Annotated in this window: 42 protein-coding genes (2 of these 42 cut by a window edge); 30 read left to right on the top strand and 12 right to left on the bottom strand. The window is 47.8% G+C overall.

The genetic code is table 11. The annotated features are described in order from the left end of the window. The 13 genes from NATSA_RS00465 to rpoN form a co-directional block, all read left to right on the top strand. On the top strand, window positions 1-1854 hold the 3' portion of the coding sequence (locus NATSA_RS00465; protein WP_210509360.1) for a T9SS type A sorting domain-containing protein. 1830 nt of this gene lie to the left of the window's left edge; only the last 1854 of its 3684 coding nucleotides appear in the window; its start codon lies off the left edge, out of view; its stop codon occupies window positions 1852-1854. 77 nt (window positions 1855-1931) lie between these two features. After that, on the top strand, window positions 1932-2426 hold the full coding sequence (locus tag NATSA_RS00460; RefSeq protein ID WP_210509359.1) for a hypothetical protein: 495 nt from the start codon (window positions 1932-1934) through the stop codon (window positions 2424-2426). A 40-nt stretch (window positions 2427-2466) separates the two neighbouring features. Continuing rightward, window positions 2467-3105, top strand: coding sequence for a hypothetical protein (locus tag NATSA_RS00455; protein ID WP_210509358.1), 639 nt, complete (start codon window positions 2467-2469; stop codon window positions 3103-3105). Between the two features lie 145 nt (window positions 3106-3250). After that, window positions 3251-3670 (top strand): hypothetical protein, encoded by a 420-nt coding sequence (locus NATSA_RS00450; RefSeq protein WP_210509357.1) that lies wholly within the window; start codon window positions 3251-3253, stop codon window positions 3668-3670. A gap of 222 nt (window positions 3671-3892) precedes the next feature. Then, the gene (locus tag NATSA_RS00445) at window positions 3893-4414 is read left to right on the top strand and encodes a DUF4402 domain-containing protein (protein ID WP_210509356.1); all 522 of its coding nucleotides are present in this window, start codon (window positions 3893-3895) and stop codon (window positions 4412-4414) included. Between the two features lie 197 nt (window positions 4415-4611). Then, window positions 4612-5454, top strand: a complete 843-nt coding sequence (locus tag NATSA_RS00440) for a fimbrial biogenesis chaperone (RefSeq protein ID WP_210509355.1) — start codon at window positions 4612-4614, stop codon at window positions 5452-5454. 258 nt (window positions 5455-5712) lie between these two features. Further along, complete coding sequence (locus tag NATSA_RS00435) at window positions 5713-8676, top strand: fimbria/pilus outer membrane usher protein (RefSeq protein WP_210509354.1); 2964 nt, start codon at window positions 5713-5715, stop codon at window positions 8674-8676. Window positions 8677-8708: 32 nt separating this feature from the next. Next, window positions 8709-9530: a hypothetical protein gene (locus NATSA_RS00430; protein WP_210509353.1), complete on the top strand. Its 822-nt coding sequence runs from the start codon at window positions 8709-8711 to the stop codon at window positions 9528-9530. 85 nt (window positions 9531-9615) lie between these two features. Then, window positions 9616-10086: a tetratricopeptide repeat protein gene (locus NATSA_RS00425; protein WP_210509352.1), complete on the top strand. Its 471-nt coding sequence runs from the start codon at window positions 9616-9618 to the stop codon at window positions 10084-10086. A 103-nt stretch (window positions 10087-10189) separates the two neighbouring features. After that, window positions 10190-11179: a GTPase ObgE gene (obgE, locus tag NATSA_RS00420; RefSeq protein ID WP_210509351.1), complete on the top strand. Its 990-nt coding sequence runs from the start codon at window positions 10190-10192 to the stop codon at window positions 11177-11179. Further along, the gene (gene dprA / locus NATSA_RS00415; RefSeq protein ID WP_210509350.1) at window positions 11154-12326 is read left to right on the top strand and encodes a DNA-processing protein DprA; all 1173 of its coding nucleotides are present in this window, start codon (window positions 11154-11156) and stop codon (window positions 12324-12326) included. The genes obgE and dprA overlap by 26 nt, the downstream gene beginning before the upstream one ends. 112 nt (window positions 12327-12438) lie before the next feature. After that, window positions 12439-13026, top strand: a complete 588-nt coding sequence (locus tag NATSA_RS00410; RefSeq protein ID WP_210509349.1) for a DUF3109 family protein — start codon at window positions 12439-12441, stop codon at window positions 13024-13026. Further along, window positions 13023-14606, top strand: a complete 1584-nt coding sequence (gene rpoN, locus NATSA_RS00405; protein WP_210509348.1) for an RNA polymerase factor sigma-54 — start codon at window positions 13023-13025, stop codon at window positions 14604-14606. The genes NATSA_RS00410 and rpoN overlap by 4 nt, the downstream gene beginning before the upstream one ends. A gap of 25 nt (window positions 14607-14631) precedes the next feature. Here rpoN and NATSA_RS00400 read toward each other — a convergent pair whose 3' ends face one another. After that, entirely contained in the window at window positions 14632-16140 is a 1509-nt protein-coding gene (locus NATSA_RS00400; RefSeq protein WP_210509347.1) for a hypothetical protein, read from the bottom strand. Between the two features lie 17 nt (window positions 16141-16157). Next, window positions 16158-16637 (bottom strand): Lrp/AsnC family transcriptional regulator, encoded by a 480-nt coding sequence (locus NATSA_RS00395; RefSeq protein ID WP_210509346.1) that lies wholly within the window; start codon window positions 16635-16637, stop codon window positions 16158-16160. 298 nt (window positions 16638-16935) lie between these two features. Here NATSA_RS00395 and serS point away from each other — a divergent pair, with 298 nt between their 5' ends. After that, window positions 16936-18225, top strand: coding sequence for a serine--tRNA ligase (gene serS / locus NATSA_RS00390; RefSeq protein WP_210509345.1), 1290 nt, complete (start codon window positions 16936-16938; stop codon window positions 18223-18225). A gap of 76 nt (window positions 18226-18301) precedes the next feature. Here the strand turns inward: serS and dusB are convergent, their stop codons facing one another. After that, window positions 18302-19291, bottom strand: coding sequence for a tRNA dihydrouridine synthase DusB (gene dusB, locus NATSA_RS00385; protein WP_210510045.1), 990 nt, complete (start codon window positions 19289-19291; stop codon window positions 18302-18304). A gap of 488 nt (window positions 19292-19779) precedes the next feature. Here dusB and NATSA_RS00380 point away from each other — a divergent pair, with 488 nt between their 5' ends. The 3 genes from NATSA_RS00380 (at window position 19780) to radA (ending at window position 23482) form a co-directional block, all read left to right on the top strand. Next, window positions 19780-20859, top strand: a complete 1080-nt coding sequence (locus tag NATSA_RS00380; RefSeq protein WP_210509344.1) for a class I fructose-bisphosphate aldolase — start codon at window positions 19780-19782, stop codon at window positions 20857-20859. A 142-nt stretch (window positions 20860-21001) separates the two neighbouring features. Then, window positions 21002-22099 (top strand): lysylphosphatidylglycerol synthase transmembrane domain-containing protein, encoded by a 1098-nt coding sequence (locus NATSA_RS00375; RefSeq protein ID WP_246481536.1) that lies wholly within the window; start codon window positions 21002-21004, stop codon window positions 22097-22099. A 12-nt stretch (window positions 22100-22111) separates the two neighbouring features. Beyond that, window positions 22112-23482 (top strand): DNA repair protein RadA, encoded by a 1371-nt coding sequence (radA, locus tag NATSA_RS00370; protein ID WP_210509343.1) that lies wholly within the window; start codon window positions 22112-22114, stop codon window positions 23480-23482. A gap of 14 nt (window positions 23483-23496) precedes the next feature. On the opposite strand, the gene rpsU is transcribed toward radA, so the two are convergent. Next, window positions 23497-23694 carry a 30S ribosomal protein S21 gene (gene rpsU, locus NATSA_RS00365; RefSeq protein WP_210509342.1) on the bottom strand — a complete coding sequence of 66 codons (198 nt, stop codon included), beginning with the start codon at window positions 23692-23694 and terminating at the stop codon, window positions 23497-23499. Between the two features lie 109 nt (window positions 23695-23803). Between rpsU and NATSA_RS00360 the strand changes: the two genes are divergently transcribed. Both NATSA_RS00360 and NATSA_RS00355 read left to right on the top strand, forming a co-directional pair. Then, window positions 23804-25828 (top strand): ABC-F family ATP-binding cassette domain-containing protein, encoded by a 2025-nt coding sequence (locus NATSA_RS00360; protein WP_210509341.1) that lies wholly within the window; start codon window positions 23804-23806, stop codon window positions 25826-25828. A gap of 162 nt (window positions 25829-25990) precedes the next feature. Continuing rightward, window positions 25991-26509: a class IV adenylate cyclase gene (locus NATSA_RS00355; protein WP_210509340.1), complete on the top strand. Its 519-nt coding sequence runs from the start codon at window positions 25991-25993 to the stop codon at window positions 26507-26509. A 13-nt stretch (window positions 26510-26522) separates the two neighbouring features. On the opposite strand, the gene NATSA_RS00350 is transcribed toward NATSA_RS00355, so the two are convergent. Genes NATSA_RS00350 through NATSA_RS00335 form a run of 4 tightly spaced genes read right to left on the bottom strand, consistent with a single transcriptional unit; the run spans window position 26523 to window position 31078 of the window. Continuing rightward, window positions 26523-27422 carry a TIGR02757 family protein gene (locus NATSA_RS00350; RefSeq protein ID WP_210509339.1) on the bottom strand — a complete coding sequence of 300 codons (900 nt, stop codon included), beginning with the start codon at window positions 27420-27422 and terminating at the stop codon, window positions 26523-26525. Then, window positions 27419-28537: an A/G-specific adenine glycosylase gene (mutY, locus tag NATSA_RS00345; protein WP_336244670.1), complete on the bottom strand. Its 1119-nt coding sequence runs from the start codon at window positions 28535-28537 to the stop codon at window positions 27419-27421. Before mutY ends, NATSA_RS00350 begins: the two co-directional genes overlap by 4 nt. Beyond that, entirely contained in the window at window positions 28524-30101 is a 1578-nt protein-coding gene (locus NATSA_RS00340) for a putative Ig domain-containing protein (protein ID WP_210509338.1), read from the bottom strand. The genes mutY and NATSA_RS00340 overlap by 14 nt, the downstream gene beginning before the upstream one ends. A gap of 8 nt (window positions 30102-30109) precedes the next feature. Beyond that, window positions 30110-31078: an NAD-dependent epimerase/dehydratase family protein gene (locus tag NATSA_RS00335; protein ID WP_210509337.1), complete on the bottom strand. Its 969-nt coding sequence runs from the start codon at window positions 31076-31078 to the stop codon at window positions 30110-30112. Window positions 31079-31319: 241 nt separating this feature from the next. Between NATSA_RS00335 and NATSA_RS00330 the strand changes: the two genes are divergently transcribed. From NATSA_RS00330 to NATSA_RS00310, 5 genes are all read left to right on the top strand, one after another. Beyond that, window positions 31320-32405, top strand: coding sequence for a glycosyltransferase family 4 protein (locus tag NATSA_RS00330; RefSeq protein ID WP_336244663.1), 1086 nt, complete (start codon window positions 31320-31322; stop codon window positions 32403-32405). 131 nt (window positions 32406-32536) lie between these two features. Further along, a complete protein-coding gene (locus NATSA_RS00325) occupies window positions 32537-33778 on the top strand; it encodes an aminotransferase class I/II-fold pyridoxal phosphate-dependent enzyme (RefSeq protein ID WP_210509335.1) in 1242 nt (413 codons plus the stop codon). 12 nt (window positions 33779-33790) lie between these two features. Continuing rightward, window positions 33791-34978, top strand: coding sequence for a hypothetical protein (locus tag NATSA_RS00320; RefSeq protein ID WP_336244662.1), 1188 nt, complete (start codon window positions 33791-33793; stop codon window positions 34976-34978). Window positions 34979-35211: 233 nt separating this feature from the next. Beyond that, entirely contained in the window at window positions 35212-37245 is a 2034-nt protein-coding gene (locus NATSA_RS00315; protein WP_210509334.1) for an alpha-ketoacid dehydrogenase subunit alpha/beta, read from the top strand. Window positions 37246-37316: 71 nt separating this feature from the next. Then, window positions 37317-38714 (top strand): class II fumarate hydratase, encoded by a 1398-nt coding sequence (locus tag NATSA_RS00310; protein ID WP_210509333.1) that lies wholly within the window; start codon window positions 37317-37319, stop codon window positions 38712-38714. Window positions 38715-38846: 132 nt separating this feature from the next. Here the strand turns inward: NATSA_RS00310 and cyoE are convergent, their stop codons facing one another. Continuing rightward, window positions 38847-39770: a heme o synthase gene (gene cyoE, locus NATSA_RS00305; RefSeq protein WP_210509332.1), complete on the bottom strand. Its 924-nt coding sequence runs from the start codon at window positions 39768-39770 to the stop codon at window positions 38847-38849. A 185-nt stretch (window positions 39771-39955) separates the two neighbouring features. On the opposite strand from cyoE, the gene NATSA_RS00300 reads away from it, so the two are divergent. Both NATSA_RS00300 and NATSA_RS00295 read left to right on the top strand, forming a co-directional pair. Next, complete coding sequence (locus NATSA_RS00300; protein ID WP_210509331.1) at window positions 39956-40930, top strand: COX15/CtaA family protein; 975 nt, start codon at window positions 39956-39958, stop codon at window positions 40928-40930. Beyond that, window positions 40920-42479 carry a tagaturonate epimerase family protein gene (locus NATSA_RS00295; RefSeq protein WP_210509330.1) on the top strand — a complete coding sequence of 520 codons (1560 nt, stop codon included), beginning with the start codon at window positions 40920-40922 and terminating at the stop codon, window positions 42477-42479. The genes NATSA_RS00300 and NATSA_RS00295 overlap by 11 nt, the downstream gene beginning before the upstream one ends. Before the next feature lie 117 nt (window positions 42480-42596). Here the strand turns inward: NATSA_RS00295 and NATSA_RS00290 are convergent, their stop codons facing one another. Both NATSA_RS00290 and NATSA_RS00285 read right to left on the bottom strand, forming a co-directional pair. Further along, window positions 42597-44000 (bottom strand): GH1 family beta-glucosidase, encoded by a 1404-nt coding sequence (locus NATSA_RS00290; RefSeq protein WP_210509329.1) that lies wholly within the window; start codon window positions 43998-44000, stop codon window positions 42597-42599. Window positions 44001-44217: 217 nt separating this feature from the next. Continuing rightward, window positions 44218-46542 carry a glycoside hydrolase family 3 N-terminal domain-containing protein gene (locus NATSA_RS00285; RefSeq protein ID WP_210509328.1) on the bottom strand — a complete coding sequence of 775 codons (2325 nt, stop codon included), beginning with the start codon at window positions 46540-46542 and terminating at the stop codon, window positions 44218-44220. 647 nt (window positions 46543-47189) lie between these two features. Between NATSA_RS00285 and NATSA_RS00280 the strand changes: the two genes are divergently transcribed. The 4 genes from NATSA_RS00280 (at window position 47190) to NATSA_RS00265 (ending at window position 55813) form a co-directional block, all read left to right on the top strand. Further along, a complete protein-coding gene (locus NATSA_RS00280) occupies window positions 47190-50246 on the top strand; it encodes a SusC/RagA family TonB-linked outer membrane protein (RefSeq protein ID WP_210509327.1) in 3057 nt (1018 codons plus the stop codon). Window positions 50247-50265: 19 nt separating this feature from the next. Then, window positions 50266-51810, top strand: coding sequence for a RagB/SusD family nutrient uptake outer membrane protein (locus tag NATSA_RS00275; protein WP_210509326.1), 1545 nt, complete (start codon window positions 50266-50268; stop codon window positions 51808-51810). Between the two features lie 142 nt (window positions 51811-51952). Next, window positions 51953-53440 (top strand): T9SS type A sorting domain-containing protein, encoded by a 1488-nt coding sequence (locus tag NATSA_RS00270; RefSeq protein WP_210509325.1) that lies wholly within the window; start codon window positions 51953-51955, stop codon window positions 53438-53440. Window positions 53441-53665: 225 nt separating this feature from the next. Continuing rightward, window positions 53666-55813 carry a glycoside hydrolase family 16 protein gene (locus tag NATSA_RS00265; RefSeq protein WP_210509324.1) on the top strand — a complete coding sequence of 716 codons (2148 nt, stop codon included), beginning with the start codon at window positions 53666-53668 and terminating at the stop codon, window positions 55811-55813. Between the two features lie 38 nt (window positions 55814-55851). On the opposite strand, the gene NATSA_RS00260 is transcribed toward NATSA_RS00265, so the two are convergent. Next, window positions 55852-57671: the 3' portion of a CotH kinase family protein gene (locus NATSA_RS00260; RefSeq protein ID WP_210509323.1), read on the bottom strand. 772 nt of this gene lie beyond the right edge of the window; 1820 of the gene's 2592 nt are visible here — the last part of the coding sequence; the start codon falls outside the window, past its right edge — the gene reads right to left on this strand; the stop codon is at window positions 55852-55854.

Below are 57671 nucleotides of genomic sequence, written 5' to 3'. Positions count from 1 at the left end.
GGTGTTGAAGTCACATCGGATCTTGTAACTACCGAAAACCTCCTGCTTCTTGAGGGCGTGCTGACGATCCGTTCCGGCAACAATCTCGTCGCCAATGACAAAACCATTCCTGACAAGAACGCAGGTTCTCTTCGCTTTCTCAGAAATATATCAGGCAGCAAAGGATGGCGGCTGGTATCATCGCCTGTTGAAACCGAATTCAGTGACTTCACCCGGGGTCCTGATTTTGAAGACAACGGAAAGCGAATTGTAACACAAGGTTTTGCGGGATCAGACTACCCAGACCAGATGCCCAATATCCTGTACTTCAAAGAAGATACACCCGGAGATACCGTAACCACCAATATGGGATGGCGAACCCTGCACAGCGAGCAGGATAAACTGGTTCCGGGCAGGGGATATTTTGTATACGTATTTGATGGTGCCGGAGGGTTGTCCGGCGATGGTGTCGGGTCTGAGAGAGATGACAAGCTCCCGTTCGAAATATCTGCATCCGGACAGGAAAACGAGCCGTTTGACAGTCCGTTCGGTGATGATGATAATTATTTTGAGTTTGATGTCAGTTACACGGCAAGAAAAATGAATTCGGATGATCAGGGCTGGAACCTGATAGGCAATCCATTTGGTGCAACACTGGACTGGGACGCTGACGGCTGGGTAAAAAACGATATGCATCGGGCCGTTTACATTTGGGATCCTTCCGGAAATAACGGGCGGGGTGAATATCGCTACTGGAATGGCATCACCGGCAATACCGGATCAGGCGGCGGTTCAGGTGACGGATCTGCAACGTTTTCGGAGCTGGAAAAGGGTAAAATAGCTCCGTTTCAGGCCTTCTGGGTCAAGGCGGAATCAGAGGATGCGGAACTGAAGGTTTCGGCAGATGCCAAAACTACCGGAGGCAGGTTTTTGGGCAAGCAGGTACCACCCGGTGCATTGGCACAGAATTCAGATAAAGGGTCATCATCATTGTCTGAAAATGAAGCAGAAGTTATGGATCTGCAGCTTGAGCACAGTGAGTCGGATAGCAGGGCACAGGCTCAGCTGATGTTTTCCGGGTTGGGATCTGTCGGGAAAGATATGTATGACACTTACCGGCTCATTCCGCTTTCTGATGATCATGTATCCTTGTTCTCCTATCGTGGTGACGGCACTCAGTTGTCTGTGAACAGTCTGCCGGACCAGTTTGAGGAATCCGCAAAAATCCCGGTTGATGCTTTTGGTGTTTCTTCAGGAATGCCGCTCAATGGTGAAGCGAAACTCTACTGGAACATTCCCGGTAACCTGTCAGATAACCATTCAGTATGGCTGGTTGATCGCAAAACAGGTGAACGGGTTAACATGAGAGAGCAGTCCGCCTATGATTTCATCCTTGAGTCTTCACAGCACCTGAAATCCAAAAAGGCAGACCTCGGGTCTCAAGTTGAAATACGTAAAGGCGGTTCAGCCGGAACTGCCGATGTGATGAAAGAGGTTAACCGGCCGGGCAAGCCGTTGCAGCTAAAACGAAGTGCAGGCAAGAATGACAGCAGGTTTTATATAGATATTCAATTGCTGAATAAGGCTGAGGAGTCAGAGGAGAGTGTTCCTGACGGCATTACCCTGAAACAGAACTATCCCAACCCCTTTAATCCGGCAACCACAATAACTTTTGGCGTCAGGGAAGAGTCACATGTACGCCTGGTCATTTATGATGTCATGGGCAGGAAAGTTGCTGTGCTGGCTGATGGCATGTATGAACGTGGAATGCATGAGCTTATCTGGGATGCCGGACGAGTGGCGAGCGGCACATATATATACCGGCTAGTTGCCGGCAATGAGGTTCGCAGCAGAAAAATGATGCTGGTAAAATAAATCCATGGTTGAAAATGCAGCTTGTTTCTGTAACATATAACTCCAGAGTTTTTGCCTGCGCCATAGTGTGTCTGGCAATGTTTTCTGTACTTGCAACAGAGCCGGTGTATGGACAGAATGGCAATGGGAATAACGGAGTCAAAACAGGTACAATCAATGTTGCCGCTTCTATTGCCATACCGACTGAAGTTCAGCTCACCACCCTCAGAAACATGAGTCTGGACCAGCAATTGGCAAGCAGGGGACGTGTCAATATTGACCCTGTTACTGATTCACGATCCGGACTGCTGCGTGCAGAAGGGGAGCCCAACGCACTTGTTCAGATCAGCTTCGTCCGGGAACAGTCGCTTAGCCACATGGAAGGCGGGGCAGAGGTGACTTTTGAGTTTGTCATTGCCGGTAATGAGATCGAAGACCAGGCATCGGCAGAAGTGCTGGACCTTGAAAACCGTCAGTATTCTTTAAATGAAGATGGTGAGTATTATTTCTGGATCGGCGGTGAAGTTAATTTGGAAAATGCTTCAAGAGGCAGCTATGAAGGAATGTTTACCGTGGAAATTGAGTACCCATGAGAAGTCAGTATCCACTTGAAAAAAGAATTACCACTCTGTTATGTCACTAAGCGACAAACACAATAACCGGATTGTATATTTGCTGCGACTGGCATTGGCTGCATTTGCAATTCAGCTGGGATTGGCCGCAACATCCGTTTATAGTCAGGAGGTGGATTTTGGATCATTTGTTCCCGACGACGAGCGCTATTCCGTTCATCTTTATGCCGAGCAAAACCTTGAATTCGGAATGATCATTTCCGGTCAGACTGCTCAGGAAGTTATTGATGTGCATAGTGGAGAAGCAGGTATAGTTGCCATCGAAGGTGTCAGTTATCTGGATGTGTTTGTCAATGTTGTCGAGAATCCCGAATACCTGTGGCTGGATGGAGTGGTTACGGCTGACTCACAAAAACGTATTCCGCTTCAGCTCAAATTTGCTTATTCCAATACGGGAGAAGGTTTAAGCGGTTCCCGGGAGCAGTTTTCCGGTACCATGGCCCGCTTTCCCGTAAGAAGACGGGACGGTGGTCCCCCGGGGCCGCCCCCAACGCCCCCTCATTCAGGATATGAACCTCCCAGATCAACTGCATATTTGCTGATAGGAGGTATTCTCGGAGATGGAAGCGGCATACCTTCAGGGATCTTGCCGGGATATTACAGAGCCCAAATCACACTGGAAGTGACATATGATATCTAAGTCGGAATTGTCTTTGCGGGACCGGGTTTCATCCAGGATTACAGTTCCTGTGTTGATGCTGCTTTTTACTGTTCTGTCGGCGGAGGCATCAAGAGCACAATATATTACCCTATCGTTAGACGTGGATTCCGAAATTGTAGCTGAAATGATGCAACCCCTGAGTTTTGGACAGGTGGTACCGAATATGGGAAGCATTCGTATACCACTTGGTGACTCGGAAATGGGAGTTTTCTCCGTGAGCGGGCCCAGAGATATGGTTGTTGAGCTGAATCTGGATTTGCCGGAATACCTCGAGTTCAGCAACGGGAACGGTGACTTCAGAATTCCCGTAGATCTGGAAGTTTCGATGGCCAACAGAAATGAGAATAATATCGATCATGCAGAGCCATTACCTGATCCGAATATCAGGTTTTCTATTTATGAAGATTCCGATGAACAGCAAGTGACCGACAGGACCGCTGCAACAGCTACGGCTTATATCTATGTATACGGCCTGATCGAGGTAGGCGACATACCTGCCGGATCATACGATGCTGATGTCTTTCTGACGGTAGAATATGAATAAACTGTTATACTCTTATATAAAATTAAAAATCATTAATACTAAAACGGGCTCTAAGAACTTTATGCCAATTTTTTTATTGTAAAAACATTAATGAATAATAATTAGGAGTGATGGTGAATTGAATGTACTTTTAAACAAACAGCAATCAAAAAAAGTGATAATCAGGCCGGTATCCTGTGTACTCGTGCATGATTGTCATATCACAAACATATGAGATAAATTATGAAATCAGGAATACTTACCATAATGCTGCTCTTTGCTGTTACAGTGGCAAATGTACATGCCCAGGAAACAGCAGATATAGAAGCTACTGCCAATGTGGTGTCGGCTTTTTCGGTATTTGGTGTAGATAATCTGGAATTCGGTACCGTTACAGCGGGTACTTCAACCAGCATTGAACCGTCAGACAATCAGGCCGGACGTTTTGTAATTGACACCGGTGATGAAAATGTGACATTTACATTCACGCTCCCCACGGAACTTGTGGGCATATCAGGGGTCGCTCTGGATGCAGGCGCTACCATGCCGATCTCCTTCGGAGCCAATGATGGTATTTACAATACGGAAAATGATCCGGCAACCGGTGACATGTTCAGCCCGGTAGATGGTGTTACAACACCGGTAAGCGGTGGTGCCGAGCAGCAGCTTAATGTATTTCTCGGGGGAACAGTTGATCCGCCTTCCAACCAGGAATCAGGCAGCTATTCCGGAGAAATCGTTATCACAGTTGAACAGGATGTTTGATCTGATTTTTCAGACAGATGTTGGAAAGCGGCTGCTCTCTGTGGGTTAGCCGCTTTTTTATTTATATTTACTATTCAAGCCATCGTTTACTTTAAATTACCTTGCAGCATTAACATCAGCGGTGCAATTTTTGGTATAATATCCGGAGTAAGCTTACCTGATTTCAACCATGAAACTATTTATAACATCTTAAGTGTATGGCCACCTTTTTTAAAACTCTGTCACTTGCATTCATTGGTTTACTCATGGCTGTAACCGGCAATGCACTGGCACAGGTTACAATTGCTCCCACAGCTCTTTTCATTGACGATACTTCCAGGTTCGGAACATTTATTGTCATTAACGGTTCGAGCCAAACACAGGAAGTTTCACTCTCTTTTCAGTTTGGTTACCCTGATACCGATGAGAATGGCCAAAGTTTTATGAACTATGATGACGAACAGGCCCGGGAAAAGTATTCTATGGCAGACTGGGTACGTGTATTCCCCAGAAGTTTTACACTGGAACCTGATGAGCGACAAACAGTTCGCATGACAGTAAGACCCCCTCAGGATATTGCTGACGGAACTTACTGGACACGGATTAAAACAGCGTCTAACCCTGCCGTTCCGGATATTGATGATGAAGTAACAGACGGGGTTCAGGCTCAAATCACTTTTCGGTTTGAACAGGTAACTGCAGGGTTTTACAAGCATGGTGATGTAAACACCGGAGTTGAGATCAAGGCAGTGGATGTTAAAGACAGTGGGAATCAAAAAGAAATAGAAGCAGAAGTTGTCCGAACCGGGAATTCCCCGTTTCTTGGTTCTATGTTCCTTACAGTACGCAACAGTGATGATGAAGTAGTCTATGAACGCCGGAAATCAACCACGGTTTACATGGATGTTATCCGCCGGATGGCTTTTGATACTTCGGAATTTTCTTCAGGAGAATACAGTGCTGAAGTCAGATTTGAATCTCAGAGACCTGACATTTCTTCGCGTGATATTGTCCAGACAACACCGGTGACGGAAACAGTTTCATTCCGGATTTCAGAGTAATTTTCTTCCTGTTTTTTCATACGGCTGAGAGATGACAAACCATGCCGGCAATCAGTTTTTTAAAAAAGAAAAAGCGGCAGTTTGTTTGGAATAATCTAATACTTATGCCGGTGCTATTAATGAAACTAATTGCGATTTTATCATACAAAGGTTTGATCTTCAGGATGTTGTTTTCACTTGAAGTATATATCGAGATTGTGCATGAAAAAAATCCAGTCATCTGCTTTTTTACCGTAAACCATTTAAATACACTTATTCGTGAAACTCGTTGTCTGCATTATAGCGATTATGGTGTGGCTGCTGATCCTTCCGGGATCGCCAGACCATAGCCTGAAGCTGTCCGCTATCGCAGCTGACAATGGACCCGATGAGGCGGTTCGGGAAGAAGTATTCCTTGCATTTCGACACAGGGGAGTGGATGAACAGGTCGTGACTGCTATTATGTACAGAGACCGGATATATCTGCCGGTCTCTGAGCTGTTCGATCTGCTGGGAATATATTATCAGACAGATGCCGGGCAGCTTCTGCTTTCCGGTCATTATCTGGAACCAGACAGGAAGTTCCGCCTGGATTTTTCACAATTCCGGGTATCCATAAAAGATGAAACATTCAACTTCTCAATAGACGAGATGTTTGTTGATGAGATGGATTTTTACATGGATCCGGAATTGTTTTCAAAAATATTCAACATGGATTTTCAGATTGACCTGAGCAACCTCTTCCTGCGCCTTCAGTCTCCCGAAACAATGCCGGTGGTTCGCCGATTTGAAAGAAGAGAGCAGCGGGCCAGAATGGAGCTTGGAATACCATATCTGGAGTTCTATTCAGAGGAGTTTGAACGAAGAAGGAGTCTCCTTGGCGGCGGCTTTCTTGATTATTCACTTACTGCCAATATCAGCGACAGGCCTAACAACTACAATTATTCGGGTGCTCTGGGTATGGAGGTGCTGGGTGGCGATCTGCAGGGCGGTTTGTTCGGCGTCTGGACCGAAACCACATCCAGTGTGACGACAAGTAACATGAGATGGCGGTATGTATTTGATGATCAGCCCTGGCTTACACAGCTCTACGTTGGGCAGCATTACTCGGAAGGACTCCAATCCAGACAATTCCGCGGCATTCACCTCACCAATCAGCCGATAATGCCACGGCGTATGCTGGACGATTTTGTTTTCCACGGAACAGCACCAGCCGATTCTGAAGTAGAACTCTTCATTAACAACCGGCTTGTTGATTATCAGATTGTTGATGAAATGGGCACTTATGATCTGACAGTTCCCATGACATATGGCAGCAACCAGGTTCGGCTGATGGTATATGAACCGGATGGAAGAATACGTGAGGATGATCGTCGAATTCAGATTCCGTTTACATTTCTTCCGCCGGGAGAGTTCAATTACAACGTAAGTGCCGGGCGTCTGGAGACTCCTCTGCCGGGATCCCAATCCTATTCTGATATGGCTTCAGCAAAAATGTCGTACGGGGTCTCAAACTGGCTGACGGCTTCTCTCGGAGGGGACTATTACTCAGAAATTCATGACAACAGGCCTCTTTTATATGGCGGGTTGTCGGCAAGATTCTTCGATCAGTATCTCACCAGCATTGATATAGCTCCGGACGCTCTTTACCGTATTTCAACAAGTGCTGTCTATCCAAACTCCGCCAGCTGGGACATTACCTACACTCACTTTACTACCGAAGATGCCATCCACAATGTCGGGCGCTATGACTACGACGCGCGGGCAAATCTCTTCCTTCCGTTTCTCTTCTCAGGAACTCCGTTCAATTTCAGGTTGCACGCCGACAGACAAGCCTTTGGATCCAGAAGCAACAACAGGATCAGAACCGAACTTGGTGTGCGGTTCGGCAGATTGACTCTACGCAGTGGCTACCGTGACACGTTTCGGTATGACGGCAGCGAACGGCTGTCTACAGACGGCCGCTTGACTTCCACCGTTACCTATTCGGCAAGCCGGGCACGTACCACGCCCCGTATGTTCAGAGGTACATACTTCAGGACACAGCTAGATTACAGTCTGAGCCGCGACAAGTTTGAACGAATTGATTTTCAGGTATCCAGGAGAGTTCTTTCCAACGGATGGTTCCGGTTTTCTGCCGGAAGAGACCTGATCAGCCAGAACAATATCTTTGAAGCCGGGCTCACATTTGACTTCAACCGTACCCGTTCAACGACAACAGCCCGCACGGCACGAGGATCATCCTCCGTGCGGCAAAGTCTTCGCGGATCTGTAGGCTTTGATGATTACCATGAACGGATGGTATTCTACAACAGACAACAGGTCGGCCGCGCCGCAGCTTCATTCCGGTTTTTTGTGGATCACAACAACAGCGGAACCTATGATGAAGGAGATGAACTTATTCATGCGGATGCACTGAGACTGGACAGGACTGGAAGAACAAGGCTTCATGATGACGGAATTGTCAGGGTAACGCAACTGCAGCAATACTACAAGGAAAATGTCGAGATCAATACAGGAGCCATTCCCGATCCATTTCTGGTACCATATGTCGGTGACTTTTCTTTCATTGCCGACCCCAACAGGTTCAAACCCATGGATATTCCATTTTATATGAGCGGTGTTGTCGAGGGCATGGTTCTGCGGCAGCAAAGAGGGGAAGACCACGGACTTGGAGGAGTCAGGGTAAGGATACGTCAGCTGGACGGGGACTTCGATAAAACTGTCCGCACTTTTTCAGACGGAAGTTATTACACCATGGAAATTCCCCCTGGCAGATATGAATCATGGGTTGACTCTACTCAGCTTGATTTTCTGGATGTTTACTCCGATCCGGCAATAATGCGCTATGAAGTTGAAGCCACAGCAGAGGGCGACATTCTTGAGGATATGAATTTCGTGCTCTTTGACAGAGTGCCGGAAATGCCTCCTGATGAGATGCCTGTCAGTGAAGATCTGCTGCAGCGCCTGACGGAAAGAGCCGCAAATGCGCTCAGGCTTTTTGCAGCAGCCCAGCAGGCAACGGTTGATCAGGAGCTTGAAAAAGCTCTTGATTTTATTCAGCGATCACTTGATTTGTACGAGACAGATTACGGCCTTGCATTGAAAGGATCGATAAACTATCTGCTTGGACAACGGGAAATTGCCAGAGAATTCTGGGAGCAGGCATCACAAAGGAATCCGGATATTGAGATTCCGGACATGGATGAGCTTGAAAGAAGTATTATACCGGAACGGAACTGACAGCAAAATATCCAACCGCAAACATTACCATTATGCTAAATACACAAAATTTCCCTCTGCTGCTCATTGCTTTGGCTTTGGGTATAAGTCTCTGCCCGGTCCCGTTATCCTATGGATCAGCCGGATCTGTGTCAGCTGGTACTGAATTGGAAGAGAGCAATTACACAGATCAGGAACAAGATGACACACGCACCACCAGGTCCTATACTGTAAAAGAAATTCTTGAGGCGCTGCTTTCGGGAACGGATGCAGAACGCACGGAACAGATTCGTGACGAAGAGCTGTCACAGGATATAGAGCACAGAATTGGTCGTGAGTTACAACGGGCACTGGAGGCTTTTTTTGATCCGAATACGTTCCTGACTGATGTGCGGGCGGATATTTCAAAAAACGTTTACAGTGTTGACGTTCCTGTTCTGCACCGGTGGGAGGAACTGCGCAGGGCTGATGCCGACTTGCCCGGGCTGCCTTTTGTCCCGGAAGCCTATTTGAGAGAATTGCAAATCGAACAAGAGGCTGAACAAATTGACAAGCGTGAGATTCAGTTTCTGGATATTGAAAGGTTTGAAATTACCTTGTATGCTGATTCGTTGTACAGTAATGAAGACCTTGATTTGATGAGTCAAATCGTTGAAAGCAGGGTCAGACTTGATAATGATCGTGGTGACAGGTTTACGATTGAACTTCAGCAGTTCACTAAAGAAGATACCGAAGAGGTGTCATTTTGGGCAGGTGCAGCCGGCTTTGTATCCGGTGCCTTGTCGATGCTGCTTCTGCTGATCATTATTTTTCTTATCTGGTATTTTTATCGGAGACTGTCGGATCAAAGAGAAGCGGAGAACAGAAACCCTTAACAGCGTCACAATTTTTTAAAGAAATAGTATGACCGACAATAAATATTTCCTTCACGGGCGGAATTTGACAGTATTATTTATTTCGATGCTTTTACTGACCGGCGCTCTGGCGTGTACTTCAACCAGCCAGACACCCATGTCTCTGCGGGCTGAAAAAGACAGGGAAGCAGCAGATGAGGATACTCTTGAAAGTGTAACTCCTGAAGAGATTGCGGATGTTAAAACACTGGAAGTATTCAACCGGATGCATGATGAAAACCGGCACTATCTGCAACTTGAGCACGATACGTTCATGAAAACCAACAGAAGTCTTACCAAACATGTGAAAGCCCAGAAAGCATTATTCAAAGGAGATACGGAACTGGCTTATGAATATATTTCGCAGGGATTGAACCGGGACGAAACGGCTGACATGCTGGCTTTGAAAGGATCTGTATATCACTCTATGGGAGATAATGAAAAGGCCGAATATTATTGGAACAAGGCAGTTGAACGCAACACCGATGTTGTTTCAGATCTGTATCCCGGCCTGAAATACTGGTATAGTCAGCGATAAACATTGTTTTTATCAGAATCACAGGACGAATTGGTACCAATTCGCTCATCTTGGTACCATGCAATTGCTTACATTAGTTTACCCAATCAAAACAACAGTTTGTATGAGATTTGCAGATTACGCAAAGATGTATCTTAAGGCAGGTGACGGCGGACCCGGTATGGCCCACTTCCGGCGTGAGAAGTATGTTCCCAAGGGAGGGCCTGATGGCGGAGACGGCGGCGACGGCGGCAACATCATTCTTGAAGGGAACAGTCAGATGAATACCCTGCTTGATCTCAGGTATAAAAAATTTCTGAAGGCCGCAAAAGGGCAGCCGGGCGGATCTTCACAAAAAACAGGAAAAAAAGGCAAGGATGTTATTCTGGGCGTACCCCTCGGAACCGTTGCCTATGAAAGCGAAACAAGAAGATTTATCGGCGAAGTTGTAGAACACGGTGATCAGCTTGTGGTCGCCAGGGGTGGTAAAGGCGGTCTTGGGAACACTCACTTCAAAACGCCGACAAACCAGGCACCTGATTATGCCCAGCCCGGGGAGCCGGGACAGGAAGTAACAGTGGAAATAGAGCTGAAATTAATTGCAGATGTCGGACTTGTTGGTTTTCCAAATGCCGGAAAAAGCACGCTGCTTTCGGCCCTCTCTGCTGCAAGGCCCAAAATTGCCGATTATCCCTTTACAACCATGGAACCGAATCTCGGGGTTGTTCAGATGCCGGATCACCGCAGTTTTGTGATGGCCGATATCCCCGGAATTATCGAAAATGCACATGAAGGAAAAGGGCTGGGGATACAATTTCTGAGGCATATTGAACGAAACAAGGTGTTGTTATTTGTCATCAATGCGATGAGTGATATTGAGAGCGAATTCAGTATTCTTTGTGCTGAACTGGAAGCCTACCGAAAGGATCTGATGGATAAACCCAAAATGGCGGTTATTACTCATATGGACCTGCTGCCAGAATTCAAGCTGGACAAGGAGGTGGCGCTGGACATACCCAAACTGGAAATATCAGCTGTTACCGGATACCAGACGGATATACTCAAGGAGCACATCTGGAAATTGCTAAATGAAAACCAAAAAGTACGATATTAATGACCACATTCGTGCCGGTGTAGCTCTTTCAATGATTCCGGATGTTGGAGCTGGTAAAATCAACAGGCTCTTCAAAGCCTGTCCTTCTCCCATGACCGTATTTTCCACCGGATGGGAAGCGCTGACCAGAATCAAGGGAATTGGGGCAGCTGCGGCAAAGTCCATCCATAATTTCAAAGACTGGGAAAAAGTAGACAACACCATAAACAGGGCACTTGAACAGGGTTACAAGCTACTGGGGCCGCATGATTCCCATTATCCGGAACTGCTGAAACACATCTACGATCCCCCTGCTGTGATTTGGGTAAAAGGGAATACCGAAGCTTTGAAAAAAAGCTTTATTGCCGTAATTGGGACACGCAATCCGACGTCCTGGGGCCGGGATGTGACCAAAAAAATCACACAGTCGATTCTCGCGGCTCTTGATGTTGGTATAGTCAGTGGCCTTGCATATGGTGTGGATACCGCAGCTCATCGCACCACTATTGAAAACGGTGGCTGCACCGTTGCCATTCTTGGTTCTGGACTGGATAACATATATCCCCGAAGCAACAGGAATCTTGCCAGCCAAATCATAAAAAGCGGGGGTGCTGTTTTGAGCGAATATCCACCCGGAACAAAACCGGAGTCTCATCACTTTCCTGTGAGAAACCGCCTCGTCAGCGGAATGTCACTTGGTGTGGTGATTACAGAAACCAGATTTACCGGTGGGAGCAGAATTACATTGAACACTGCGCTCGATCAGGGCAGGGAGGTGTTCATAGTACCGCATGATATTCGCAATAACAGCGGAAGGGGCTGTAATGAATTTATAAGAAACGGATGGGGCAAACTGATTTGTGATGTCAATGACATTGCTGACGAGCTGCCGCAGCATCTTTTGAAAATAAGTATCAAACACCACCGGAGGCAGCCGGATGCGCAGGGAAAAAGGCCCGGTAAACGCAATGATGGTGAAAGCACAAGATTAAAGGCGCGGCAAAACGACATAATTACCTTTCTTAAAGGGAAAACAGAAGATATTGATATTATTTCGGCAAGTTTGTCCATTCCGGCCAATGAATTGCTGCACGAGCTGTTAGAGCTTGAATTAGCCGGCAGAGTCACTCAGAAGCCTGGTAAAAGATTCACGGCCAGTGAGTGGTGAAATCATCTTTTTTGTATCTTTGTTCATTATTTCCATCCATTACTTTACGAAAGACTGTATTTCATAACATTTTTTCTAAATGGAATCATCCTGAATACAATTGGTTAGCTGCATGTTCCAGGTTCGACACACAATCATATCAGATGATATTGCAACATTCAAATTCTCCTGTGATCTCGCACGTTGCAAAGGGGGATGCTGCGTAGTAGGGGAAGCCGGAGCTCCTGTCACGGTTTCTGAAATACCGGTACTGAACAAGGCCTGGAGTCTGCTCGGGCATGAATTGAGGCCAAGAGCAAGGCAGGTTGTCAAAGCAGAAGGTCTGATAAAAAACGGTTATAAAAGACCGGAAATAAATTGCACTGATGGTGCCGAGTGTGTATTTGTCACTTATAATGAACAAAATGTAGCCTTGTGTGGTATTCAAAAAGCGTGGATGGAAGGCCGGTTTAACTGGATCAAGCCGTTAAGTTGTGAGCTGTTTCCTGTCAGGGTGATGGAAGTTGCTGATACACATTACCTTAATCTTGAGTATGTTCCCGAGCTTTGTTCCGCAGGATGTGAACGTGGTAAGGCCGAGGGTGTTTATCTGGCGGATTTTCTAAAAGACCCGCTTGTGCGGGCGTATGGCAGCAAATGGTATGCTGATTTTCTCGAAGCATGCAATGAAGTGAGAATGCGGACCGGAGCAGCAGTATGATCAGGCAAAGTCAATCCATCGGACAGAGGCAGTCTCTGCAGCAGCGGTTATCACCGCAGCAGATTCAGTACATTAAACTGCTTCAGTTACCGACTCTTCTGCTGGAGCAGAAAGTGAAGCAGGAAATTGAGACCAATCCGGTTCTGGAAGTTGAAGAAGAGAACATCGAAGAAAGCGCTGAACAGCCGGAGCAGCCTGAAAATGAGACTGACGAAAACCCGGAGCCCGCATCAGCTGAAGAAGATACAGCAAAGCAGGAAGATAGTTCTGACGACGGAAGCGATGATGTATCCCCTGTTGATGAAAACGAGGAAATTGACTGGGAAACCTATTTCCATGATGATGAAGGCGGTTATTCAGCACAGTACAGCAAGGATCAGGAGGAATGGCAGAATCTTCCCAAGCCTTATAAAACAAGCTTCATGGAGAACATCGAGCGGCAGGTAGCTTTGCTCGATCTGGATGAGAGACAACGGAAAGTGGCTGATCAGATCATCGGATCCATTGATCCTGACGGATATCTCAGACGTGATATCGACTCCATCATAGATGCCGTGGCCTTCAATGACGGCGTGGTAGTGTCAAACGAAGAAGCAGAGCATGTGCTGCGAAAAATTCAAAAGCTGGATCCGCCGGGCATTGCAGCACGAAACCTTCGTGAATGCCTTGTTACTCAGCTCGAGGTAATGGAATCATCCCATCCCTCAAAAAAAGTGGCTATGGATATTCTCACCAAAGCCTGGCCGCAGTTCGAAAAAAAGCATTATGACAAAATTCAGCAAAAACTGAACCTCACCGAAGATCAGTTGCGGGAAGCATATCAGATTATCATGATGCTTGACCCCAAGCCGGGTGAGACGGATGAGTATCTGAACCCGGACCAGTTCATAGTACCTGATTTCGAGGTCTGCTACGAAGAGGCCGCAGAGGGACAGGACCCGGAAGCCGGCGAGTTTGTAATCCGGCTGAACAGCAGAAACATGCCGAATATCCGGATCTCCAGACACTATAAAGAGATGTGGGATGAGATGAATCGCAGGGACAGCAGAAAGGACAATGGCGGCAACGATAAGAATGGCAGCGATCGCCAGACGCGTCAGTTCATAAAAGATAAAATGGAGTCAGCACGCTGGTTTATCGAAAGCATACGCCAAAGACAGCACACGTTAATGGCTGTAATGAAGACGATCGTCGCATTGCAGGAAGACTTTTTCAAAACCGGAAGCGGGATCAAACCCATGATTTTGAAAGATGTCGCCGACCGTATTCAGATGGATATATCCACCGTCTCGCGTGTTGTGAATGGAAAATACGTCCAGACACCTTTTGGGGTTTATGAACTGAAATATTTTTTCACGGAGGGGATGGAAACAGAAAGCGGGGAGTCTGTTTCTAACAGGGAAATTAAGAATATACTTCTGGAGCTGGTGCAAAATGAGGACAAATCATCGCCGCTGAGTGATAAAGCCCTTGCAGATGCGCTTGAAAAAAAAGGATATCCGGTTGCGCGCCGGACCATAAGCAAGTACAGGGAGCAGCTCAATATTCCCGTAGCCAGGATGCGAAAGTCCATTGGTTAAAAAACGGCAATTCTGCATCCATAGCTCAGGCTGATGCCAGTGATGCAGCCAGATCCCATGCTTTCAATAAATCAAAACCGAAAATAAGCCACGAAAGAACGGTAGTGCTTACCAGAATGAAGAGCACATAGGTTCCTGTCATATAAAATGGTGAAGTCGGAATAATTCGTCTCATGTTGTAGGCAGATGTGAAAAAGCTGACAAACATGATTCCGAAAAAAACGACAATTAAAGTTGAAGCAAGCAGTGTATCCGGAAATGAGCGCATTAATATCACACCAAATGTCACAATGAGAAAATTGATGTGATTAGGCCAGAGAACAAAGGTAGAAATCTGATCTGTGTGACCATGCTGCCTGTTGGCAATACGAATCCAGATGATCTGGACACCCAGTAACAAAGCTGTTACGGCAAAGAAAAGTAAAAAAAAGACTCCCGGACTGCTCCAGTGGTAAGGTATTATGGGTGTATAAAACATCAGTGCTTCACGCGAGATCGGATCCAGAACCATATCTGAAATTGCGAATCCCAAAATTCCCGCAAGTATGCAGGTTATTGCATACATGATCAGTCCGTCCACAGGCAGACGAATACGCCGAAGCAATATGTCGTTGACAAAAAAGTCATAGTTCAGGAAAAATCGGGCTATCGATTTCCTGTAAACCGGATTCATTCGATAATATCCGGCATAAACCAGCCAGAAGAGAAATAGCAGCACCATTGACCCGTTCAGGTCACGATCCTGGTCGGCAGGCGCAGGGTTTGCAAACCTGGCATCATCAACCTTCTGGTAATAATGGGTGATTTCGGACAGATTGTTTTTCATGTTACCCTCATTCTCACCGGCGTTCTTTAAAAACCAGTCCCGGTTGAAAAACACAGGGATGTCGCGCATATCCTCCATCAGAGACATCAAATGCTGAAAATCCCGCAGATCAAGAGTTTCGCTGCGGGGACGGTAGTAAACACCCGTGACATCGGGTCCGGCAGCAAGTCTGTTCTCAAGCTCTCCGGCATTTTCCACATACAAAAGTATGCCGTCAAAAGGATCCAGACGGGTTCCGGTTAAAGGCCGCAGATCCAGTGTAAAGATCATCCGGTCCGATCTGTAAGGTTCCGACAAAGAGGCTAGTCTGCCTGGCAAGTTGCGTTCCTGCCAGCTTCCGTAAGAAAACAGGCCGAAACCCTTCACAAAGTCATAATTTGTGAGGTTGCTCATTATCGAGTCGGCGCGCTGGAAGTATCCGAATTTGTCGGACATCAACCGGTACGGGACGGGATAATACTCAGGAATCAGTACATATGCAGAAAGGTCATAATTCTGAATAGCCTCCCTGGTTTCCTCAGACGGGATTTCTTGCAACAGAACCCAGCTGATACCACTGCGTTCGATTACTTCGGCATCACCGGATGCAATGGAGTCAGCATCAGATTCGGGATAAAGAATTCCGAAAGACCGGTGCCCCAAAGCCGGGTCTGTCATTAAGAAAATTGCGATGATTCCGGTAAGCAGAATCAGGATGGGTCTTGCCATTGGATGCATGGAAATAATCAGACCTCGACTGCTTTCTCCTGGTGATCCAGCGGAATTTCCCGTGTCTGTTTGAACGTGGACAATACAATGTTGGAGCGGGTCTTTTTCACTCCTTCCCATGACTGAATTCGCGACAATAGCTTCTCAAGCGATACCGTATTTTCTGTTGTTATCTTGAGAATGTGGGATCCGTCACCGGTTATGGAATGACACTCCTGCACTTCCGGTTCGAGCACAACTTTTTCAACGAAAGAGCCATGGTAGCTTGAGTTGTCAACTTCCACAAAAATAAACGCAACTATATCGAAATTGAATTTCTGAGCATTCAAAACGGCATGGTACCCGTCAATCAGCTTTTTTTCTTCCAGTTTCCGCATCCTTTCGGATACCGACGGCACGGACAGATTGACAATTTTAGCCAGTTTGTTTCGCTGAGCACGTCCGTTTTTTTGCAAATGCTTCAGTATGGCAATGTCAATTTCATCAAGGTGGTGCATTTGTATAAAATAGATTTGGGTTCTAAATAAGTTGTAATCTGTGTGGAATTTAACCTAAAAAAATTAGGCAGTCAAGTCTGTTTTGTCAGGATATCAACGATAAACCATCCTGTAATTTTATTGATATTGACTGCAGGGCAGATAAACTGTAAAACTTACTGCTATCGCTTCACATGCGTAAGTTGTATCTTTGGCATCGATGTGTTCAAATTGGAATCATTGCCCGGAGAGTGCGGCTCCGGTATGTCAGAGCAAAGACACAAAAGAAGAACCGACAGCTAACTTTTTAAGACAAATTATGCTTGATATTCAGCGTATACGCCAGCAGAAAGATGAAATCAAACAGGCTATGCTGGCCAAGGGTGAAAAGGAGACTGAAATTGTTGACCGTGTTGTAGAAGTTGACGAAACGTGGCGCAACACCGTTCACCAAAGAGATCAGTTGCGAAACGAAAGCAATACCAGGGCAAAACAGATAGGTGAACTGATGAGCCAGGGAAAAAAAGAAGAGGCTCAGAAAGTCATCAGGCAAACCGGTGAAATGAAGCAGGAAATCAAATCGCTGGAAGAACGCGAACGTGAATTAATCAGGCAGCGCGATGAATTGCTGATGAAAATTCCCAATGTTGCCCACTCTTCTGTTCCCGTAACAAAGGATGAATCGGGTAATCAGACAATCCATCAGTGGGGTGAGGTCGATGACGCCGGCGGGAATGGTGAAGGCGCTTTCAAACCGCACTGGGATCTGGTCAGCAAGAACGGGTGGATCGATTTTGAGCGCGGTGCAAAAGTTACCTCTGCCGGTTTTCCATTCTATGTCGGTCCTGTTGCCAGACTGCAGCGGGCATTGATTCAGTTTTTTACGGACAAGGCTGTAGAAAAGGGGTATCTGGAAATCATGGCCCCGTACTTTGTAAATGAAGATTCGGCACGTGGTACCGGACAAATACCCGACAAGGAGGATATGATGTACGTGATTCCCCGGGACGGATATTTTGCCATTCCTACTGCCGAAGTTCCGGTAACCAATTTTCATCGCGATGAAATACTGAAGCCTGCTTCATTGCCGGCAAAATATGTCTGCCATACTCCGTGCTGGAGACGGGAAGCCGGATCACACGGAAGTGAGGTACGCGGACTCAACAGACTGCACCAATTCGACAAAGTGGAACTGGTGAAAATTGTCCGCCCCGAAACGTCTTACGAGGAACTTGAGTCGTTGCGACGCGATGCCGAAGAGCTGCTGGAGGCACTGGAACTTCCCTACCGGACACTGCTGATGGGTACAGCCGATATGGGATTCACCCAAAGCAAAAAATACGATCTTGAAGTCTGGAGTCCCGGTCAGAAAAAATGGCTTGAAGTAAGCTCGTGTTCAAATTTTGAAGACTATCAGGCTCGCCGGATGAAAATCCGCTGCAAGAATGAGGACGGGAAGACAGAAACAGTGCATACCCTGAATGGAAGCGGTCTGGCGCTGCCCAGAGTGCTTGCGGCATTTCTGGAAACCCATCAGCAGGGTGATGATGCGCTCACCATTCCCCCGGCACTGCAGCCATGGATCGGCGCTGACAGGATTGAAATTTAGCATATCTGACTGTTTCAGATGGATTCTGGCCGAATCCAGGCGGGATTGTGCCCGGTTTGCGCGCAGGCAGCGGAGTCTAAACGGCAACCACAGTACCGGAAGGCTCTTCAGAAAAATTCATCAACAGTTCGATGATGTCATCCATCCGGTCTTTTTCCATGATCTCCATCCGGAGTTTCTTTCCGTTGCGGATCCCTTTGAGATAGTTGCCGTAATGCTTTTTCATCATGATGACTCCGTAGCGTTCACCGTGATGATCAACTGAAGCACGAAGCTGTTCCGCACACATCTTCATTCGCTCCTCCAATGATGGCGGCGGCAGCAGTTCTCCGGTGTCCATATAATGGTGGATGTCTCTGAAAATCCACGGATAGCCAATGGCGGCCCTGCCGATCATAACTCCGTCCACGCCGGTTTCTTCAAAAAGATAGCGGGCATCCTGAGGGGTCAGGATATCACCATTGGCGATGACCGGAATGTGCAGGCCCGGGGTGTCCTTGAGATATTTGAAATATTCCCACCGGGCTTCACCTTTATAACCCTGGCTCCGGGTTCGCGCGTGAACAGTCAGTGACCTGATTCCAGCAGATTGCAGCATCAGTGCGACTTCACGGATGCGTATGGTTTTGTCATCCCACCCCAGACGTGTTTTGACAGTGACGGGAAGATGGGTGGCATCGACTACTGTACCGGCCATCCGTTCCATCATGCCCAGGTCACGAAGACAGGCCGAACCGGCATTCTTTTTTACCACTTTATAGACAGGACAGCCGAAATTGATGTCAATCAGATCAGGGTTATTGGCCTCGGCAACCCTGGCTGCTCCGTGCATGGCCTCTTCACGTCCGCCAAATATCTGTATTCCCAAAGGCCGTTCGGACTCCTCGAATGCCATTTTGTGTCTGGAGGCATCAGAGTCACGAATCATGGCCTCCGAGCTGATGAACTCCGTATAAACCAGATCAGCCCCCATATTACGGCACATTTGCCGGAAAGGAGAGTCGCTGACATCTTCCATGGGTGCAAGAACCACACACCGGCTGTCATTTTGCAGGACTGGCAGCATTTCTTCCGTCACAGCGGACTCCGGCATTAAAGAAACTTTGTGCGGCGATTTTTGAATATGTGGCTTTATGGTCATGGGAATTTCAAGACAATAGGATGCGGAACGTGTTCGTACATTTGAGTGACACTATGCGATGCAAAAGTCGTTCAGACAGTAAGCAGCAAACGGTTCAGCTGCCGGTGATTTGTTCTGCCAGTAAACAACTGATTTGACTGGCACTGCGGTGCTGAATCTGCGGATTTGAGTAACGAATATTCAGATACCTAAATTACGCAATTTAGCTGAGATTATGAATAAAGGGCAACGGTTTCTTAATAGAGTTTTCACACTAATTTCTTTATATTGATGCGATATAGGATATCGCTAGAATAAACATGGATTTCATCCCTGTGACAAAATGCCAGTAAAATCGGCATAACCTTTCAGAATATACCTGCAACAATTTGTTCGGAATACTATTAACCACACCTTAGTTAGGAGGATTACATATGTCAGTAGCAACAAAGAGTTTATATGAGATGCTCGGTGACGAAGCGGACAACCTGCTGAATCACGAGTGCAAAACCATTTCCAAAGATCAACTGCATCTGCCCGGCAGCGATTTTGTGGATACCATCTGGACACCATCGGACAGAAGCAACCGTGTGCTGGCCAACCTTCAGCGTCTGTTTGACAACGGGCGCCTCGGCGGCACCGGCTACCTTTCCATTCTTCCGGTTGATCAGGGAATCGAGCATTCCGGAGGAGCATCCTTTGCAAAAAACCCTGCGTATTTCGATCCGGAGAACATCGTCAAGCTGGCCCATGAGGGCGGATGCAACGCTGTAGCTTCAACATACGGTGTGCTGGGTTCCGTAGCACGGAAATATGCCCACAAAATTCCGTTTGTTGTGAAAATCAATCACAACGAACTGCTTACCTATCCGAATACTTTCGACCAGATCATGTTCGGCACCATAGAAGAAGCCTACAATATGGGTGCTGCGGCAATCGGCGCTACCATCTACTTCGGTTCTGATGAGTCCGCTCGTCAGATCGTTGAGGTTTCCGAAGCATTTGCCTACGCACATGAGCTGGGCATGGCCACCATCCTCTGGTGCTACACCAGAAACAATGCTTTCAAAGTGAATGGTGTTGACTACCACACGGCAGCCGACCTCACAGGTCAGGCCAACCATCTTGGTGTCACCATTGAAGCTGACATTATCAAGCAGAAGCTTCCGGAAGTCAACGGCGGATATAAGGCTCTCAATGCCGGTGATTCTTCCTACGGCAAGCTTGATGAAAAAATGTACACCGATCTGACAAGCGATCATCCCATCGACATGACCCGCTATCAGGTTGCCAACTGCTACATGGGCCGTGCCGGACTGATCAACTCAGGTGGAGCATCATCCGGTGCCAGCGACATGGCTGATGCAGTAAAAACGGCTGTAATAAACAAGCGCGCAGGCGGAATGGGTCTTATCAGCGGCCGAAAGGCATTCCAGCGCCCGATGAAGGAAGGCGTTGAATTGCTCAATGCCATCCAGGATGTGTATCTGGATGAAGACATCACTATTGCCTGATGCACGCGGTTGCAGCTCGTAACTTCATGAGCTGATATACCTTTTAGCCTTGTATCTGTACCATTCCATGGTTATCAGATACAAGGCTTTTTTTTATATTGGAACTTCTTCGTCCAATAACACTTTCAGCCATAGCAAATAGTTGCCGGAACAAAACGAACATATTATTCATCCGGACAAAAACAGCGCATCATCACCGCACGGGAAAAACCTGACCAGTTATTTTTCGGGAAAATACCTGTTTTTGTCCATACTGCTGAGTCTCACAAGCATGGGACTACTGATCTATTTTACCTATTCACCCGGGTTGTTTGACAGACTGTACTGGAACAGAACTCCCGGACTCTTTATCGCCTTGTTCGTAGTTGGTCTTCGCATTTGGTTTCTGAGTGCAAAAATCCGCTATTTATCAGAATCAAGACTGAGCTGGCCTGCATCATTTCGTGTCGTTTTGTGCTGGGAGTTTACATCTTCAGTTACTCCGTCAACGATCGGAGGGGGGCCAATGGCCACCTACGTCATGACACGTGAAAAACTTTCGCTCGGTCAGTCAAGCGCCATTGTGATTTATGGCATTATGCTGGATCAGCTGCTGCTGATATTTGCCATACCAATGCTTTTTGGTATCGGGCTGTATTTTTCTGTGATACCGGAGGGTGCCGGTCTGGCAGGACACGGCCTGATGTTCCTTATTTACCTGCTGCTTCTGGGCTATGCGGGGTTTCTCACATACGGTGTATTCCGGAATCCCTACATTCTCAAACGGACAGTTAACTTCGTATTCAGTCTGCCCTTTCTCAGAAGATACCGCTATAAAATTGCGCGTGAAGCCGAAGTACTGGAGTCCTATTCCCACGAGCTCAGAAAAAAACCTCGATCATTTCTTCTCAGAGCGTTTGGATTGTCCGTTATGGCGTGGCTTGCAAAAGTGTGGCTGCCGGGTATTGTTGTACTCAGCTTTGTGCCTGCGGATGTTCTGCTTTCGTTTCTGCGGGGAGTGGCCATGACACTTGCCGGAATGTTCATGCCTACTCCGGGTGGTAGCGGAGGTCTCGAAGGCCTTTATGCCTTATTCATGGGTTCGCTGATGGAGCGGCGGGAGTTTCTGGGAATTGCTGTATTCATGTGGCGTCTGATCAGTTTTTATGTGGTCGTAGGTGCAGGACTTATGGCCATGAGCTGGTATCTGAATGTAAAGGTGGTGGATGTTGTAAATGAAAAGAAAACAGATGAACCCTGATTAGCGGACCCGATGGCAAAAAAGAAACGAACCCGGTATGTTTGCTCCAACTGCGGATGGGAAACCTCTCAATGGCTTGGCAACTGTGGTTTCTGTGCAAGATGGAATACCCTGGAAGAAATTGCAGTTGAAGAAGAAAATGAAAAGGTACAACACAGGGCGCGCCTGAGGCAGCAGGATGACAGTGCAGTAAAACCCGTATCGCTTGATGATATTCCTGTTCATGAATCCGATCGCGTGATGATCGGGATGGCCGAACTGGACCGTGTTTTGGGCGGTGGATTGATGCCCGGGTCGTTCATTCTGCTGGGAGGGGATCCGGGAATTGGAAAAAGCACCCTGGCATTGCAGTGTTCGTCGCTGCTCAGCAAACGCAGGACGCTTTATGTGTCCGGAGAGGAGTCGCTCGGCCAGATTCGCCAAAGAGCAGAGAGACTGAGCATCCGGTCAGATAGCCTCAGGGTTTTTACAGAGACAGAAATAATGCGTGTGATAGATGCGGCTCGCTCTGAAAAACCGGAACTGCTGATCATTGACTCCATCCAGACCGTTTATCATTCGGTACTGCAAAGTATGCCCGGAACTACTGCTCAGATACGCGAATGCGCCGCTTTGCTCATGCAACTGGCCAAACAGGAGAAAATTACAGTGGTCGCTATCGGACATGTCACCAAGGACGGTGATCTTGCCGGCCCCCGGGTTCTTGAGCATATGGTTGATACCGTACTCCAGTTTGAAGGGGACAAACAGTCGCACCACCGGATTCTCAGAAGCCTTAAAAACAGGTTTGGCCCGGCACAGGAAGTTGGTGTTTTCGAAATGGACGGAGACGGACTGCGGGAAGTGGCCAATCCGTCGGAATTGTTTCTCTCGGAGTTCAATCCGCATGTTAGCGGCAATGCCGTTGTCTGCCCGATGGAGGGAACGCGTCCGTTTCTGATTGAAGTGCAGGCGCTTGTTACCCCTGCTTCATACGGGGTCCCGCAACGGACAGCATCCGGATTTGATCACAGACGTATGTCACTGTTGCTTGCGGTTCTGGAAAAGCGGAGCGGCTGGAAGTTCAGTGACAAGGATGTGTTTTTAAATGTGGCAGGAGGTATCAGGCTTACGGAAACCGCATGTGACCTGGGGGTGGCTGCCGCACTGGTGTCATCTGTTTCTGGAAGGGCAATGGGTGAGCCTGCAGTCCTCGTCGGAGAAGTAGGACTTGGAGCGGAGGTCAGACGTGTGGCACAGCTGGACAGAAGACTGGAGGAGGCCGAGGCAATGGGCTTTCGCCATGCTGTCATCCCCGGGGGAACTGCAAAGGCAGACCATAAAATCAGCGTCAGCACCGTTGATGATGTCAACGATGCTCTGAAGAAGTGCGGAATGGATTAACCGGAAATTCCGGCTTACCTCCATTCGTCCCGACGTCGTTTCCGCTCTTCGCGGACACTTTTCTTGTGAGCTTCCCGACGTTCTTCCGATGGCTTGAGATACTGCTGGCGCTCTTTATATTCCATCAGGACACGGGATCGTGTCATCATTTTCTTAAATCGGTTTATGGCACGATCGATGCTTTCGTTATCTTTAACTTTTACTCCGAGCATGTTCTGTCAGTGACTTCTTTATTTTTGTTTTGGTTTAAAAACGTATATGTACAGACTTCATAATATAACATTTTTTATTTCAAATCGCTGTCTTTTTGATCAGGTTTCTTTGACCTTTAATAAAGGTGACCGTGTGGGGCTCATAGGCCCGAACGGTGCTGGTAAAACGACATTGCTGAGGATCATGACGGGTGACCTGAAACCGGATCAGGGCAAGTGTGAATGGTCACCGGATACCCGGATCGGATATCTTCAGCAGGAATCCCTCGAAGTCACAAGAGAGCAAACGGTGCGCGGGATGGTGATGGAAGCATTTTCGGAAGCCAATGATATTGAGAAAAAAATTGAAAGCATTACCAATGAAATCGCGGCACTGGAGTCCTACGAAGATGCACATTACGAAAAACTTTTGAGCAGGCTGGAATCGCTGCAGAGCCGCTATGACATGCTGTCTGCCGGGAAAAGGGATGCAAGGGTGGAAGAAGCGCTGAAGGGACTGGGATTTTCTTCTGCTGAGCTTGACGATCCGCTTCATACGTTTTCAGGAGGATGGCAGATGCGGGCACTGCTGGCTAAACTGCTTCTGGAAGCTCCCGACATTCTGCTGCTTGACGAGCCGACCAACCATCTCGACATTGACAGCATTGACTGGCTGGAACGCTATCTCCCCGGTTATCCCGGTGCCATTTGGATCGTCAGCCATGACCAGATGTTTCTGAACCGCATGGTGACCCATATAGCCTCGCTTGAACACAGAAAGCTCAAGCTTTACACCGGAAATTATGAAGATTATGAGCGTCAGTATGAGCAGCAGTTTGAACTGCAGCAACAATCCTGGGAGAACCAGCAAAAAGAAATTGAACAGGCAGAACGGTTTATAAACAGGTTCCGTGCCAAGGCAACCAAAGCGCGCCAGGTCCAGAGCAAAATCAAGCAGCTGGAAAAAATGGACCGGATCGAAATGCCGGAGGTCGATAACTCTTCCATTGACTTCCGGTTTCCCGATCCGCCCCGGTGCGGAGTGAAGGTCATGGACATCTACGGCTTGTCCAAGACCTATATGACTGACCGGCAGCAGCCGGTTCCCGTTTTCACTGAAAACCAGGATATATCCATTGAAAGAGGGGATAAAATTGCCCTGATCGGTGCCAATGGCGCCGGAAAATCAACACTTGCACGTATTATAAACGGAACAGAGCCGTTTGACGGTGAACGGGTTACCGGCCATAATGTAATCATGACCTTCTTTGCCCAGCATCTGGCGGATGTGCTGACTTCAGAGCGAACTGTGCTTGAAGAGATGGAGTTATCTGCAAAATCTTCCGAAGCACGTACAAGAATTCGCGGCATCCTGGGAGCATTTCTTTTTTCCGGTGATGATGTCTTCAAAAAAGTAGGTGTGCTGAGCGGAGGTGAACGCAGCCGGCTGGCACTTGCCAAAAGCCTGCTGGAGCCTGCCAATCTGCTCATACTTGACGAACCGACCAACCACCTTGATATACGGTCGAAAAAAGTACTGCTCAGGGCTCTTGACCAGTATCAGGGAACCGTCATTGCCGTAAGTCACGACAGGTACTTTCTGGATGGTTTCGCAAACAAGGTCTGGCGGGTAGGCAACGGACGGCTGTTTGAGTACCCGGGCGATTTCAGTTATTACGAATGGAAGGTGAAACAGCAGAGTGCCGAGGATAGTGCAGACCAGCAGAATACAGAAAATCAAACCAGTCGCAGCACACCGGCGGAAAAGGCAGAAAACAGGCAAAGTGCAGCAGCTCAGGGTTCCGGGAACGGGCAGAGCAATACCAGCGGCCCCAAATCGCGCGAAGTCAAACGAATGGAGGCAGAACTCCGAAACCGTTTCAGCAGCGATATGAAGCCGCTTAAAAAACGTCTTGCTTCACTGGAGGAAGAGATTAGCACCATGGAAGAAGAAAAAACGAAAATCGAAGAAAAACTTGCGGATCCCGCATTTTATGAATCCGGCGATGCCGGGGATGTATTGCAGCGGCACAGTGACCTGGAACGCCGGCTTGGACGAAGCTGGGACAGCTGGGCAGATGTCACCACGGAACTGGAAAAACTCCAGGAAAAATTTGATTCAGCACTTAAAGAAGTCCTTTCCGGAAATCAGTAGCCCTTGTACATCAGAAACGGGTCCGGAGCGGCATAGAAACATGCTGCAAATACATAAAAACTACTCTGGAACTGCATATCATGGGCCCTGCAGCCGCATCCGTTTTCTAAAAAAAACGACAACCCGAAATTTTGACAGTGATTCATTTATCTGATATTGCTTATGGCTATACAAAACATTGAAATAAAGGCCAGATGTGAGCAGCAGGACAACGTCAGGCAATTCCTGAAGGAGAACAAAGCTGTGTACAAAGGAACAGATCATCAGATTGATACCTATTTTCATGTTTCGCAGGGGCGCCTGAAACTTCGCAAAGGCTCTGTCGAGAATAACCTGATCTATTATAAGCGTACCGACTCGGCAGGACCCAAAAATTCCCGGGTGCTGTTATATCCAGCCGAAGGGGATTCTGCTCTCGGGCAGTTGCTGGCTGATGCCCTTGGCACTCTGGCTGTAGTTGACAAAAAACGGGAAATCTATTTTATCGATAATGTAAAGTTTCATATCGACAGTGTTGAGACTCTTGGTTCTTTTATAGAAATCGAAGCTATCGACCGGGACGGGAGTATCGGTATTGAAAAGTTGCGGCAACAGTGTGATTACTATTTGAATAAACTTGGCATTTCGGACGATCAGCTGGTACCGGTATCATACAGTGACATGCTGCTTGACAAGAAGTGATGCTGCCAGTCGGTTATGCCGTGCCCGGATTGATAATAAACTCCCCGGGTACTGCGATATCACGGATTCCAAGTCCGAACAGGGCGTAGTCAAACCGGGCAGGGTCGTGGGGATCCAGCCGCTTGAGCATATCCGTGAGCTCACGCACGGCTTTCCAGTCATTGGCTCTGCGTGTCACAAGGCCGAGCAGTCTGCCAAAGCGTCCGGCATGCACATCCAAAGGAATCATCAGTTCCGAAACCGGCATAAAAGACATCGTGCCGGGATCAACACAGCTGTTTTTCCGGATGGTCCAGCGCAGAAAAAGCCAGAGCCGTTTGCAGGAGCCGTTTTTCTGAGGTGTGGCGATGTGCTTCCGAACCCGGACAGGCGATCCGGGGATCGCAGTAAAAAAGCGGTTATGGAATTCGGACAGGAAAATACGGGCAAGTTTATCGCTGTCATCTTTTCTGACCGAAGCGGATCCAGAATAAGGCAGGACTTGAGACTGCGCAAAATCATAACAGCTCTTCCAGAACCGCTCGAATGTCCCGTATTCATGCACGATGGATGAAAGCGCTCTGAGAATCCATCGGATATCATCAGCAGTAAAGGTGCGATGCCGGAATCCATTCAGGCGTGATTCATCCGTCGCAGTTAAATTTCCTATGAAGTCGGCCGGATGCGTTCCAAACCGGTCAATCAGGTTGTCAACCTTGGCCATAACGATATCACGCCTGCCCCAGGCCATCAGTGCGGCAAGAAACCCTGCCAGGTTCCGGTCCTCCGTTTCATCATACTTGTACATGAAAGCGACCGGATCAGAAGCGATATAACCGGGTTCCTCTACCTGTCGGGCCACAGGTAGCAGAAACTCTGCCAGGCGGCTAAGCCGCTGCTCCGGAATCTGTAAAAGCTTATACTGCCGGGTCATTTTGCTCTATATGAAACCAGTTTTTCAGTGATTTTCCGGTTGGCTTTAGGAAATGCGAAACGAACAAGCTCCCCGGGGGCCACCCATTTTACCGGCTCACCATTTCTGGCTTCCGGATTCTCTGAAAGACCGTCAAGTTCCGCAAAAAAGGCATGCAAGGTGATGGTAAAGTGACTATACGCATGCCTGATGACCTCGAATGGTTTCTTCTCAACCATGACCCGGACACCAAGTTCTTCGTTCAGCTCTCTTTTTACTGTTTCCCGCAGGCTTTCCCCCGGTTCCTGTTTGCCGCCCGGAAACTCCCAAAGCCCGCCAAGCATTGCATTTTCCGGCCGCCGGGAAATAAGCATCCTGTTATTCGCATCTCTGATAACACCGACGGCAATATGATGATGAGGACGTTTTTTTGCAGGGGATTTGTAAGGGATATCTCCTGTGCGGTTCCGGTGGTATGCCTGACAGCTGTTTTGAAGCGGACAATCATGACATGCGGGTGACCGGGGAGTACAGATGGTTGCCCCGAGCTCCATCACTGCCTGGTTGAATGTACCCGGCCGGGCACGGTCAAGCAGATCTGCAGCCAGGATTTCAATTCGGTCCCGGGTACTTTGAAGGCGGATATCATCCTCAATGTGATACAAACGGGATATGACACGCATGACATTGCCGTCCACTACAGGAGCCGGATAATTGAAAGCGATACTCATGACCGCAGCGGCAGTGTACGGACCGACTCCCCTGAGCGAAATCACATCCTGGTAGTCGGTGGGAAAAGATCCGTCATGCTCATCCACGATTTGCTTCGCCGCCTTATGCATATTTCGTGCGCGAGAGTAATATCCAAGTCCTTCCCAAAGCCGCAGAACTTCGTCCAGACCGGATGAAGCCAGTGAAGCGGCATCCGGATACCGTTTCGTAAAACGCTCGTAATAGGGAAGCGCCTGGTCAACCCTGGTCTGCTGAAGCATGATTTCCGAGATCCAGATCAGGTACGGGTCGGAAGTGTTTCTCCAGGGCATCTCACGCCTGAACCGGTGATACCAGCTGATAAGTCCGGCAATATCGGGTTCCGGGGTCCCGGAAGGTTTTTTACCGTCATCATGACTCGTCACGATCAAGCTCAATTACATTAATGGTAACTTCCTGAGAGGCAGCGGCTCCATACTGGTCTGTGGCAATTACCTCAAATGAATGTTCGCCGGTCTGACGCCGGGATGGTGTCCATTCAAACTTTCCGGACCGTTCGTCAAGCTTTGCTCCGTCAGGAAGGTCCACGCCGATATAACGGATCAGGTCAGCATCCGTCCCGTCTGGATCAGATGCCTGGATGGAAATGGAAAACTCCTCATTTACAGGTATGGACAGCGGCCGGATGGAACTGAAGCGGGGAGGGTTATTGAATGGTCTGATGGTGACCTGAAAAGATGTGCTGTCGCTCTGCCCGTCGGGAGTGCTTGCAATGACTGATATCCGGTGCGAACCGACATCCGATGATGAAGGTTGCCAGTACAGGCTGTTGCCCTGAATCTGTATGCCATCAATGTTGGAGCGTTGCTGAAACCGGATGTTATCAACGGAATGTTTGCTTTCCGTATCAAGTGCAACGAGCAATGGCCGCGGATAAGGGATGATCTTGTCATTGATAGACGTAATTTTCAGAGATTCGTCGACATCCTCTTCCTGTTGACCGGCGGCCCGGCTGGTATCATCTTCAAAGGTTGCGATCTCTCCGGCATCCTCCCATCTGCTGAATTCGCGGTAGTCACTGATCCAGATCTGACCTTTCAGGGTTGTGATGTGATTTCCGGCGTCGGGATCATCACGAAAGAGGGTCGGACGCAAACCCTGTCCGGCGATCCACAATCGGTTGCTCTCACCCCTCAGAAAGTAGTGATCATTCCAGTACTCGAGGCCGCTGACAGCTTCATCGATACTGAAAAGTTCGTCAGACCGGCCGTCGGTGCGAACCCGGTAAAGCGTGCCGCCCGAGGTGGACATGTAAAGTCTGCGCTCGATATTATGAAGCTTGCTGGCATTCCCGGGCAGTTCCTGTTCGAAATGACCGGACAATTCCCCGTTTTCATAATCAAAAACATGGAGTTTGTTCCGGCTGTCAAGTGCAAACAGCTGGTCGGACACCCGCGCCAGTGATTTTATGGCATGTTCATGGCGGAAAACAGTTTCCGGATCGCTGTCGACCGATTCGGATGATTCGAGTGAAAGCTTGCAGATACCATCCGGGCAACCGGCAATAAACAGATCGTTTTCCATTCTCAAGACATCTTCAGGGTTGAAATCCAGTCGTGCAGATGAATAGACTCCCAGTACGGATGTTGGTTCGATGACGGTCAGTCTATTATCCTTGCCAAAGAGGTAGGAGAATCTGATGTCGGTTACCAGCCGGTCCCCCCGGTCGGAAAGACCCGATGAAGAATACAGCCACTGCAGAGAATCGGCTTTGGCCCGAAACACAACCAGTCCTTCCCGTTCGGAAAGCACGTAGAGATGGGCTTCGCTGCTGGTTACGGCTTTAATGCCCGGGATTTCCATTAACGTCTCGATGTTTTTGACAAGATTGGGTCTGGCATGAGAGTCAAAACCGGAAGAGATGATTAAAAGCAGGCAGACCAGGAGGGAAGAAAAGAGTGTAACAGGTTTGGCCGGTAATGTTTTCATGATAAGCTTTATAACCAGTGATGTTTTTTATACCAGTGAATTGTATTTGAAATACCTTCCTGAAGGGATGTTTTTTGACGGAAGTCCAGATCCGACTTTGCTTTTTCAACCGAGCAGGTCCATTGCATGCCCAATTCCCTTGCTTTGTCACGATTTATAACGGGATAACGCCCGATTAATGATGCACTCTTTTCAGCTATACTGCCGATGTGTTCCACCAGTCGTGGCTTAACTGTAAAAGGGAATATTTTATGCTCAAAAGCAATCTCTGTGGCCTTGCGGATTTCATCCCAGGTGTAGATCTCTTCACTGGAGATGAAATATGTGCTTACTCCCGGGGTTTTATTCCGGGCGGCGAGCAAAATGCCTTCAATGAGATCATTCACGTGAATCAGGGAAATTTTCCCGTTTTTGTTGCCGATGATTGGGAACAGTTTCCAGGAAGCCATCTGAAAGACACTGAAAATCTGATCTTCACGGGGTCCGTATACAGCAGGTGGTCTGATAATGGACACGGAAATACTTTCATCGGCAGTATCATGAATCATCTCCTCCATGCGTTTTTTAGATTCACCGTATCTGGTGACAGGCATCAGCGGATCCGATTCGGTCAGAGGGCGGCTGAAACTGGGTCCGCATGCAGCAAGAGATGACAATACGACCAGTTTCGGTACTTTGTACTTCATACACAAACGCAGTACATTTTCAGTAGCCTCTACATTAGCCTTGTCAAATGTACGCTGGTCCGGTGCTTTCACCATACCGGCAATATGAAAAACCACATCAGATCCATCGATCCCCTCCCGTAATGCAGGGAGATCCTGAAGACTGCCCTTAATAATTTTTATATCTTTGTCATGCAGCCACTTGCTGTCACCCCGGATGAGACAGAAAATCTGATCATTTTGACGTTTCAGCAGTTGATCTGTAAGATGACTTCCTATAAATCCGGTTCCACCTGTTACAAAAGCTTTCATGAAAAATTTGTATACTTCCGGTACTTTTTAAAAGTTGACTCCTGGTTTTTCAAAAAAACCATAATGTGTTTCCGGAGAATGAGCGTCATTGCTGCCGGAATAAATTCTAAACCAATGCTGGAATATATCGCGATCCGAACAGGGAATAAAGCGGGGAATCCTGTTATCACAGATAAATAATGTAATGCCAAAGCCTCGAATTGCAATTTTTACCGGCAACTATAATCATATTCGAGACGGTGTGTCAAATACATTGAACCGGCTGGTTGGTCACCTTGAGAGCAAGGGATACCCGGTTCTTGTGTTCGGGCCGTGGACTCCCGTTCCCGCTATGGAGCATGTTGGCAATTTTGTTCCCGTTTACGCTATTCCCGCACCAGGACGAGCTGATTACCGCATTTCACTCGGGTTCCCGGAAACCGAGCGCCAAAAACTCAGGGATTTCAAACCCGATCTGATTCATATTGCAACACCCGATATCCTCGGCCTTCATGCACTTCGGTTTGCAATGAAAGAGAATATCCCGGTTGTGACCTCGTATCACACACATTTTTCAAGCTATCTGAAGTATTACGGGCTTGGTTTTCTGGAGAAGTTGCTGTGGGTTTATCTGCATTGGTTCTATGAAAAATGCGAACAGTTGTATGCACCTTCCGAATCCATGATTGATGAATTGAAACGGATTGGTGTCAGAACAGAAATGAAGCTCTGGACCAGGGGAGTGGATACCTCACTGTTTCATCCACGAAACAGAAGCGAGGAATGGAGAAGGAAAAATGGTTTTCAGGAGGATGACATAGTAGTCACTTTTGTGTCCCGGCTTGTATGGGAGAAGAACCTGGAAGTTGTTGCTTCCGTTTTCAACAGAATCATGAACAGCAATAAATCCATACGCACCCTTGTCGTAGGTGACGGCCCGGCAAGAGATGAGTTTGCTCAAAAGGTTCCGGGAACGGTATTTACCGGATATCTTGGCGGTGTGGACCTGGCCAGGGCATATGCAAGCAGTGACATTTTTTTCTTTCCTTCAGACACCGAGTCCTTTGGAAATGTAACACTTGAAGCGATGTCCAGCGGTTTGCCTGCCGTAGTTGCAGAAGCTGTTGGCAGCAGATCCATTGTAAAAAATCATATTAACGGATTTCGAACCGAACCGGATGACAAGAGCGGATTTGCAGAATTCCTCCTTGAAATAAGTGTTAATCAGACGTTGCGCAGAGAAATGGCAGAGGCCTCACGGCAGCATGCCGAACTGTATGACTGGAGCCGGATACTGGATCAGTTGCTCCTCTATTATGGTGATGTGTTGAAAAGAAAAAATAACTGACGGGTTTGATTTTTTCCCAAAAATGATAAGTTCAGTTGTAATGGAATGATTCGATGCCGATAATTGATTGCGTATTATCCGCATTATTAGTTATTTTTAAAGCTTTATATAGCTCAATGCATACATAATAAATGGCTCGATCCGATCATAGTATTAATTCTGCTGACATCTTTGCAAAAGCCCATCAGTTTACAGCTGCAGATGAGGTTAAGGCGAAAGGATTATACCCCTATTTCAAACCCCTGACCGACACTGACGGCAATGTTGTTGTTATTGAAGGCAGGGAAGTCATTATGGCAGGTTCCAACAACTACCTGGGGCTTACCAATGACACCAGGCTCATGGAAGCTGCTCAAAATGCGATCAGCAAATACGGAACCGGCTGTACCGGGTCACGGTACTTGAACGGAACTCTTGATCTGCATCTTGAGCTGGAAGAAAAGCTTGCGAAATTCATGCGCAAGGAGAACTGCGTTCTCTTCAGTACCGGCTATCAGACCAATGAAGGATCTATCCAAACCATTGCCGGAAGAAATGATATCATTTTTTCTGACAAGGATAATCATACCTGTATAGTTGTCGGCACGCTGAGTTCTAATGCCAGGACCGTTCGCTATCATCACAACGATATCGCACATCTTAAAAAACTGATGGAGCGGGAAGATGCTTCGACCGGGAAAATCATTGTGAGTGACGGTGTGTTTTCCATGTCCGGCACACTTGCTAAAGTACCCGAACTTGTGGCACTGGCCAAAGAGCACAATGCCCGGGTTTATCTCGACGACGCCCATGCTATCGGTGTTATCGGTGAAGGCGGGCGCGGATCAGCTTCGGCTTTTGACCTTCTTGATGATGTTGACCTTATCAGCGGCACCTTTTCAAAGTCATTTGCATCACTTGGTGGATTCCTCGTCGGGGAGCGTTCCGTGATAGAGTACATCCGCCATCACTCTCCGGCCCATATTTTCAGTGCTTCCATGCCTCCGGCCAATGTGGCGACCGTTCTGAAAGCCCTCGAAGTACTTCAGGAAGAGACCTGGCGTCTTGAAAGGCTTGAAGAAATTTCCAATTACATGAGAAACGGTTTAAAAGAGCACGGCTTTAACATCTGGACGAGTGAATCCCCGATTATTCCCGTGGTTATCGGCGGTTTAATGGACTGTCTGGAATTCTGGAGGGACTTGTTTGACGAGGGGGTTTATGCCAATGCTGTCGTTCCGCCTGCTGTTCCAAGAGGCCAGTCGCTCATACGCACCAGTTACATGGCCACGCACACCAATGATCAGCTGGACAATATCCTTGATGCTTTCCGCAAAGTAGGCATTAAAAGGGGGATCATTGACCATAACGGACATTCTCTTATAGAGGTCTGATCAGTGGAACCAGTGCGCGAGAAGCATACAAAAAAAAGTGAAGAGAGCGGTAGTGACAGGCCGTCTGTTGCAAAAATGGATTTGCAGGGTGTCGTATTTGTTACCACAGAAGCAGAAAAAAAAGAATTTCTTGAATTTCCGTACCGTCATTATGCCGATGATCCCAACTGGACTCCCCCGTTAAAAATTCAGCAGAAAGAGCTGATAGACACGCGTAAAAACCCGTTTTACAAGGAAGCAGAAATTGCTCTTTTCCTGGCCTATCATAATGGAATACCGGCCGGACGAATAGCCGCGATCCACAATCATGCATATAATCGCCATAACAATGACAGCGCCGGCTTTTTCGGATTTTTTGAATGTATTCAGAATCAGTTTGTAGCTGATTTGCTGTTTCGGGTGGTCAGCGACTGGCTGCGTGAACGTGGTTGTACTAAGCTTCTGGGACCTATGAGTCCTGGTCTGCTTGATGAAATTGGGATTCAGGTCGATGGTTTTGATAAATACCCTGCAATCATGATGCCACACTCCAAACCTTGGTATGATCATCTGATAAAAAATGCAGGTTTGTCAAAAGAAATGGACCTTTTTTCATATAAGGTTACACAGGACTCCGTATCACATGAGCGGATGGACCGCGCGGTTGAAATTGTAAGGAAAAGAACACCGGGGCTTTCCATCCGCAAGGTCAACCTGAAGAATTTTGACCAGGAAGTGGACACGATACACCAAATTTTTAACAAAGCATGGTCAAAAAACTGGGGTTTCTACGAGATCAGTAAAGACGTGCTGGTGCATCTTGCAAAAGATATGAAAATGATCATTGATACGGATTTTGCTCACGTTGCAGAAATCGACGGGAGTCCTGTTGCGTTTTCAATAGCTCTGCCTGATTACAATCAGGTCTTCCGGAAAATGGACGGCACGCTGTTTCCGACCGGGTTTCTGAAGTTGCTGTGGCACAGAAGAAAAATCAATGCCATCAGAACAGCCCTGATGGGCGTATTGCCGGAATATCAGGGTCGCGGGATAGATGCTCTTTTAACAAGGGAGTCCATCGTAAACGGGATGAAACGAGGCTTTTATTCATCGGAAGTTGGATGGCTCCTTGAAACCAATACCGGAATTTTAAGAGTGGTTGAGCGGCTCGGTGCACAAAGGGAAAAAACCTACAGGCTTTATGGCCGGTCGCTGGTGTAGAAATCGCTATTAATTGATGCAGGATTGATTTCCCTCACATACGGGATCATGGTATCTGAAGATACCCTGTTTGCACAGTTGCAGTTACATCAGGGCTTGGAGAATCCCCGATGATTTGTAAAAGTTTATATTTTTGCATTACTTACTTCACTTGTGAGATTATTTTGGTTACTGTTCGAATCAACAAATGAACTATGTCTGTAAAAATGCCTGCCAAGATACCATCGCTGGTTATGAACAACTCTGAATTCAAGATTCGCTCAACTCCGATATCTGCTTTCACTAAAGAGGAGCTGCTGGCCGTATACCGCAATATGCTGCTTGTCCGAAGACTGGACGAGAAGATGCTGATTCTGCTCAAACAGGGCAAGGGACATTTTCACATCGGCTGCTCCGGCCACGAGGCCATTCAGCTTGCGGCAGCCATGACATTGAAATCCAAAACAGACTGGGCATATCCGTATTATCGCGACCTGGCATTTTCTGTTGGCCTGGGACTCACTTCCCGTGATATTCTTTCTTCGCATCTGAGCAAAGTAACAGATCCTTCGGGAGGCCGCCAGATGCCTTCTCACTATAACAGCAGGGAACATAAGATTGTCTCTGTTTCCAGTGCCATCGGAGCAAATTTTCTGCCCGGGCTCGGGACAGCCCAGGCATCGCAGTTTCTTGAGAAAGATGAAGTCATTTATATTTCAACAGGCGAAGGCGGTACGTCACAAGGTGTCTTTTTTGAATTGCTTAACTGGGCAACCCGCTGCAGGGCTCCGGTTGTGATCGTTGTTCAGGACAACAAGTATGCAATAAGTGTACCCGTAGCAGAGCAGACCAGTAATAACAGCATTTCAAAAACAGTCAGAGGATTCGAAAATCTCGAAATTTTCGAGGTTGACGGTACCGATCTGATGAATTCACACGCAGCTATGAAAAAAGCAGTTGGCCGGGCCAGAAAGGGAGAAGGGCCGTCGCTTGTTCATGCCCATGTGGTCAGATTGCTGCCACACTCATCATCCGACGATCAGAATAAATACAGAGATGCCGGGGATCTGGAAAACGATCGCAGGCACGACCCGATAGAAAAGCTAAAACAGCGTCTGCTATCTTCCGACATGGGCACCGAAAAAGAGCTGGATGATCTGAAACAGGAGGTCTTTGAGCAGGTCGAGGCCGATACAGCCTGGTGTGCTAAACAGGATGATCCAAAAGCCGAAGAGGCCTTGCTGCACGTACTTTCTGAAAATCCACCAGAGCATGAATATGAGAAAGGCACTCCCTCAGGTGAACCCGTTGTCATGGTTGATGCCATAAATCATGCCATGAAAGAGGAGATGGAGCGTGATGATAATGTTCTGGTATTCGGACAGGATGTCGCCGGGGGGAAAGGGGGTGTTTTTACCGCAACCCGGGGCCTGACAGAGAAATTCGGTGAACGACGGTGCTATAACTCACCGCTGTCAGAAGCATCGATACTTGGAACCGCCTGCGGTCTGGCCGTCCGGGGATTGAAACCGGTTGCGGAGATTCAGTTCGGAGACTATATCTGGCCCGGCATGGAGATGATCAAAAACCAGATCGACTCTCTTCGCTATCGCTCAAACAACCATTTCAGCTGCCCTATGGTCATAAGGGTTCCCATAGGCGGATATATTCACGGCGGACTATGCCACAGTCAGAATATCGAGGCAACGTTTGCCCATTTCCCGGGATTCAGAGTTGTCATGCCAAGCAATGCTTCTGATGCAAAAGGTATGCTGAAAACAGCTATAAGAGGTGATGATCCTGTTATATTTCTGGAGCACAAAGCTCTTTACAGGCAAGGATTTGCGCGCCGGCCGGAACCTGACTCCAATTACCTGGTGCCACTGGACAAGGCCGCTGTTGTACGTAAAGGGAGTGATGTTACGGTGGTCACCTACGGCGCAATGGTTCAGAAAGCACTGCTTGCAGCCAGAAAGTTTTCAGAAGCCGGCACAGAGCTGGAAGTCATTGATATCCGTTCCATGCTTCCCCTGGATATGGATACCATCCTTGCTTCTGTATCAAGGACAAACCGTGTTCTTGTCCTGCATGAAGATTACGAATACCTCGGTATGGGCGCCGAGATTGCCGCCCAGATTGCGGACAAGGTTTTTACCGCGCTGGATGCCCCTGTAAAGAGAGTTGCCGCAAAGTTTTCGCCTATTCCCTATGCCGCTCAGCTCGAGGATTATGTGCTTCCTAATGATAATGACATCCAAACGGCTCTTGAAGAGCTGATTCATTATTAATTCATTTATTATCCGCATATTTGCAGCTGAAGTAACCATACGTTAAACTGTTTACAATTACGGACTTGATCATGACAAAATTCAGAATTGAAAAAGATTCAATGGGCGAGGTGAAAGTACCTCAGGATGCCTACTATGCGGCTCAGACACAACGGGCCAAAGAAAATTTTCCCATCAGTGAAATGCGCTTTGACCGTGCGTTCATCCAGGCAGTCGGATATGTGAAACAGGCCTGTGCCATGGTCAATGATGACCTGGGCATGCTTCCTGACAATGTGGCTAAATATATTGTCAAAGCTTCCCAGATGGTTGTTGATGGAGAGCTGGATGATCATTTTGTGGTTGATGTCTTTCAAACCGGATCCGGTACATCCACAAACATGAACGCAAATGAAGTTATTGCCAATCGTGCCAACCATCTTGCGAGTCAGGACGGTGTCGATGTAAAAATCCATCCAAATGATCATGTGAATTTTGGGCAAAGTTCAAATGATGTTTTCCCGACAGCTATTCGTGTATCGGCGCTTCTTGCAGCCAGGCAACAGCTCATTCCTGCACTTGATCATCTCAGGAAAGCTTTTTACGACAAGGGACAGGAATATGCCGATGTCGTAAAAACGGGTAGAACTCACCTCATGGATGCAATGCCTCTGACCATACCCCAGCAGTTCGGTGGATATGAAAGGCAGCTCAGACTCGGTATTGAGCGGATTGATTCGGCGCTTGAAAGATTGCGCGAACTCCCGCAGGGAGGGACGGCCATCGGTACCGGTATTAATACACATGAAGAGTTCGGCAAGCGATTTGCTCAGAAAATTTCTGAACTGACAGGCGAATCCTTCACCGAAGCCATTGATCATTTTGAAGCCCAGGCTACCATTGATGCTCCTGTTGAGACCAGCGGCCAGTTGAAAACCATTGCTGTCGGACTGATGAAAATGGCTAATGATCTGCGCTGGATGAATTCAGGGCCGAACAGCGGACTTGGAGAAGTACAGCTCAAGGCGCTCCAGCCCGGCTCATCCATCATGCCCGGAAAGGTGAATCCGGTGATTGAAGAGTCTGTAACCATGGTTTGTGCCCAGGTCATTGGTAACGACAGCACCATCATGATTGGCGGACAGTCCGGCAATTTCGAGCTGAATGTCATGCTTCCGGTTGTCGGGTATAACCTGAATCAAAGCATCGTTCTGCTTGCCAATGCAGCGCGGAATTTTGCAAATCAATCCGTTTCCGGTCTGATTGTTAAAAAAGAGGCGATTGCTGACAAGGTAGGAAAGAACCCCATACTGGTAACGGCGTTGAACCCGGTTATCGGTTATGACAAGGCAGCGCAGATAGCAAAGAAGGCATTTGCTGAAAATCGTTCTCTGAAAGAAGTTGCGATTGAAATGACTGATCTGAGTGAAGAGGAGCTGGACAAAGCTCTTGATCCCATGAAAATGACCAAAGGGGGCTTTACCGAGTAAGATCCGTCTTTTTTCAGATTTGCCTTCAGCGGGAGAAGCTGAAGCATTGATTATAATCCGGACCCGGCCTGTGTGCCGGCTCCGGATTTTTTTATCTAATCAACCGGCAAACCAGCAGTCCATTTACATTTGCTACCAGACGAGCCAGGAGATGAAAAGGTCAAAAAGAATGAAAACCCAGACTGCCGGCAGGTATACCAATGATCCGTACAGCACCTTTCGGGCATTGTCTTTGGTTCTGGCCAGCTGAAACCTGAGGCCAAAATAAAGAAAGAACAGCCCGCTGAGAATCGCTCCGATCAGATAGACCAGTCCGATAAGATCGAGCATGAACAGATAGACACTTGCGGGGATCAGCATCAAAAGACAGCCGGAAATGGTCAGAGCGGAAATGATGCCTTCTTTGTCACTTTCGGGGAGCATTTTGAAGCCGGCTGATCTGTAATCATCATTGCAGAGCCAGGCAATTGCAACAACGTGAGGTACCTGCCACAGAAAAACAATCGCAAACAATACCCAGGCTGCAGGGTCGGAGACGGATCCTGTTGCAGCAGCCCATCCTCCAACCGGCGGGAGCGCTCCCGGAACCGCTCCTACCATCACATTCACAAAAGTGATGCGTTTAAGTGGTGTATAAAAACCAAGGTACAATACCGTTGTAAGAGCAGAGATCAGGCCGGTAAGCGGATTGACGAATATCAGCAGATAAAAGAACCCTGTGATGATGAGTGTGATCGAAAACAAGCAGGCATGTCCGGCAGAAATTTTTTTTGCCGGAAGGGGCCTTTTGACGGTCCGGATCATTTTTTTGTCCAGGTCCCGTTCAATATACTGATTGTGTGCCGCTGTACCTGATGCTATCAGAAAAGTGCCTATTGCCGCATTTACGAAAAGCATAAAGGAAAAACCGGAACCGGCACCCAGTATAAACCCAACACTCATGCTGAAAAGCACCAGAAGTGTTATTCCGGGTTTCGTCAACTCCAGATAATCTGATAGTAAAGTCTGGTTGGTATTGCTTTTCACTTCGGCAGGCTGAGCAGAGGCGGAATTCATTGCAAATGTGACTAATCCACTTAAAAACAAGTTCAAATAATACGAAAAATTCCAGTATTTTCTTTTCAATTTATTGGGCAATTATATTCCATAACAGTGCTCATCAATTCAGTTCATCGGTTACAATGTCAGAGACCACTAATGATGGTCTCTCATCTTTCCATCTGTAAAAAAAATCATATTTAATGTCCTGGCGTTCCGTTTTTTTGCAATTGAATGTTTTTCAGAAAACTGCAGTAATTACCATAGCAGTTACTTTTCTGCTGATTTTTATCGGGGGGCTGGTTCGTGCTTCCGGCGCCGGCCTCGGGTGTCCGGACTGGCCAAAGTGTTTCGGGCTGTGGATACCACCTCTTGATGCGGCTGATCTCCCATCCGGTTACGATCCTGATCAATTCAATGTGTTCAAAACCTGGATGGAGTATGTCAACCGTCTGGTGGGCGTCATCGTTGGTTTTTTGATTTTACTGACATTTGCCTTTTCAACAACATACATCCGGTCAAGGCCTCTGGTCTTCCTTTGTGCAACTGTATCGCTGATTCTGGTTCTGTTTCAGGGATGGCTGGGCGGACAGGTCGTGCAGAGCGGCTTGCAAAGCTGGTTGATTACGCTGCATATGGTTACTGCAGTGCTGATTCTGAACATGCTCATCCTCACGCTTTATCTTTCCGTGAAAGAGCGTTTCGATTTTAGTCTTGAAAGCGGGATTAAACGTCCCCTTGTTGCGGTGCTTGCAGTGCTGCTCCTGGTAACCGTTGCCCAGGTCATTTTCGGTACTCAGGTAAGAGAGGCACTGGAAAGTGTGCGTCAGGTGTATCCCGTGCTGGAGAGGTCAGAGTGGATTGACCGGGTCGGTGCCATAGATTTGGTGCATCGCAGTTTCTCATGGGTTGTTCTGATTATGGTCCTATTGTTTCAGTATATGGTGTGGAAATTCAAAACCGGACCCTACCTTTACATACTAGCTGCCATGACCACAGCTGCTACGCTGATGCAGATCATATTCGGAGCGGGACTGGTGTATCTGGGCCTCCCTCCGTCATTTCAGGTTTTACATTTGTGGGTTGCGGCATTCATGACATCAGTTCCGTTTGTGGCATTATTGATAGTCATTTCATCTGAAGATGAAAAAAAAGGAGTGCATTCCTATGAAAATTGAGGAGTTTTCCAACCGAAGGGATCTTGTTGATAAAATTGGTCGTGCCAAACAAATGGCCGGCGGTTCGCCTGTTATAATTGACCTGGGAGCAGGTCAGGGCGAGCTGGAAGTGTATCCGGCATCCTTGCGCAGCAATCCCAAAGGCGGAGTTTTCATTGCGGGAAAATATAACCTCAGAAAAGCACTGTTCATTCTGGCAGGTGAATCACTGAAGATAATGGAGGAATATGACGGGCGCATCATCGCCCGGTACAGTGATTTTGTTATAAAAAAATGCCGCTGGTCACGGACAATTGCGCGAAAGATCCGGGATACATTTCCGGAATGTGCTCCGGGAACGGGAGATAACGGACAAAATTGGGAAAAAAGCCTGGCTTTTGGTGATGTATTGGGTATGGCCGGACGTGCCCAGCTCAGAGCGTTTTCCGGAAAAGCCGGTCTTGCGTTCTCACGACAATGCATACACGAGCTCAGAGATCTGGATATCCATCCCGAAGATGTCATCGATGTGATTACATTTACCGTATTTCAGGAAGGGTTGCAAACCGGATATGCAGCAGAGGCCTGCCATCTCACATCAGAAGAAGATGTACAGGTGATGCTGGATGCGGGTTATACCCGGTTTTCGGTTGAGCCGGATCAAACGGACCTGTTTGCATGCCGTGAGAAAACAAAACATGAACTTCTGAATCATATGTTCGAAGTTCCCTGGATTGCCCTGCGCGACAAGTTTGAATTAATGCTGCACCGGTACAAGGGGCATCGCATAGAAATTTCTGCTATTGACACATCCGGGCATCCATATGAGGAAGATGAGCCACTTGTTGTCATACCAACGGAATCAGAAGTACTTGCAGCTATTGCCATGTTTGCGGACATCATACTTACTATGGAGGCGATAGAAGCCGTATTTGAAAAAGAAGGAGTAAGGGATAAGATCTGTGTGGATTTGTCATTCAATCGTTCCGGGGAGGTTTTGACTCCGTTTGAGCACTATTTTCTGATGAATGAGCTGCACCGGCATGATGTCCAGCCTGATTTTCTGGGGCCTGGCCGGCCGGATAAAAATCAATGGAAGCTGGCGAATCATACCAATGTCAAAGGTCTATCAGGAGATATTCGTTTCTTTAGTGACAGTCCGCCTGCGGGGTCAGGGTTGACACAGCATGGAATTGTACCTGATATCGGTTACACAACAGCTCTGGAATGTATGATTGAGAAGGATCCTGAGTTGTTTCGAATTATGTGGGATTCATCCAGGAATGTATTTGAAGATGCGAAAAAAGGGTCACATATCTCGCTTGAGATTCATCGGATACCAGGCAGTTCGGAATATCAGGATCCGGAACTGATGCAGCTGCTTCAAGGTGATCAAGCCGAAGAGTTTGTGAAGCTGGCCATGAGCAATGTGCTTTCACTCAAGGATGAACACGGGAAAAGATATCTGCGTCAGTCTCTCATGGATTTTCTGAATGAGCATGAAGACTTGTACATAGCCCGGCTTGCCTCAAAGTATCAATATTGGGTGGATACGTTTTTTGCAGATTAAAAAAGCCCGTCATTCTGTCAGGAATAACGGGCTGATTTTATTACAGGGACATATCTTGTTTGGATAGTTATATTAACACCTTGCAGGTGATAACGTTCCGGCTTGTGCCATTTTTTTCTATTCGTTTTGTAATTGATTACTGCTTTCGTGTTTATCGAAAATAATGGGATCTTCGTACGGCACGAGTTCTTTTTTCCCCTCTTTCACACTGGTAATAAGATCACGGTAGAAATATCCGCTGTTTTTTATGATGCGCTGTTGTGTACTGAAATCAACATGAACTATTCCAAACCGTTTTTCATACCCGAAACTCCACTCGAAATTATCAAGAAGCGACCAGGCATAATATCCTTTGAGAGGAATACCATCAGAAACGGCTTTTGAACACTGTTCCAGATGGTTTTTGAAATAATGAATGCGCCGGTTATCCTTTACGATGCCATTTCCGACTGAATCGGTATATGCACAACCGTTTTCAGTAACATAGAGATCCAGCGGGCCATATCGCTCAAATGCCCATTCAAGTACCTCATACAAACCTTCCGGATAAATTTCCCAGTTCATATCCGTAACCGGAGGTTTTGGCGGCCTGATGCCAACCTCAAGAAATGTGTCAGACTGATGTGCAATACGATTTGGTGAATAGTAATTGATTCCGAGAAAATCAATTTCAGTCGCTGCTTCGCTCCGTTCAGATTCAGTCCAGGCGGGTGTATACCTCCCGAATGCGTGATCTGCAACATCAGGGAAACTGTCTTTTAACCAGGGGTCTAAAAACAGGCGATTATGGTAAGCCTCCATGCGGCTGGTTGCTTCGATATCTTTTTCATCGGATGATGCGGGGATGAAAGGGGAGATGTTGCAGGCCAGACCGACCTCAATGGACTCTGAACATGAGCGTAATGTTTCAACACTCCGGCTGTGTGCCAGGAGAACGTGTTTCCATGCCATTGCGGCATGTGCCGGATCCCTGTATCCCGGTGCATGCTCTCCGGTAACCATGCCAAGATGCAAAAATACCCAGGGCTCATTGAACGTCACCCATAAAGGAACGCGATCAGCAAGACGGGATGCTACAGCCCGGGTATAGTTGGCAAACCAGTCCGGACTCTGCGGATGTGCCCAGCCTCCCTTTGCCTGCAGATGTTCCGGCAGATCCCAGTGATATAGCGTCAGCATTGGAGTGACGTCATACTCAAGCAGACGGTCTGTCAGCTGGTCATAGAAATCCAGTCCTTTTTCATTTGGCGGCCCCTCGCCGGCAGGAAGAATCCTGGGCCATGCTACTGAGAAACGGTATGAATCCAGGTTGAGCCTGCGAATGATTTCCAGATCTTTTTCCCAAAGTTCATAATGATTGCAGGCTATTGTGCCGTTATGACCGTTTTTTACTGCAAACTTCTTCTTGCAAAACGTATTCCAGATGCTTGGTTGTGCACCCTTTGCATGAGGGTGGCCCTCGATCTGAAAACTCGATGTAGCTGAACCAAAAAGGAAATTATCCGGAAAATTTAAACTCATTAGTCAGGAAAAAATGTTGCAAGAAGTATTATTACGTAATGTGTATGTATAATGCAAATAAATGCAAAAATTCATTAAAAGCAAACGGAACGCCCGTGCCGGTTGCCCGGCAGAATGTATGCCGGGACGCTCCGTATTGAAACATTTTGAAGCTCTGCATTAATTCAATATTCCTGCAGACAACGAAACAGATAAATGAATCTGTATAACAAAATTTTTAATGAGCTGGAGCACTTGCTCTGTCTTCTGGAACATCCAGATAGAACCGGGTGCTTTCATCACCAATCATGAGGGTATAGTAGCCACTTTCAATAACATCATCTCCCATCTTGTCTGGATAGTACAGGTGGTCTTCGGGAGTGATCCTGAAAGAAACCGTTTGTGACTCGCCGGGTTCCAGCTCGATTTTCTCAAAATGCTTCAATTGCCGGACAGGGCGTGTAATGATGCTTACCTCGTTCCGGAGGAACCAGAGTACATTCTTCTGCCCTGCCATCGGACCATGATTGGTAACGATTGCTTCAGCAGTCAGATAATCATCCGGACCAATCTCTTCTGAATTAATCTGCAGATCAGAGATCTCAAATTCAGAGTAGCTCAAACCGTGTCCGAATTCCCAGGCTGCGGTAACTCTGTCGGTGTGCTTGTGATCATATGTTGTAAAGTGGCTTGGTTCAGCAGGATATGTGAATGACAGTTTTCCGCTCGGGTTGAACTTGCCGGATATAATATCGGCAACAGCTTCACCGCCCTTGAATCCGGGAAGTCCGGCAAACAGAATGGCATCACTGTTTCTTGCTGACTCCGACAGAACTCTCGGACGTCCGCCGACATATACAAGTACCGCTGGTGTTCCTGTTTCAAGAACGACATCAGCCAGCTCAAGCTGTTCCTCATAAAGTGTAAGATCGTTGATATCACCTATGAATTCGGTATATGGCTCCTCACCGAGTGCCATTATGATAACATCAGCACCCGCAGCCGCATCTTCAAAACGCTGCCGCTCTGAGTCGCCTTCTTCACCAATGGATTCCATAAGGATAACTTCGGAATCACTGAAGGTACTGCTGATGCCGGTATAGATGGTATGGATGTCATCCGGGTACATCTCCTCCGGACCTCCCTGCCACTCGAGGGTCCAGCCACCGCTTAAATCTCTTTTCGAGTCTGCTCTGGGACCGACAACAAGTATCTTCTGTGTTTGATCGATATCAAGCGGCAGAAGGCCGTCGTTGTTTTCAAGCAGCACGAGCGACTCGCGTGCAGATTGCAGAGCTTTTTCTTTATGCTCTTCGGCACCTACCAGATCAAAGAAGTCGGTTGTGGGAAAAGGATTTTCAAAAAGTCCCAGCTTAAACTTGAGCCGCAGCACTCTTCGTACTGATTCATCAATTCGCTCTTCTGTCAGTTTACCCTCTTCTACGAGCTCTTTCATGTGGTAAACAAAGTCGAAAGACTGAGGCGTCATGCTGACATCAATGCCCGCTTTGATGGCAAGATAAGTTGCTTCTTTTTCGTCAACCGCTATATGATGATAATGTTCCTGCTGGAATCCGACCTCATCAAGCTGAGTCAGTTTGATAATATCCGCCCAGTCAGTAAGTATGACGCCTTCAAATCCCATTTCATCTCTGAGCAGGTCGGTGAGCAGGGGTTTGGATGCATGTACGGGAACACCGTTCACCTCTCCACTGTTGACCATGACAGTTTTGATACCGGCATCAACAACAGCCTGGAAAGGCGGGCGATGAACTTCCTGCAGATTTTGCCATGACAAGTCCACCGGAGAACGGTCGTGACCGCTCAATGGTGTTGAGTATGCAATAAAGTGCTTTGCTGTAGCAGCCATTCTGTGCGGGGCAACACGGTCTTCACCTTCGAGTCCTTCCGTATATGCAGCGCCGAGAACAGAAGCCAGGTGGGGGTCTTCCCCGTATGTTTCATAAAACCTCGCCCAGCGTGGATCGCGGCCAATGTCCAGGACCGGTGCAAAATTCCAGTGATGACCGAGGTGCGCGGACTCAAGTACAGTGATTTTTCCCATCTGGCGGGACATCTCTGTGTTGAAGCTGTTGGCCAGGTTAATGTTATGTGGAAAAATGGTGCTTTCAAGCAAATAGCTTGCTCCGTGCATGTGGTCGATTCCGTATATCATCGGAATATCGAGCCGTGATTCCTCAATGACAATTTCCTGCAGCTCGCGTGTGAAATCATACCACCGTTGGGGTGTATCGGCAAATCCGTTCAGGAAAGATCCGATCTGATAGGTTGCAGCTACATTTCGGGCTCTTTCAGGGTCCAGCTCTACTTCATGCTCTCGATCAGTGTTGATTTCTGAAATGTTGATCTGAGTCATCTGCCCGATTTTTTCTTCCAGGGTCATTCGTGAGAGCAAATCCTCAACCCGGTCCTCGATTGGAGCTTCCGGATCCTGATAAACCATGACATCAGAGGATGCCCGGCCAAAAGGGTATACCAGCGCCAGACCGACGATCAGCACCGGTATTATCAAATAGTAACGGTAAGAAGAATGTTGTTTCATATCATTATTCATCTTGGTGGGTAATTATTTCAGTGTAAATATGGAGTCATGTGTATTGTCTCCCGCGTTTTACTTGCATGCAGTGCGGTTTCGCCGGGGTACAACATTGATTTGCCTTGTAATACTGCTGCTGCTTGTGCTTGAATAATAATGCAAAAAAATGAAATAGTAAAAAATATTGCACTGTTAATGAAAAATTATTGTATTGCCGGTATTGCCAGCTCGGTGGATGACCGGGTAGATTTGGGGTTTTGGGTGAAAATACAATTTCTGTCGAAGTCACAGTTGTTGCACATCGGTACCTATCCTGTGCTTCACGGTATAAGTAACAGTAAAATAGTGCTTAGAGGCTTTTCAGGGCAGGTGCGCGCACCAGGTTCGGTTATCTGGCCGGCAGGATGGAACGTGCTCTCATAGCAGGAATTATCATTTTATGATGAAAAAAAATTGCATTGTTTGCGCCAAGATTAAAAATTTTGTATATATTGGTTAAGAGTGAGCCTGCACTGAGATGAAGCACCTGGTGAATGTTCTGGAAACGGGATTATCATCAAAAAATGGCCGCTCCTTTGCTCTCCGTGCAAAAGATTCAAAACGGATTATGTTATTACGCTACCTTAATCAGATAAATCAAAAATTAAACCAGCATGCACAGATACAAATCATTATTACTAATCTTAATTGCGGTGATGCTAGTCGGTGCTGTTAATTATGCCGATGCACAGACCGTAAGAGGTACCGTTGTTGACGCAGAAACCGGTGAAGAGCTGATCGGTGTCAACATCGTGTACGAGGATACCGATATTGGTACGGCAACCGGCACTAACGGCGAGTTTTCACTTTCTGTTCCGGAGCTGTCGGGCACCCTGACCTTCCGCTATGTCGGTTTCGTTACAAAAAACGTGGAAATTGACGGACGTGAAGAGATCACTGTCAATCTGGAACCCGATATCATTTACGGTGAAGAAATGATCGTTGTCGGTTATGGCTTGCAGCAGCGAAGCCTTGTTACCAGCGCTATTTCACGTATGGAAGCCAGAGAAATTGAACAGGCTGCACCGCTGCGCGTCGAGCAGGCACTGCAGGGAAGAACTGCAGGTGTAACCGTTATGCAAAACTCAGGCCAGCCGGGTTCCGGTGCAACTGTCCGGATTCGTGGTATCGGTACTACAGGTGATGCCGAACCTCTTTATGTTGTAGACGGGATGCCGGTTGGCGGCATTGACTACCTGAACCCTGCTGACATTCAGTCCATAGAGGTCCTCAAGGATGCCTCTGCTACTGCCATCTACGGTGCCAGGGGTGCCAACGGAGTTGTGATGATCACAACCCAGGAAGGATCACCCGGACCCATGCAGGTCAGCTACAACGGCTATGTCGGCTTTCAGAACCCCTGGAGAGAGACAAACCTGCTGAACGCTCCGGATTATATGAAAATCATGAATGAAAGTTATGCCAATGACGGGCGAACTATTCCATTTCCTGACATCGATGACCGAATCAGTGAAGTAGGGCAGGGTACAGACTGGCAGGATGAGGTGTTCTTTTACAATGCTCCGGTGACCGATCACACGCTGCGTTTTTCCGGAGGTTCGGAAACATCCACCTACTCCGCATCCATGTCATACCGGCAGCAGGATGGTATTGTGGCTGAAGGCAAGTCCAACTTTGAGCGACTTTCTTTCCGTGTTAATTCGGATCATACCCGTGGCCGTCTCAATTACGGGACAAGAATGACCTACACCAACAAGACTACCCGCGGTATCGATCCCAACGAAGAGTTCGGCGGCATCATGGCACGGGTCGCAAATATCGATCCGGTAACACCGGTGTATGATGAAGACGGTAATTTTGCCGAGTCCCCCTATGCATCTCAGGAAGTTGTCAATCCGGTCGGTGCTATCGATATCATCAATTCCGAATGGAACGAAAACAAATTTGTTGGCGGTGTCTTCGGTAACTTCAACATCACCGACAGGCTGAGTGTTCGATCAACGCTTGACCTTGACCTGGCTTATGGTGACAGCCGGACATTCATTCCGATTTATGATCTTGGAGGAAATGAGTCCAACAGCACGACTACTGTGAGCCAGGAACGGAATGAGTGGTTTACCTGGCAGACAAGCCACACGATCCGCTACCAGGATCAGATTTCTGACCACAATTTCAGTTTGCTTGGCGGATTTGAGCTTTTGGACTACCGTAACGAGTACCTCGGCGGAACAGCCTATGACCTGACCATGGAAACCTATGACAATGCATGGCTTTCTGTTGGCACAGACGAAGAAAATCAGACCAATTTCGGCGGTCAGGGTATTGAATCGCTGGCATCATTTTTCGGCCGGGTAAATTACGATTACGACAACCGGTATATGTTTGAAGGTGTTCTGAGGTTTGACGGTTCTTCCAAGTTCGGACCTGATAACCGATGGGGAACGTTTCCTGCCTTCTCACTTGGCTGGGTTCTCTCCCGTGAGGATTTTCTCAAAGATAATGATTTCATCAGCTTTCTTAAGCTTCGCGGAGGCTGGGGACGTAACGGAAGTGACAACATCGGACAGTTTACCTACACCCCGCTGATTACAACACACGCCGGCTACGGTTTCGGGATGGATCCGTCTGTAGTAACAGGAGCCTATCCTTCACAAATTGCAAACCCGGCTCTGAAATGGGAGCGCTCGGAACAGACGAGTGTCGGACTTGAAACGGCATACCTGGATCACAGGGTATATTTCAACCTTGACGTTTACGACAAGCGAACCAAAGGCCTGCTCTTGTCCGCTCCGATTCCAGCGTTTATCGGAAATGCTCCTCCCACAATCAATGGCGGGAACATTCAGAACAGAGGAGTTGAAATCGAGGCCGGATACCGTCAGATCCTGGATGACTGGCAGTTCAACTTCAGCCTGACGGGTACCATCAACCGCAATGAGGTTACCTCTATTGACAATGAAGAGGGACGACTTTTCGGAGCCGGCGTTTCCACTGCTATGGATCATGTGGCCATGGCCATGGAAGGTGAGCCGATTGCTTTCTTCTGGGGATATGAAACGGCAGGAATTTTCCAGACTCAGCAGGAAGTTGAGGACCACGTAAACTCCGAAGGTGAAATAATACAGCCCGATGCGCGTCCCGGTGACCTGATCTTTGTTGACCAGAATGATGACGGTCAGATTACTGATGAAGATCGTGTCAAAATCGGAAATCCCTATCCTGATTTCACGATGGGTCTCAATATTGACATCGATTTCAGAAACTGGGATCTGAACATGTTCTGGTACGGGTCATTCGGCAATGACATTTTTACCGGTGGAAGACGACGCCACGATCTTTCCATGCCGAACTGGCAGGATGATGTACTAGATCGCTGGACCGAAGAAAATCCGTCCACTGATCATCCAAGAGTTACAATCGATGATCCGAATGGAAACTATGTCCGACCATCCGATTTCTTCATTGAAGACGGATCATATGTGAGACTGCGAAATATCAGCCTTGGCTACACTCTGCCCGGCAGCTTTACGGACATGATAGGTGCAAGCAGGCTGAGAGTGTATGCAGCTGCGCAGAATCTGCTGACATTCACCGGCTATTCCGGACATGATCCTGAAATCGGCTCCAGCTGGGCGCTTGATGTGGGTATCGACCGTAACATCTATCCGCAGGCCCGCACCATCACCATGGGTATCAACCTCGATTTTTAATCATTAATTCAAAGCTGTTATGAAAAGACTAACGTTAATTATTACTCTCTTTGGCCTGTTGCTGCTTTCCGGCTGTGTTGATGATTTCCTTGAGCACACGCCGCCGGTTGAGCGAACCCAGGACAATTTCTTTCAGTCTGAAAGGGATGCCCAGCAGGCCCTGTTCGCCGTCTATGAAGTGCTGACCTTCCATCATGGACGAGACAATCAAGGCTTTCACCCGTTCGATCTCATCTCCAATGTACTTTCGGATGATGCTTTCGGCGGTGGATCCGGTCCGGGTGACCAGCCTGAAATACTCGAGTTCAACCGGCATAATATTTCCGTAACCAACGGTAAGGCTCTCGGAATCTGGTCTGACCGCTTTACGGGAATCTACCGGGCAAATTTGCTGCTCGACAATATCGATGATGTTTCTTTCGACAATGAAGAGACCCGGGCAATCATGGCTGCAGAGGCTCGCTTCCTGCGTGTTCTGTTCTACTATGACCTGGTTCGCTTCTTTGGCTATGTTCCGCTTGTCGAGCGGCCGCTGGTAGCTGAAGATATCCGTATCCCCCAGGACGATCCGGACGATGTCTACAATTTCATGATTACCGAATTGCTGGATATCATTCCCGATCTTCGTGATAACATCCCGTCCAATGAGATGGGAAGAGCATCCTCATGGGCTGCGAAGTCCATGCTTGGCCGTATTTTCCTGTACCACAGGGATTATGCGCAGCCGGTGCTTGGTGTCGGCAACCCGCCGGTAAGTGAATCCGAGGTAATTGGACACCTTGAAGATGTGATCAACAACAGCGGTCATGAACTGCTGGATGATTTTGCTGATCTCTGGGGCACTGACGGAAACAACAACAATGAGGCCATTTTCTCGGTTCAGCACATCGAAACCTCATTTGGTGACTGGGGCTTTCTGAACGGATCGATCGGCAACTGGGCATCCCAGATGACAGGTCTGCGTGGTGTCGGTTTTCATCCGGAGTATATCTCTGGGTGGTCTTTCCAACCCGTAACAGGCGACCTGGCGGAATCATTTGATGAGGATGCAGATTCACGCTATTTCGCGAGTATCCTGGATCCGGTTGAGGAAGGAGTAAATCACGACGCAGACGGAATGCATCAATGGCGTGGATTCGCGTTCAAGAAGTTTTATCCTCGTCGTGCTGACCTCCCATCCGTCAATCTAGAATTCAACTGGCCTTACAACCGTCCGGTTATCCGTTTTGCGGATGTTCTTCTCATGGCCGCTGAACTCGGAGCATCCGATGCCCAGAACTACTTCGATCAGGTCAGAATGAGGGCTTACGGCGATGACTTCGAACAAATTCCGGTCAATCGTGAGAACATCATGGAAGAGAGAAGACTGGAGTTTGCCGGTGAAGGAAAAAGGTACTGGGATCTTCTCAGGATGGGTCTGGATACCGCCGCGGAAACAATTAATGCACGTGCCGACGGTGACATCCGGATTGAATTTCGGACCGAACGGCTGGGTTTGCTGCCGATTCCACAATCCGAAATCAACCTTTCGGACCGAACACTTGAGCAGAACCCCGGCTACTGATTCAATTGACTAACCTGTGACCCCCGGGAAATATTTCCCGGGGTCACAGGGATCTTTTTTTGTTCACCGGAAGGCATGCAATCTTTCCCCGGACAAAACTATTCATACATCAACAAAAATTACTATTTTTAGAGGATTACTAATGTATCGTTTTATTTTTACCGTAATAATTGCAGCCTTACTGCCCGTATCAGGTTTGTTCGCACAGACCACTAATAATGTATCTGAATCAAATTCTGCAGGACCGGATGGCGTCGTCATTGCCGACACCGTTGATGATGAACCCGAACCGGACCTGACCCCCGTATCACTGCCTCTTGATTTCGAAGATCAGGATATCAACTGGGATAATGTATTTCTGGGCTTTGAAGGCGCCCACGTGGATGTCATTGAAAATCCGCACAAAGATGAAGATAACGACAGCGACTATGTAGGACGCATGGTAAAGGATGCTGTAATCTACTGGGCAGGAGCATTCTTTCTTGTAGACGAACCATTCTATTTTGATGATGAAAATTATACCATCAGTATGGACGTCTGGTCACCCCGCAGTAATGTCGGGATCAATTTGAAAGTCGAGCAGTTCGATGGTGAAAACGAGGTTGATGCTTTTGCAGTGACTTCAACCAGCGGAGAGTGGGAAACATTGACATGGGAATACAGCGGCGCCAATGTACTTCATGACTGGGATCAGATTACCATGATATTTGACTTCGATGAAGGCCAGGACGGAGATGGCGGCGAGGACTGGACCTGGTACTTCGACAATCTTGAAGTCAATGCAGCTGACCCGGATGCCGAAAGACCCGAAGGCCCTGCTAATCCGGAGGATTTGCATCCTGTAACACTGCCGCTTGATTTTGAAGATGAGGATTACAACTGGAATTTCGCCTTTTTTGGATTTGAAGGAGGATTTGTCGAGCGCGTGGAAAATCCCGATCAGTCAGACCGCAACAGCAGTGACTGGGTAGGAAAAATGATTAAAGGTGCCGGACCTTTCTGGGCAGGTGCATTCACACATATTGATGAAAGTTTTACCATAGATGAAAATGCCCCTGCCATATCCATGAAAGTCTGGTCACCCAGAGAAGATGTTCCCATATTGATGAAAGTTGAACAGCAGGATGGCGAGGCCGAATATGAAGTCGTCGGTAATACCACAAAAAGTCAAGAATGGGAGGAGATGATCTGGGATATGTCCGGTGCCGGTTTTGAAACCGAATGGGATGTGGTAACCTTGATTTTCGATTTCCAGGAAAGTGGTGTAGGAGACGGTGGCGAAAGTTCAACCTGGTATTTTGATGACCTGGAAGTAAACGTAGAATATCAGCCTACCAGCATTGATGAATCCGGTGACCTTACACCGGCGGCATTTAATCTCGAGCAGAATTACCCGAACCCGTTCAATCCGGAGACACAAATCCGGTATGAAGTCCCGGAGCAGTCTGAGGTTACGCTTGAAGTATTCAATCTGATGGGCCAGCGTATCGCTGTTCTCGCCAGTGGCACACACCAGCCCGGGCAATATACCGCATCATTTGATGCCAATGACCTCGCCAGTGGCGTGTACATTTACCGCCTTCAGGCAGGCTCATTTTCACAGACAAAAAAGATGATGTTTGTGAAGTAATTTGGTTTAACAATCATCTCGATTAAGCGCTATCTGATTAAGCATACAGCAATGGCAAATGTGATACCGGCAATGACACTGCCGGTATCACTTGTTTTTTTATTAGACTGCGAACTGATACAACAGCACATTAGAGATGCTCAAAGAAATCTCTGAATCATTGTGCATGGACTGTGTTCCGGCAAACAGAATCGAAAATCTCTGTATTACTAAACTTTTCATACCATGTCATTTCTCAGGATTTTTTTATGCATTTTTCTAATAGGATTTATTTCCGGCAATCTCCACGCCCAGAACTGGGAACTCGTCTGGTCCGATGAGTTTGACGGTGAAGAACTGGACGAGTCAAAGTGGTCTTATCAATATGGAACCGGAGCAGCCGAAGGACTCACCGGATGGGGCAACAATGAGTCACAATACTACACCGACCGGGAAAAGAACATTTTTGTTGAAGACGGAAAACTCCACATTGTCGCCCGCGAAGAAAATTATGGCGGAATGGATTATACCTCAGCCCGGATCCGAACCATCAATAAGGGTGACTGGCGGTACGGACGTTTTGAAATTCGTGCCAAAATGCCCGTCGGACAGGGGATATGGCCGGCCATATGGATGATGCCTACCGATGATGTCTATGGCGGATGGGCTGCCAGCGGCGAAATCGACATTATGGAATACCTCGGTCATGAGCCCGACAAAGTTCATGGCACCCTGCATTATGGGGGCGGATGGCCCGATAATGTGCATACCGGTGATTATTACCAGCTTGACGAAGGCACATTTCATGATGATTTTTACACATTCACCCTTGAATGGGAGCATGGTGAAATGCGCTGGTATGTCGACGGGGAGCATTACCAGACACAGGATGACTGGTACACCCAGGGGCACGATTTTCCAGCGCCCTTTGACCAGAGATTCCACATGATCCTGAATGTCGCCGTTGGAGGTAACTGGCCCGGATATCCGGACCATACTACCCAGTTTCCCCAGGAAATGATCGTCGATTATGTCAGGGTGTATCAGGATGCCGATGCCGATACACTTGTGACACTTCCGGTCAATTTTGATGACCAGTCGGTTAACTGGAGCGAAGCCTTCAGAGACTTCGACGGCGGCAACTTTTCCGTTGTGGATAACCCCGCACCCGATGATGTGAATGACAGCGAGCGGGTAGGTAAAATGGTCAAGGACGGTGGTTCGCATCTGGGCGGATCGGAATTTATGCTGACAACTCCGTTTACTTTTGATCAAAATAACAACCAGGTCACAATGAAGGTCTGGTCACCACGCGAAAATGTGCCCGTGACCATCCGTACCGGCCAGTCCAATGGTAATGCCACATTTGAAGCCACAGTATCTACAGAAACAAGCGATCAGTGGGAAGTGCTTACGTGGGACATGAGCGATGCCGGTTATGACGAGGCATGGGATGTTATCTCCCTGGTGTTTGATGATATGGAAGGACAAACAGGAGATGGCAGTGACAACTTCACATGGTATTTCAACAATCTTTCCATCACCGCTGCAGAAGACGATGATGAGCTTCCGGATGGACCGGAGTCTCCGGATGATCTTGTGCCTGTTTCACTGCCGCTAGATTTCGAAGATCCCGATTTCCCCTGGCACCTTGCTTTCTTCGGGTTTGACGGTGGTCAGGCCAGTGTGGTCGAAAATCCCGCTACCGATGATGTAAATGACAGCGGGCGCGTAGGTAAAATGGTCAAGGATGGCGGCGCCTTCTGGGGCGGGGCTTTCATGCACCTTGATCACTCCTTCACTTTTGATCCCGAAAACCACACCATATCCATGAAAGTATGGTCTCCCCGGGAAGGTGCTCCTGTAGTGATGAAAATGGAACAGCAGGCAGGTGATGAGGAGTTCGAAATGGCGGAGCCGACCACGACCAGCAATGAGTGGGAAGAATTGACCTGGGATATGAGTGGTGCAGGATTTGATACCGAATGGGACCTGATTACCCTCATTTTTGATTTACAGGACGGACAGATCGGTGATGGTAGTGAAAACCATACCTGGTATTTTGATCAGTTGGATGTATCAGCCGTAGAGCGTGAAACTTCAGCCGGTGATTTTGAGGATGACACCCCGCAAGGTGTAGAGCTCGGCCAAAATTATCCCAATCCGTTTAATCCAACCACTACCATATCTTTTTCACTACCCGGGACAGCCCATGCAAAACTCAGTGTTTATAATCTGCTCGGTCAGCAGGTCACTGTACTGAAGAACGAAAATTTGCCTTCAGGGCAGCATAATGTCACATTCGATGCCACGGAACTGTCCAGCGGAACCTATATTTACAGACTTCGTGCCGGAGATTATGTGAAATCCCGTCAAATGATGCTGGTTAAATAACCAGCATCATTTGTCTGATAATCGTCTGAAGCCGGTTCTTACTTTACCAGAAGCATGGATTTTGTAATGCTTCCGGAGCCAGCTTCAAGCCGGTACAGATAGACGCCGCTGGAAAGTCTGCCGGCATCCAGTGTGACTTCATGACTGCCGGCAGCAAGCTGTTCGTTAACAAGAGTCTTCACCCGCTGCCCCAGAACATCGTAAACATCAAGTGTGACATTACCGCTTTCCGGCAGATGATACCGGATAACTGTTGTAGAGTTGAATGGATTGGGATAGTTCTGTTCAAGCCGGACTGTCCCGGGTTTCTGCTCATCATCATACGAGGCTGAAACCGGTTCGCTGTCGTCATCTTCAAAGCTGAAATTATTGAATGTGACCCGGTTGCCCCGGTCATCATCTATAATATCTCCGTCAAAACGGATTCTTACTTTAAAGTCGGGGTTGTCAGTTACACTTTCGATGCCTCTGAAATCCACTTTGTATTCCTGATACTCCTGTCCCAAAGAGAACCGGCCGTCGCCGATTCCTTCTGTCGTCCACTCAGGTTCACCGGTTGTCCGGTTTGACGAATCCGCATCAGAATCAGTCTTATTCAGTCCCGACTGATCCGCAACGGAATAATCTATAACCAGTTCCTCGGCGGCTCCTTCATCCATGGCGGCAAAGCGGAAAACGGGACTATCCATTCCCGTAGTCGGGAGTTCGAATATCATTGTGTTTTCACCGGCATCCCCACGGAATGGCTGGCGCACCTGCAAAGCCCGCATGGCGTTCCAGTTGAATGGTCTGCCTTCGTTACCTTTCTCCCGGTAGTTGATGTCAGTGGGTTGATTGCGCCTTTCCATGGAAGCCTTGCGCCAAAGGTCGTGGTCTTCGTGGAACGGATATCCGTCAAGAGCGGAATGAAACCGGATACGCGCATTGTCCACAAGTGAAAATGAGGCATCGATAGTTTCAAAAGGCGTGTTATTGAGCATTTTGTCACCAAAGTACCAGAAGTACCGCAGCTGTGTCTCATCGGACAAGTCAGCCGGAGGTTCTCCCATCTGGGTGTCGATCCATTCAAGCCGGGTTTCAATCCAGTTGACCATGTAGTCAATTTCCTCTTCATAGGTGTCAAACCCGTCGCGGCTCCACTCCCAGACATCATCACCCAGGATGTCCCATCGCTCAAAATTACGGTCTATGGCTTCATCAAGCTTGTCGACATAGTCATGAATCATATTGACAATGTGATCAGAGGAAAAAGCTCCCTGTCGCAGCTCCCACCATCGCTCCCGGTAGCGCTCTTCAAAATCAGGATCCTGGAACAGCCGGGTGTACCAGCCGTTGAGATATTGATCTTCAGGGTCAACATGGGTATAGTACCATCCGGTCGGATCATGTCCGTTCCATCCCTCGGTAGTCGTGTAGTTGCCCAGGCTGAGGTTGTAATCCCAGACCGGTCCCATAACAAGACGTTCGCCGCGGTCTTTATACAGATAGGTGCTCAGACGATATCCGTCCATTTCCTTGAGCGTTTCGGTGATCAGATGGTGATCTATGAAGGATTCGGGATCAAGATACGCCGCATAGCCGTCATCAGGATCCCGGAAGTTAGCACCAAACAGGGCGTTTTCCAGATCACCGAGATACTGTTCGATCCAGCTGCGCTGCTGGGAAGTGATATCCCAGTCCTGCGGGCGTACCAGGGCAAAGCCTGTATTTCTGCTGGTGCTTCGGATATGGATATCACGGTCAAAGTTGATGATATAGCCGCCGGATATTTCCGGTTCGGAATTGTCCTCCGGGGTGATTTTTTCGATGTCGACGCGGTTGTCGTCCCATTTGATCCGTTCGAGAAGCATATAAACAC

Origin of the sequence: Natronogracilivirga saccharolytica (assembly GCF_017921895.1) — a bacterium.
In the GTDB taxonomy this organism is placed as follows: domain Bacteria; phylum Bacteroidota; class Rhodothermia; order Balneolales; family Natronogracilivirgulaceae; genus Natronogracilivirga; species Natronogracilivirga saccharolytica.
The sequence above is the reverse complement of the archived record's forward strand: the minus strand, read 5'-3'. Positions and strand labels throughout refer to the sequence as shown.

Excerpts from the sequence above, each read along its gene's own strand:
- NATSA_RS00460 (WP_210509359.1), top strand. The coding sequence starts at position 1,932 with ATGTTTTCTGTACTTGCAACAGAGCCGGTGTATGGACAGAATGGCAAT.
- NATSA_RS00455 (WP_210509358.1), top strand. The coding sequence starts at position 2,467 with ATGTCACTAAGCGACAAACACAATAACCGGATTGTATATTTGCTGCGA.
- NATSA_RS00450 (WP_210509357.1), top strand. The coding sequence starts at position 3,251 with ATGATGCAACCCCTGAGTTTTGGACAGGTGGTACCGAATATGGGAAGC.
- NATSA_RS00445 (WP_210509356.1), top strand. The coding sequence starts at position 3,893 with ATGAAATCAGGAATACTTACCATAATGCTGCTCTTTGCTGTTACAGTG.
- NATSA_RS00440 (WP_210509355.1), top strand. The coding sequence starts at position 4,612 with ATGGCCACCTTTTTTAAAACTCTGTCACTTGCATTCATTGGTTTACTC.
- NATSA_RS00430 (WP_210509353.1), top strand. The coding sequence starts at position 8,709 with ATGCTAAATACACAAAATTTCCCTCTGCTGCTCATTGCTTTGGCTTTG.
- NATSA_RS00425 (WP_210509352.1), top strand. The coding sequence starts at position 9,616 with ATGCTTTTACTGACCGGCGCTCTGGCGTGTACTTCAACCAGCCAGACA.
- obgE (WP_210509351.1), top strand. The coding sequence starts at position 10,190 with ATGAGATTTGCAGATTACGCAAAGATGTATCTTAAGGCAGGTGACGGC.
- dprA (WP_210509350.1), top strand. The coding sequence starts at position 11,154 with ATGAAAACCAAAAAGTACGATATTAATGACCACATTCGTGCCGGTGTA.
- NATSA_RS00410 (WP_210509349.1), top strand. The coding sequence starts at position 12,439 with ATGTTCCAGGTTCGACACACAATCATATCAGATGATATTGCAACATTC.
- rpoN (WP_210509348.1), top strand. The coding sequence starts at position 13,023 with ATGATCAGGCAAAGTCAATCCATCGGACAGAGGCAGTCTCTGCAGCAG.
- NATSA_RS00400 (WP_210509347.1), bottom strand. The coding sequence starts at position 16,140 with ATGGCAAGACCCATCCTGATTCTGCTTACCGGAATCATCGCAATTTTC.
- NATSA_RS00395 (WP_210509346.1), bottom strand. The coding sequence starts at position 16,637 with ATGCACCACCTTGATGAAATTGACATTGCCATACTGAAGCATTTGCAA.
- serS (WP_210509345.1), top strand. The coding sequence starts at position 16,936 with ATGCTTGATATTCAGCGTATACGCCAGCAGAAAGATGAAATCAAACAG.
- dusB (WP_210510045.1), bottom strand. The coding sequence starts at position 19,291 with ATGCTGCCAGTCCTGCAAAATGACAGCCGGTGTGTGGTTCTTGCACCC.
- NATSA_RS00380 (WP_210509344.1), top strand. The coding sequence starts at position 19,780 with ATGTCAGTAGCAACAAAGAGTTTATATGAGATGCTCGGTGACGAAGCG.
- radA (WP_210509343.1), top strand. The coding sequence starts at position 22,112 with ATGGCAAAAAAGAAACGAACCCGGTATGTTTGCTCCAACTGCGGATGG.
- rpsU (WP_210509342.1), bottom strand. The coding sequence starts at position 23,694 with ATGCTCGGAGTAAAAGTTAAAGATAACGAAAGCATCGATCGTGCCATA.
- NATSA_RS00355 (WP_210509340.1), top strand. The coding sequence starts at position 25,991 with ATGGCTATACAAAACATTGAAATAAAGGCCAGATGTGAGCAGCAGGAC.
- NATSA_RS00350 (WP_210509339.1), bottom strand. The coding sequence starts at position 27,422 with ATGACCCGGCAGTATAAGCTTTTACAGATTCCGGAGCAGCGGCTTAGC.
- NATSA_RS00340 (WP_210509338.1), bottom strand. The coding sequence starts at position 30,101 with ATGAAAACATTACCGGCCAAACCTGTTACACTCTTTTCTTCCCTCCTG.
- NATSA_RS00335 (WP_210509337.1), bottom strand. The coding sequence starts at position 31,078 with ATGAAAGCTTTTGTAACAGGTGGAACCGGATTTATAGGAAGTCATCTT.
- NATSA_RS00325 (WP_210509335.1), top strand. The coding sequence starts at position 32,537 with ATGGCTCGATCCGATCATAGTATTAATTCTGCTGACATCTTTGCAAAA.
- NATSA_RS00315 (WP_210509334.1), top strand. The coding sequence starts at position 35,212 with ATGAACAACTCTGAATTCAAGATTCGCTCAACTCCGATATCTGCTTTC.
- NATSA_RS00310 (WP_210509333.1), top strand. The coding sequence starts at position 37,317 with ATGACAAAATTCAGAATTGAAAAAGATTCAATGGGCGAGGTGAAAGTA.
- cyoE (WP_210509332.1), bottom strand. The coding sequence starts at position 39,770 with ATGAATTCCGCCTCTGCTCAGCCTGCCGAAGTGAAAAGCAATACCAAC.
- NATSA_RS00300 (WP_210509331.1), top strand. The coding sequence starts at position 39,956 with ATGTCCTGGCGTTCCGTTTTTTTGCAATTGAATGTTTTTCAGAAAACT.
- NATSA_RS00295 (WP_210509330.1), top strand. The coding sequence starts at position 40,920 with ATGAAAATTGAGGAGTTTTCCAACCGAAGGGATCTTGTTGATAAAATT.
- NATSA_RS00290 (WP_210509329.1), bottom strand. The coding sequence starts at position 44,000 with ATGAGTTTAAATTTTCCGGATAATTTCCTTTTTGGTTCAGCTACATCG.
- NATSA_RS00285 (WP_210509328.1), bottom strand. The coding sequence starts at position 46,542 with ATGAAACAACATTCTTCTTACCGTTACTATTTGATAATACCGGTGCTG.
- NATSA_RS00280 (WP_210509327.1), top strand. The coding sequence starts at position 47,190 with ATGCACAGATACAAATCATTATTACTAATCTTAATTGCGGTGATGCTA.
- NATSA_RS00275 (WP_210509326.1), top strand. The coding sequence starts at position 50,266 with ATGAAAAGACTAACGTTAATTATTACTCTCTTTGGCCTGTTGCTGCTT.
- NATSA_RS00270 (WP_210509325.1), top strand. The coding sequence starts at position 51,953 with ATGTATCGTTTTATTTTTACCGTAATAATTGCAGCCTTACTGCCCGTA.
- NATSA_RS00265 (WP_210509324.1), top strand. The coding sequence starts at position 53,666 with ATGTCATTTCTCAGGATTTTTTTATGCATTTTTCTAATAGGATTTATT.